The sequence below is a fragment of the Mycobacterium sp. E342 genome, from assembly GCF_001667665.1.
In the GTDB taxonomy this organism is placed as follows: Bacteria; Actinomycetota; Actinomycetes; order Mycobacteriales; family Mycobacteriaceae; genus Mycobacterium.
The window spans coordinates 1-43,397 of the sequence record NZ_LZJM01000237.1; the positions used below are offsets into that span (position 1 = coordinate 1).

General features: G+C 66.8%; 43 protein-coding genes, 1 tRNA gene and 3 pseudogenes. 25 read left to right on the forward strand and 22 right to left on the reverse strand.

The annotated features are described in order from the left end of the window. The 3 genes from A5692_RS29535 to A5692_RS18340 all read left to right on the forward strand — a co-directional run. Positions 1-678: hypothetical protein (locus tag A5692_RS29535; protein ID WP_068058401.1), on the forward strand; the 678-nt coding region annotated here is incomplete at its 5' end. 154 nt (positions 679-832) lie between these two features. Further along, on the forward strand, positions 833-1,756 hold the full coding sequence (locus A5692_RS18335) for a CoA ester lyase (RefSeq protein WP_068058405.1): 924 nt from the start codon (positions 833-835) through the stop codon (positions 1,754-1,756). A gap of 20 nt (positions 1,757-1,776) precedes the next feature. Further along, the gene (locus A5692_RS18340) at positions 1,777-2,475 is read left to right on the forward strand and encodes a DsbA family protein (protein WP_068058407.1); all 699 of its coding nucleotides are present in this window, start codon (positions 1,777-1,779) and stop codon (positions 2,473-2,475) included. Here the strand turns inward: A5692_RS18340 and A5692_RS18345 are convergent. Further along, a pseudogene (locus A5692_RS18345) lies at positions 2,472-3,746 on the reverse strand (DUF222 domain-containing protein). The gene A5692_RS18340 and the pseudogene A5692_RS18345 sit on opposite strands and share 4 nt — an antisense overlap. 47 nt (positions 3,747-3,793) lie before the next feature. Between A5692_RS18345 and A5692_RS18350 the strand changes: the two are divergent. Genes A5692_RS18350 through A5692_RS18360 form a run of 3 tightly spaced genes read left to right on the forward strand, consistent with a single transcriptional unit; the run spans position 3,794 to position 5,661 of the window. Next, positions 3,794-4,150: a DUF488 domain-containing protein gene (locus A5692_RS18350; RefSeq protein WP_068058409.1), complete on the forward strand. Its 357-nt coding sequence runs from the start codon at positions 3,794-3,796 to the stop codon at positions 4,148-4,150. A 21-nt stretch (positions 4,151-4,171) separates the two neighbouring features. After that, positions 4,172-5,047 carry an LLM class F420-dependent oxidoreductase gene (locus tag A5692_RS18355; protein ID WP_068058414.1) on the forward strand — a complete coding sequence of 292 codons (876 nt, stop codon included), beginning with the start codon at positions 4,172-4,174 and terminating at the stop codon, positions 5,045-5,047. Beyond that, positions 5,044-5,661, forward strand: a complete 618-nt coding sequence (locus tag A5692_RS18360) for a GNAT family N-acetyltransferase (RefSeq protein WP_082962846.1) — start codon at positions 5,044-5,046, stop codon at positions 5,659-5,661. The genes A5692_RS18355 and A5692_RS18360 overlap by 4 nt, the downstream gene beginning before the upstream one ends. Position 5,662: 1 nt before the next feature. Here the strand turns inward: A5692_RS18360 and crcB (A5692_RS18365) are convergent, their stop codons facing one another. Continuing rightward, a complete protein-coding gene (crcB, locus tag A5692_RS18365) occupies positions 5,663-6,046 on the reverse strand; it encodes a fluoride efflux transporter CrcB (RefSeq protein WP_068058416.1) in 384 nt (127 codons plus the stop codon). Next, positions 6,043-6,438 (reverse strand): fluoride efflux transporter CrcB, encoded by a 396-nt coding sequence (gene crcB / locus A5692_RS18370; RefSeq protein WP_068058417.1) that lies wholly within the window; start codon positions 6,436-6,438, stop codon positions 6,043-6,045. Before crcB (A5692_RS18370) ends, crcB (A5692_RS18365) begins: the two co-directional genes overlap by 4 nt. 138 nt (positions 6,439-6,576) lie before the next feature. Between crcB (A5692_RS18370) and pgm the strand changes: the two genes are divergently transcribed. The 3 genes from pgm (at position 6,577) to A5692_RS18385 (ending at position 9,602) form a co-directional block, all read left to right on the forward strand. Beyond that, positions 6,577-8,214 carry a phosphoglucomutase (alpha-D-glucose-1,6-bisphosphate-dependent) gene (gene pgm, locus A5692_RS18375; protein ID WP_068058419.1) on the forward strand — a complete coding sequence of 546 codons (1,638 nt, stop codon included), beginning with the start codon at positions 6,577-6,579 and terminating at the stop codon, positions 8,212-8,214. A 92-nt stretch (positions 8,215-8,306) separates the two neighbouring features. Then, positions 8,307-9,476: an MFS transporter gene (locus A5692_RS18380; RefSeq protein ID WP_068058421.1), complete on the forward strand. Its 1,170-nt coding sequence runs from the start codon at positions 8,307-8,309 to the stop codon at positions 9,474-9,476. A 53-nt stretch (positions 9,477-9,529) separates the two neighbouring features. Beyond that, positions 9,530-9,602, forward strand: a tRNA-Ala gene (locus A5692_RS18385). A 31-nt stretch (positions 9,603-9,633) separates the two neighbouring features. On the opposite strand, the gene A5692_RS18390 is transcribed toward A5692_RS18385, so the two are convergent. Further along, on the reverse strand, positions 9,634-10,437 hold the full coding sequence (locus A5692_RS18390) for a DUF1906 domain-containing protein (RefSeq protein WP_068058423.1): 804 nt from the start codon (positions 10,435-10,437) through the stop codon (positions 9,634-9,636). A 344-nt stretch (positions 10,438-10,781) separates the two neighbouring features. On the opposite strand from A5692_RS18390, the gene A5692_RS30440 reads away from it, so the two are divergent. Further along, on the forward strand, positions 10,782-11,345 hold the full coding sequence (locus tag A5692_RS30440) for a nuclear transport factor 2 family protein (RefSeq protein ID WP_082962848.1): 564 nt from the start codon (positions 10,782-10,784) through the stop codon (positions 11,343-11,345). On the opposite strand, the pseudogene A5692_RS18395 reads toward A5692_RS30440, so the two are convergent. The 3 genes and pseudogenes from A5692_RS18395 to A5692_RS29180 all read right to left on the reverse strand — a co-directional run. Continuing rightward, a pseudogene (locus A5692_RS18395) lies at positions 11,330-11,994 on the reverse strand (transposase); the annotation flags it as partial. The gene A5692_RS30440 and the pseudogene A5692_RS18395 sit on opposite strands and share 16 nt — an antisense overlap. 109 nt (positions 11,995-12,103) lie before the next feature. Further along, positions 12,104-12,943: an alpha/beta fold hydrolase gene (locus tag A5692_RS18400; protein ID WP_197514502.1), complete on the reverse strand. Its 840-nt coding sequence runs from the start codon at positions 12,941-12,943 to the stop codon at positions 12,104-12,106. Positions 12,944-13,124: 181 nt separating this feature from the next. Continuing rightward, positions 13,125-13,436: a hypothetical protein gene (locus A5692_RS29180; RefSeq protein ID WP_156766153.1), complete on the reverse strand. Its 312-nt coding sequence runs from the start codon at positions 13,434-13,436 to the stop codon at positions 13,125-13,127. Positions 13,437-13,659: 223 nt separating this feature from the next. On the opposite strand from A5692_RS29180, the gene A5692_RS18405 reads away from it, so the two are divergent. From A5692_RS18405 to A5692_RS18415, 3 genes are all read left to right on the forward strand, one after another. Then, the gene (locus tag A5692_RS18405) at positions 13,660-13,854 is read left to right on the forward strand and encodes a long chain fatty acid-CoA synthetase Faa4p (RefSeq protein WP_068058466.1); all 195 of its coding nucleotides are present in this window, start codon (positions 13,660-13,662) and stop codon (positions 13,852-13,854) included. An 85-nt stretch (positions 13,855-13,939) separates the two neighbouring features. Beyond that, complete coding sequence (locus A5692_RS18410) at positions 13,940-14,155, forward strand: hypothetical protein (protein WP_068058426.1); 216 nt, start codon at positions 13,940-13,942, stop codon at positions 14,153-14,155. A gap of 14 nt (positions 14,156-14,169) precedes the next feature. Further along, on the forward strand, positions 14,170-14,907 hold the full coding sequence (locus A5692_RS18415; protein ID WP_068058428.1) for an SDR family NAD(P)-dependent oxidoreductase: 738 nt from the start codon (positions 14,170-14,172) through the stop codon (positions 14,905-14,907). Here A5692_RS18415 and A5692_RS18420 read toward each other — a convergent pair. From A5692_RS18420 to A5692_RS18435, 4 genes are all read right to left on the reverse strand, one after another. Then, positions 14,904-17,744, reverse strand: coding sequence for an RND family transporter (locus A5692_RS18420; RefSeq protein WP_068058430.1), 2,841 nt, complete (start codon positions 17,742-17,744; stop codon positions 14,904-14,906). The genes A5692_RS18415 and A5692_RS18420 overlap by 4 nt on opposite strands. After that, a complete protein-coding gene (locus tag A5692_RS18425; RefSeq protein ID WP_068058432.1) occupies positions 17,741-18,139 on the reverse strand; it encodes an MmpS family transport accessory protein in 399 nt (132 codons plus the stop codon). Before A5692_RS18425 ends, A5692_RS18420 begins: the two co-directional genes overlap by 4 nt. Positions 18,140-18,356: 217 nt before the next feature. After that, a complete protein-coding gene (locus A5692_RS18430; RefSeq protein ID WP_369830301.1) occupies positions 18,357-18,794 on the reverse strand; it encodes a hypothetical protein in 438 nt (145 codons plus the stop codon). A 59-nt stretch (positions 18,795-18,853) separates the two neighbouring features. Continuing rightward, positions 18,854-20,320: a hypothetical protein gene (locus A5692_RS18435; protein WP_068058434.1), complete on the reverse strand. Its 1,467-nt coding sequence runs from the start codon at positions 20,318-20,320 to the stop codon at positions 18,854-18,856. A 94-nt stretch (positions 20,321-20,414) separates the two neighbouring features. Between A5692_RS18435 and A5692_RS18440 the strand changes: the two genes are divergently transcribed. Next, positions 20,415-21,221: an SDR family oxidoreductase gene (locus A5692_RS18440; protein WP_068058436.1), complete on the forward strand. Its 807-nt coding sequence runs from the start codon at positions 20,415-20,417 to the stop codon at positions 21,219-21,221. Here A5692_RS18440 and A5692_RS18445 read toward each other — a convergent pair. Then, positions 21,218-21,829, reverse strand: coding sequence for a hypothetical protein (locus tag A5692_RS18445; protein ID WP_156766155.1), 612 nt, complete (start codon positions 21,827-21,829; stop codon positions 21,218-21,220). The two genes, A5692_RS18440 and A5692_RS18445, sit on opposite strands and share 4 nt — an antisense overlap. Before the next feature lie 43 nt (positions 21,830-21,872). Further along, positions 21,873-24,308, reverse strand: coding sequence for a glycogen/starch/alpha-glucan phosphorylase (locus A5692_RS18450; protein ID WP_068058469.1), 2,436 nt, complete (start codon positions 24,306-24,308; stop codon positions 21,873-21,875). 343 nt (positions 24,309-24,651) lie between these two features. On the opposite strand from A5692_RS18450, the gene A5692_RS18455 reads away from it, so the two are divergent. Beyond that, positions 24,652-25,509, forward strand: a complete 858-nt coding sequence (locus tag A5692_RS18455) for an alpha/beta fold hydrolase (RefSeq protein WP_068058439.1) — start codon at positions 24,652-24,654, stop codon at positions 25,507-25,509. Here the strand turns inward: A5692_RS18455 and A5692_RS18460 are convergent. Together A5692_RS18460 and A5692_RS18465 are read right to left on the reverse strand one after the other, a co-directional pair. After that, entirely contained in the window at positions 25,481-25,804 is a 324-nt protein-coding gene (locus A5692_RS18460) for a multidrug efflux SMR transporter (protein ID WP_068058440.1), read from the reverse strand. The two genes, A5692_RS18455 and A5692_RS18460, sit on opposite strands and share 29 nt — an antisense overlap. Positions 25,805-25,843: 39 nt before the next feature. After that, the gene (locus tag A5692_RS18465) at positions 25,844-26,239 is read right to left on the reverse strand and encodes a hypothetical protein (RefSeq protein WP_068058441.1); all 396 of its coding nucleotides are present in this window, start codon (positions 26,237-26,239) and stop codon (positions 25,844-25,846) included. Between the two features lie 177 nt (positions 26,240-26,416). Between A5692_RS18465 and A5692_RS18470 the strand changes: the two genes are divergently transcribed. Genes A5692_RS18470 through A5692_RS18480 form a run of 3 tightly spaced genes read left to right on the forward strand, consistent with a single transcriptional unit; the run spans position 26,417 to position 28,667 of the window. Then, entirely contained in the window at positions 26,417-26,860 is a 444-nt protein-coding gene (locus A5692_RS18470; protein WP_068058442.1) for a DoxX family protein, read from the forward strand. Positions 26,861-26,906: 46 nt separating this feature from the next. Beyond that, positions 26,907-27,707, forward strand: a complete 801-nt coding sequence (locus A5692_RS18475) for an SDR family NAD(P)-dependent oxidoreductase (RefSeq protein WP_068058443.1) — start codon at positions 26,907-26,909, stop codon at positions 27,705-27,707. Then, positions 27,708-28,667 (forward strand): phosphotransferase family protein, encoded by a 960-nt coding sequence (locus tag A5692_RS18480; protein WP_068058444.1) that lies wholly within the window; start codon positions 27,708-27,710, stop codon positions 28,665-28,667. Between the two features lie 12 nt (positions 28,668-28,679). On the opposite strand, the gene A5692_RS18485 is transcribed toward A5692_RS18480, so the two are convergent. After that, positions 28,680-28,907 (reverse strand): hypothetical protein, encoded by a 228-nt coding sequence (locus A5692_RS18485; RefSeq protein ID WP_231984369.1) that lies wholly within the window; start codon positions 28,905-28,907, stop codon positions 28,680-28,682. A gap of 245 nt (positions 28,908-29,152) precedes the next feature. On the opposite strand from A5692_RS18485, the gene A5692_RS18490 reads away from it, so the two are divergent. Then, positions 29,153-29,809, forward strand: a complete 657-nt coding sequence (locus tag A5692_RS18490) for an MspA family porin (RefSeq protein ID WP_068058471.1) — start codon at positions 29,153-29,155, stop codon at positions 29,807-29,809. On the opposite strand, the pseudogene A5692_RS29960 reads toward A5692_RS18490, so the two are convergent. From A5692_RS29960 to adhE, 5 genes and pseudogenes are all read right to left on the reverse strand, one after another. Next, positions 29,806-29,970 (reverse strand): annotated as a pseudogene (locus A5692_RS29960) (2-isopropylmalate synthase); the annotation flags it as partial. The gene A5692_RS18490 and the pseudogene A5692_RS29960 sit on opposite strands and share 4 nt — an antisense overlap. Beyond that, positions 29,957-31,264: an acyl-CoA dehydrogenase family protein gene (locus A5692_RS18495; protein WP_068058448.1), complete on the reverse strand. Its 1,308-nt coding sequence runs from the start codon at positions 31,262-31,264 to the stop codon at positions 29,957-29,959. The pseudogene A5692_RS29960 and the gene A5692_RS18495, both read right to left, overlap by 14 nt. Positions 31,265-31,314: 50 nt before the next feature. Next, positions 31,315-32,091, reverse strand: coding sequence for an enoyl-CoA hydratase/isomerase family protein (locus A5692_RS18500; protein WP_369830302.1), 777 nt, complete (start codon positions 32,089-32,091; stop codon positions 31,315-31,317). Positions 32,092-32,093: 2 nt separating this feature from the next. Next, positions 32,094-33,290, reverse strand: a complete 1,197-nt coding sequence (locus tag A5692_RS18505) for an acetyl-CoA C-acetyltransferase (RefSeq protein WP_231984370.1) — start codon at positions 33,288-33,290, stop codon at positions 32,094-32,096. Positions 33,291-33,565: 275 nt separating this feature from the next. After that, positions 33,566-36,199, reverse strand: coding sequence for a bifunctional acetaldehyde-CoA/alcohol dehydrogenase (gene adhE, locus A5692_RS18510; protein ID WP_068058456.1), 2,634 nt, complete (start codon positions 36,197-36,199; stop codon positions 33,566-33,568). 118 nt (positions 36,200-36,317) lie between these two features. Here adhE and A5692_RS18515 point away from each other — a divergent pair, with 118 nt between their 5' ends. After that, positions 36,318-36,557 carry a ferredoxin gene (locus A5692_RS18515; RefSeq protein ID WP_369830303.1) on the forward strand — a complete coding sequence of 80 codons (240 nt, stop codon included), beginning with the start codon at positions 36,318-36,320 and terminating at the stop codon, positions 36,555-36,557. Here A5692_RS18515 and A5692_RS18520 read toward each other — a convergent pair. After that, positions 36,550-37,224 carry a response regulator transcription factor gene (locus A5692_RS18520; protein WP_197514503.1) on the reverse strand — a complete coding sequence of 225 codons (675 nt, stop codon included), beginning with the start codon at positions 37,222-37,224 and terminating at the stop codon, positions 36,550-36,552. The genes A5692_RS18515 and A5692_RS18520 overlap by 8 nt on opposite strands. Positions 37,225-37,260: 36 nt before the next feature. On the opposite strand from A5692_RS18520, the gene A5692_RS18525 reads away from it, so the two are divergent. From A5692_RS18525 to A5692_RS18545, 5 genes are all read left to right on the forward strand, one after another. Then, positions 37,261-38,559 carry a sensor histidine kinase KdpD gene (locus tag A5692_RS18525; RefSeq protein WP_068058476.1) on the forward strand — a complete coding sequence of 433 codons (1,299 nt, stop codon included), beginning with the start codon at positions 37,261-37,263 and terminating at the stop codon, positions 38,557-38,559. A 137-nt stretch (positions 38,560-38,696) separates the two neighbouring features. Then, complete coding sequence (locus A5692_RS18530; RefSeq protein WP_068058458.1) at positions 38,697-39,968, forward strand: cytochrome P450; 1,272 nt, start codon at positions 38,697-38,699, stop codon at positions 39,966-39,968. Then, entirely contained in the window at positions 39,965-41,071 is a 1,107-nt protein-coding gene (locus A5692_RS18535) for an NDMA-dependent alcohol dehydrogenase (protein WP_068058460.1), read from the forward strand. The genes A5692_RS18530 and A5692_RS18535 overlap by 4 nt, the downstream gene beginning before the upstream one ends. Positions 41,072-41,229: 158 nt before the next feature. Beyond that, the gene (locus A5692_RS18540; RefSeq protein WP_068058462.1) at positions 41,230-42,747 is read left to right on the forward strand and encodes an aldehyde dehydrogenase; all 1,518 of its coding nucleotides are present in this window, start codon (positions 41,230-41,232) and stop codon (positions 42,745-42,747) included. A 3-nt stretch (positions 42,748-42,750) separates the two neighbouring features. Further along, positions 42,751-43,397: AMP-binding protein (locus A5692_RS18545; protein WP_156766156.1), on the forward strand; the 647-nt coding region annotated here is incomplete at its 3' end.

Sequence of the window (43,397 nt, forward strand, 5' to 3'; positions counted from 1 at the left end):
CTGCTGGGCGACCTGGCGCTGGAGGATCAACTGCTCGACCGCGCCCGCTACCTCAAGGCGCTGGCCGTGGCCGCCGAACTGCCCGAGGTGGAGAGCTTGGCCACCCGGCTGATCACCGCTCACTCGGCGACCGTCGACTGGTTGACGACCGTCCTCGCCGAGGATGCGCTCGGCGGCCCGGCCGCGCTGCGTCGCACACCGTTGCAGGCGGCGGCCGGTACCGCGGTCAAACTGGTGAACCTGCCGGTGGAGTGGTCGGTCCGCGGGGTCGACAGGGCCGCGGACGCGCTGCGCTCGGCCCGCCCGACGTTCAACGAACTGGTCAGCAGGGGCGCGCACGCGGGTGACGTGGCGACCCGGGCGCTCGCCGCTTCCCGTAACGCCGCCCTCGAGGCGGCCGAGCGGGTGACCCGCAACGAGGGGGCCCGGCAGACCGCCGACGCCCTGCACGCCGCACGCGCCTCCGTGGGGGTCCTCGACGCCGACGAGCTGCCCATCGCCAACTACGACGAGCTCAACGTCAGCGAGGCCGTCGCCGAGGTGAAGGACCTCACCAATCCGAGCGACGTGCGGGCGATCATCGCCTACGAGGAGGCCAACAAGAACCGCCAGCGGGTCGTGTCGGCCGCCCAAACGCGCGTTGCCGCCATCGCGCAGGAGGTCGTCGGGATCAACTAGCCGAAATTTCCAAAGCCAGGCCGCCCGGGCGAGGGCTCTATCCGCCTCGGGCGGTCTGGCCGTTTCCGCGTCGAGGGGGCATGCCCAACCGTCCGTTTGGGGACATCGCTACGGTTAAGGCACCAATCCGATACCGATAACCACGAGAGACCGAATGTACGACCAGGTCAATACCAGCGCGACGGAGCCCGACGACACCATCGGCTACCGCATCGACCCCGTTTTGGCCCGGAGCTGGCTATTGGTCAACGGTGCGCACGCGGACCGGTTCCAGTCCGCGGTGCACTCGCGGGCCGACATCGTCGTACTCGACATCGAGGACGCCGTCGCACCAAAAGACAAGCACGCCGCGCGCGACAACGTGGTGAGCTGGCTGGGCGCCGGCAACACCGACTGGGTGCGCGTCAACGGCTTCGGCACCCCGTGGTGGGCGGACGACCTCGCGGCGCTGGCGGGAACGCCGGTCGGAGGGGTGATGCTGGCGATGGTCGAATCGGTCGACCACGTCACCGAGACCGCCCAACGGCTGCCCAACGTGCCGATCGTGGCGTTGGTGGAAACGGCACGCGGGCTCGAGCGCATCACCGAAATAGCCGCGGCGAAGGGCACCTTCCGGCTCGCCTTCGGCATCGGAGACTTCCGCCGCGACACCGGTTTCGGGGAGGACCCGAGCACGCTGGCCTACGCCCGCTCGCGGTTCACGATCGCCGCCAAGGCGGCCAGCCTGCCCAGCGCCATCGACGGGCCCACGATCGGCTCGAATGCGTTGAAGCTGATCGAGGCGACGGCGGTCTCCGTGGAGTTCGGGATGACGGGCAAGATCTGCCTGACGCCGGACCAATGCGGCGTGGTAAACGAGGGCCTCTCGCCATCGCAGGACGAAATATCTTGGGCGAAGGAGTTTTTCGCTGAGTTCGAGCGTGACGGGGGGGAGATTCGCAACGGCTCCGACCTGCCGCGCATCGCGAGGGCCACGAAGATCCTCGAGCTGGCTCGCGCCTACGACATCGAACCATCGGACTTCGACGACGAAGAACGGGATCATTCGCCCGCGCCGTCGGACACCTATCACTACTGAGCGGCGAAGCGGGTCCGAAGATGAGCGTTGCGGTGGAGTTCCATTTCGACCCGATGTGCCCGTTCGCCTATCAAACGTCGTTGTGGATTCGCGACGTGCGCGACCAACTCGACATCACCGTCGACTGGCGGTTCTTCAGTCTGGAAGAGATCAACCGGTCCGAGGGCCAGAAGCACCCGTGGGAGCGCGAGTGGTCCTATGGGTGGTCGTTGATGCGGATCGGGGCGCTGCTGCGCCGAACGGACATGGCGCTGCTGGATCGGTGGTACGGCGTCATCGGCCGCCAACTGCACACGCTGGGCGGGAAGCCGCACGACCCCGCGGTTGCTCGCCGCTTGCTGGACGACATCGGCGCCGACGCGTCGGTTTTCGACGCGGCGCTCGACGATCCGACCACCCACGACGAGGTACGCCACGACCATGAACGGGTCGTCGACGCCGGCGGCTACGGGGTGCCCACCCTGTTCGTGTTGGGGCAGTGCCTGTTCGGACCGGTCCTGGTGGACCCGCCCACCGGTCCCCAGGCGTTGACGCTGTGGAACGTCGTCACCGGCATGGCCGAGTTGCCCCACGTGTACGAGCTGCAGCGACCCAAATCGCCCGCCGATGTCGAGCTCATCGGCCGGAGCCTGCGTCCCTACCTGGCCGGACGCGACTGGGTGAGCATCAACCGCGGTGAAGTCATCGATGTCGAGCGCCTCACCGGCCAGGGGACCTAGGCCGCGTGTCGCGCGAGATAGACCCCGACGCGGATCTCCAGCTCGCTGACCGTGATCGTGGGGGCGCGCGGAGGTGCCATCGATCGGTAGGTCTTGCCGGTTGGTGTCCTGAACAGCGCTGTGTGCGTGTGGTTTTCGTCGACCGTGGTGCTCACCCGCCATCCCGCGTTCTCCTTGACGTGGTTGCAGTGCTCGCACAGCCCCAAACCGTTGTCCGCGGTGGTCGGGCCGCCTTCGGCCTACGCTCGCGCGTGGTCGCGGTGCCTGACCGGCGCATCGCAGTACGGCGTGCGGCAACGCTGATCGCGTAGGCCGATGAATGCGGCCAGCCCGCGGGGAAAGAGGCGTGCCCGTGACTCCATCGCCACCAGCGCCCCGGACCGCGGGTGGGCGTACAGCCGGCGCAGCGTCGCGCGCGAACGCCGGTCGGTGACAGCGCTACTGACCATTGCGCGTGCGACCGCCGCGGGGACGGGACCGTAGCCGCAGAGGTCGGCGGGCGCATCGTCGCCGCCGAGCAGCGTCTCGTCGGACAGCACCAGGTTGACCGCGATCGGGCCGGGGACCGTGGCGCTGCGGCCGGTGACCCGCTCGACCAGGGTGTCGGCCATCACCTGACCGCGTGACCGCCCGTCGCCGCGGCTGTCCGCTTCGCGGCGCAGCACCGCGTACACCGAAACACCCTGTGCCACTGGCAATAACGCGGTGAGGTACGTCATCGTGTCGGGTGCGGGCCGAATGGTGACGGTGCGTTCCTTCTCGGCTTTGGCCGCTCGCTCGACGACGGCATGCGGATCCAGCCGGTAGGCGATCGCCTTCGCTGCCGCGGTCACGTGTGCATCGCCCATGCCGTCCAGGGCCGCCGGGTCGGCGCACAGCTCCGCGTCCAACGCCCGACGATCCTCCACGTCGAGGCAGGCACTCTCGCGGACGATCAGCGTCGCCCTCCACTCCGACAACGCCCCGCATTCCAGGGCCGCCAGCGTGTGCGGCATCTCGTAGACCAGGGCCTTGGCGAAGCCGAGATGCCGGCCGCCCCGGGCGGGGGAGTCGCGGCGCGCCAGCGCGACCTCGCTGGCCACGCCGCGCCCGCGCCGCGCGGTGGGCACACCTGCGGCCGCTTCGGTGGCCCGCCGCGCGGCGTCCAGTGCGGCCGCGGCCCGGGCCTGGCCGGCGGCAGCGGCGCATTTGACCGTCTCCAGCTCGGCGATGCGCTCTATCAGCGCCGATTCGTCGGCGGGCAAGTCGACGTTCGCCAGTTCTTCGAACATAAGTTCGATAGTAACGAAGTGTACCGACAGCGTCTACCCTGGCGTTTATGAGCGCCAAGGACAGGATTCGAGTGGCGCGGGTCTACGACGACATCGCCGCCGACGAGGGCCGGCGCGTGCTGGTGGACCGCGTCTGGCCGCGGGGGATACGCAAGGACGACCCGAGGGTGGGCACCTGGTGCAAGGACGTCGCACCGTCGAAGGAACTCCGGGAGTGGTATCAGCACCGCTCCGAACGGTTCGACGAGTTCGCCAAGCGCTACCGGGCGGAGCTGCGCGACAGCCCCTCGCTGGACGAGCTCCGCGACCTGGCCAGGCACGGTGTCGTCACGCTGGTCACCGCGACTCGCGAGGTGGATATCAGCCAGGCGGCCGTCCTTGCGGAGATGCTGAAAAGCCGCTGAACGTCGTGAGACGATTCTGCGATGCGGCTGGGATTGCATGCCCTGGGGATCGGTACCGGCGCTGACCGCGCGGTGATCGATGCCGTCGCGTCGACCGCGGACGATTGCGGCTTCGCCACGCTGTGGGTGGGCGAACACGTCGTGATGGTCGACCGGCCCGCTTCGCGCTATCCCTACTCCGACGACGGCGTCATTGCCGTTCCGGCGCAGGCGGATTGGCTTGACCCGATGATCGCCCTGAGCTTCGCCGCAGCCGCCTCGTCCCGGATCGGCCTGGCTACGGGCGTGCTCCTGCTGCCCGAACACCACCCGGTGGTGGTGGCCAAGCAGGCCGCCAGCCTGGACCGACTCAGTGGTGGGCGGCTGACACTGGGCGTCGGCGTGGGGTGGTCCAGGGAGGAATTCGCCGCGCTCTCAGTGCCGTTCGCCCATCGCGGTGCGCGTACCGCCGAATATGCGGCCGCAATGCGCACGGTGTGGCGTGACGACGTCGCTTCGTTCGACGGTGACTTCGTGAGTTTCGACTCCATCCGGGTCAACCCCAAGCCGGTGCGGGACCGTCGTATCCCGATCGTGCTTGGGGGCAACAGCGATTCGGCGCTGCGCCGTGCGGCGAAGTGGGGCGACGGCTGGTACGGGTTCAACATCGACGGCCCAGCGGCAGCGCGCGATCGCGTCGGCGAGCTGGAGCGGCTATGCGCCGACTCGGGGCGGGATCCCGCCCGGCTGCGGCTGTCGGTCGCACTACGCGATCCGAAAGTCGTTGACATCGGCGCCCTCGCCGACTTGGGCATCGACGAACTGGTTCTCGTCGAGTCACCCCCCGACCGGCCCGAGGCGGCGGCCGAATGGGTTGTGGCGCTGGCCGAGCGGTGGATGAAGGCGGCACTCGCGTGAGCGAGGCCAACCCCATCCTGCCGCGCGAATTGACCGACATTTCCGCCGAAATCCGCGCAGTCCCACCACCGCCCATTCCCGCGTTGCCCGACCCGTACGGGCTGCGTCTGGCCGACCCCGACGTGGACGCGGAGATGATCGCCGAGTGGATGAGCCGGCCGCACTTGGTCGAAGCGTGGGAGTCCGCCTGGCCGGTGGCGCGCTGGCATCGGTATCTGCGCGCGCAGCTCGAAGGCGCCTTCTCGCGGCCCTTCATCGCCACGCTCTATGGAACCGACCGCGCGTACATCGAATTGTACAGGGCGGCAAAGGATTCTATCGCTACCCGATATGAGCATGATCCCCACGATCTGGGGTTGCACGTCGCGGTGGCCGATCTGGACTACATCCAACGGGGGCACGTGAGTTACCTCCTGCCCTATCTGGTGGGCAGCATCCTGGGCCTCGATCCGCAATGCCGGCGCATCATGTTCGATCCCGACCACCGCAACGTCCTGGCGCGCACGTTCTGCGAGCGGGGAGGCTGCGTCTTCCTCGGCGAGCACGACATGTCCAACCGGCGTATGGCGCTCTACGCGCTGCCCCGCACGCCCGACGACGTTCCCCGCGGTTGACTCAGATGTGTTCGGCAATCCGCTGCCCGAGCAGCGCCGCCGCTTCGCCGAGCACGACGCTGACAACGATGTTGGCGAACGCCGTGCGCAGCTGTCGTTCTTCGCCGAGACGCTGAGTTTCCAGCATCCAGGTGGAAAACGTGGTGTAGGCGCCGACGAACGCGGTGCCGGCGAGCAGCGCCGCGTACTTGCTCAGCGCCAGGCCGCCGAGAAAGCCGAGAAGGGCTGCGCCACTGATGTTTACGGTCAACGTGCCGAGCGGTAAAGATCGGGGCACCCGGCGGCCCACGGCACGGTCGACCATAAATCGCAGCACCGACCCGAGCCCGCCCAGGATTACGACGCCGGCCCAGATGAGGGCCATGGTGACCATGGAAGCTGTCATCCGCGCACCCTGGCCCGGCGCACCAACTTGGTGGACAGGTGCACCGCCAGCAGGCCGACCGCAATGCTGATGACGGTGTAGCTCGTGGCCATGACCCAATGACCATGCTCGATCATCTTCAGCGTCTCGACCTGCATCGTCGAGAACGTGGTCAATCCACCACACAATCCGGTGCCCAGCAGCGGGCGCCGATAACTCGACAGCGGCAGGCGCTCCAACAGCCGGGTGGTGAAATAGCCCACCAGAAAAGCGCCGACGACGTTGACGATGAACGTCGGCCAGGGCCAGTGATGCGGGTCGCGCACGATAGCGGTGTCCAGCGCCACTCGGCTCAGCGTTCCGAGCCCCCCGCCCACAAAGATCGCCACCAGCTCCCGATAGTCGTGTGCCACGCGTGATCCCTTCGGTGTGCGCCCAGTCGCTAGCAGCCTAGGGGGAGCCTGACCAGTGGATGAACCGGGGAAGTACCTGAGAAGTCGGGAACGTACCTGGGGAGTCGGAATAGTTGACTACGGGCAGAATTGACAACCATGGCCCACCCCCGCGCCGGCCAGCCGGCCCAGCCCGAAGACCTCGTCGACCTGCCTCACCTGGTGACGGCCTACTACTCCATTGAGCCCGATCCCGACGACGTCGCCCAGCAGGTGGTGTTCGGCACGTCGGGCCACCGCGGTTCCGCGCTGAACGGGGCCTTCAACGAGGCCCACATCCTGGCCATCACCCAGGCCATCGTCGAATACCGCGCCGCCCAGGGCACCACGGGCCCGCTGTTCATCGGCCGTGACACGCACGGCCTCTCCGAGCCGGCGTGGGTGTCGGCGCTGGAGGTTCTGGCGGCCAACGATGTCGTTACGATGATCGACTCCCGTGATCGCTACACCCCGACACCGGCGGTCAGCCACGCCATCCTGAGTTACAACCGGGGCCGCGCCGAAGCGCTGGCCGACGGCATCGTCGTCACGCCGTCGCACAACCCGCCGCAGGACGGCGGCTTCAAGTACAACCCGCCCAACGGCGGCCCGGCGGACACCGCGGCCACGAACGCAATCGCCAAGCGCGCCAACGAGATTCTGCGCGACGGCGCCGGCGTGAAGCGGGTGCCGCTGGCCCGGGCGCTGCAAACCGTCCAACGCCACGACTACCTGGGCAACTACGTCGACGACCTGCCGAACGTGGTCGACATCGACGCGATCCGCGCGGCCGGGGTCCGCATCGGCGCCGACCCGCTGGGCGGAGCGAGCGTCGACTACTGGGGCGAGATCGGCCAGCGCCACCGTCTGGACCTGACCGTGGTCAACCCACTGGTGGATGCGACCTGGCGGTTCATGACGCTCGACCACGACGGCAAGATCCGGATGGATTGCAGCTCGCCCGACGCGATGGCTGGGCTCATTAACGTGATCGCCACCTCGGACCGCTACCAGATCGCCACCGGCAACGACGCGGACTCCGACCGCCACGGCATCGTCACGCCCGATGGGGGGCTGCTCAACCCCAACCACTATCTCGCGGTGGCCATCGACTACCTCTACACGCACCGCCCGTCGTGGCCGGACGGCATTGCCGTGGGCAAGACCGCAGTGAGTTCGTCGATCATCGACCGGGTGGTCGCGGGCCTTGGCCGCAAACTCGTCGAGGTGCCGGTCGGGTTCAAGTGGTTTGTCGACGGCCTGATCGGCGGCACCATCGGCTTCGGCGGTGAGGAGTCCGCGGGGGCGTCGTTCCTGCGGCGCGAGGGTTCGGTGTGGACCACCGACAAGGACGGCATCATCCTTGCCCTGCTGGCCTCGGAAATCCTGGCCGTCACGGGCCTGAGCCCGTCCCAGCGCTACCAGGAGCTGACCGCCGCGTACGGCACGCCGTTCTACGCTCGCGTCGATGCGCCCGCCGACCGCGAGCAAAAAGCCCGCCTGGCCAAGCTGTCGGCCGAGCAGGTCACCGCCACGGAGCTGGCGGGCGAGCCGATCACCGCGAAACTCACCACCGCGCCTGGCAACGGCGCCGCGCTGGGCGGATTGAAGGTGACGACCGCGAACGCCTGGTTTGCCGCGCGGCCGTCGGGCACCGAGGACGTCTACAAGATCTACGCCGAGTCGTTCAACGGTCCCGACCATTTGGCGGAGGTGCAAGAAGCCGCGCGCGAGGTGGTGAATAAAGTCATTGGGTGACCATTTCCCTCCGCTTTACCCGCTCGGGGGAACGCGGGTCGCGATCTGAGCGGTTGCCACGCGAAGTTTGGATCCTCAGCTGGGCAAATGTCATGGTCGCGTTGGGCTACGGTGTCATTTCGCCGGCGATGCCCGCTTTTGCGCATACCTTCGGGGTCAGCATCAAGGCGGTGACTTTCTTGGTCACCGTCTTTTCGTTGAGCCGGCTGTGTTTCGCCCCGGTCAGCGGCGTGCTGGTGCAACGGCTGGGCGAGCGGAGGATTTACATCGGTGGTTTGCTGGTCGTGGCTTTGTCCACCATCGCGTGCGCGTATTCCCAGGCGTACTGGCAATTGCTGCTTTTCCGCGCGATCAGCGGCATCGGCTCGACGATGTTCTATGTCTCCGCGTTGGGGCTGATGATCCACATCAGCCCGCCCGACGCGCGGGGGCGGATTGCGGGATTGTTCACGACGTCGTTCATGGTGGGCGCGGTCGGCGGGCCGGCGATCGGCGGCCTGACGGCGGGGTGGGGGCTGACGGCTCCGTTCATCGTGTACGGCGTCGCCATGCTGGGCGTGGCGGTGGTGCTGTTCTACGGTTTGCGGCATTCGGAGCTGGCCGCGCCACCGCCGCCCACCCGGTCCACGGTGACGATGCGCCAGGCGCTGCGCGTCCGCGCCTACTGGGCGGCGCTGCTGTCGAATTTCGCGACCGGCTGGGCGGCGTTCGGTCTGCGCGTCGCGCTGGTTCCGTTGTTCCTCGCCGACGTCATGGGCGAAAGCGTCGGCGTCATCGGAGCGGCGCTGGCGGCGTTCGCGGCCGGTAACGCCGTGGCCGTCGTCCCCAGTGGTTACCTGTCCGACCGGATGGGACGACGCACGTTGTTGATCGTCGGCTTGGCGACGTCCGGCGTGGCCACCGCCGCGCTGGGAATCGTGTCGTCGCTGCCCGCGTTCATGATCGCCGCGGCCATATCCGGTGCGACGACCGGCATCTTCATGTCCCCGATGCAGGCCGCGGTGGCCGACATCCTCGGCAATGAGGCGCGCGCGGGCATCCCGGTGGCCGCGGTGCAGATGCTGTCCGACCTGGGTGCCATCATCGGCTCCTTGACGGTCGGGTGGGCCGCGGAGAAGCTCAGCTTCGGGTGGGGGTTCGGCATCAGCGGGATTGTCTTGCTGATCGCCGCGGTCGGCTGGGTGCCGGCGGCGGAAACGCGGACGCTGATCCATCCCGAGCACGGCTTGGCGGAGCCCCAAGCGGACGGTGAGGCGGCCTGAACAGCAACTTTGAACCAGGGTGGCGGTTGGTGTAGCTTCGATTGGCACGACTTGGGGCTATGGCGCAGCTGGTAGCGCACCACACTGGCAGTGTGGGGGTCAGGGGTTCGAGTCCCCTTAGCTCCACCGGATATTCGGCGGCCGGACGACACCCGGCTCACCGATGTAGGTTCCACTGGCCGCAATCGCCGGCAAGGACGTCGTTGACGTCGACTTCGAGTCCCCCGACTTTTGGGCCTGGATTCGACGCCGTGCTCACCACGCGTTGGTAGAGCACCGCGGCGGGATCGATCTGGCCGTGGGACCAGGCCTTGGTTTGCCAGGCCCACCGGTGGCCCGGGGTGCTCGAATTCCCGATAACTCCATCGGCGGCGGCCCACCGGCACACATCGATACCGCCGTAGACGCCGGTGCGCTGCACCCCCAGGACCGAATTGATTCCACGAAACCACTTGAGTGCCAGGTTGTTCCAGGTGTCGTGGTTGATGTCCTCGTCGATGCTGAAGAAGATCGGGGCACTTTGACCGCCCCCCGCCGCGGTATGCAGCTCCCAGGCGGTGCGAGCATCGGCAACGCCGCCCTCGAACCCGCGCCTGAAATCCGATGGTGCCGTCCCGCCCGGCTTGCCGTACTGGTAATTGCTGACGATCATCAGCCCAGCGGCGCTCAGCTGCTCGGCGTAAGGCCGCGTGATCGGCTTGGCGCCCATGGACGAGCCGGGACGCGACAACGAGACGTAGTTGATGACCCCGGAGTGGCCGGCGGCTCTAATCTGCTGCGCCGGGATTTGGCGCGCGGCGAAGTCGATCAATGTTGGGGTGGCGCCAACGGCGGCACGGGCCGTGGCGGTCGTCGATGCCGCATACAGCGCTGGTAGCGCGGACATGGCGATGGCGTAGCGCAATAAGTCACGCCGGGGAATGGGCCGCGACGGCCGCACATTCGCCGACGAATCCTGCATCGCGTGATGTTAAATTTGTGACTTTTGTCAACAGAAGTGGCGAGTAGTAGTCGATATCAAATCGGTTTCTGCGGTTGATCGTGTCGAGTCAATGGCTGGAGCGCTGACGACGTGTCTGCCGGTTCAGCGTTCTGAGCCGAATGGGATCGTGGATGTCGATGCAGGCGCTTGACGCCGTCAAGATCCCAGAAGGAAACCGCAGGTAACGGGCCGGACCCAACCGGAACAAGGCAGAGCGAAGGGCCGCGCCCAGCGCAATGGTGTACGAGTCGGCCATCGCATGACCTTCGGTGTGCAGTTTAGGTCCTGTGAGTTTGTCGCCGAAATAGTCGGATCGGAATCAGATGGTCAGCCGACGGGCCAGAGCTTGCGCATCCGTCGGAGATAGGCGAGGCGCCGGCGCTCTACGCTATGAGACGAGGGACAGGAGCTGCAGGGGAGGCGAAGTGACCGAGACTGATGGCGCCGTCACGAGCCTGATCGAGCGATACTTAGCAATTGTCGCTGACGACGACTACGAGCGGTTCGGCGAGCTCCTGACCGATGATTGCACTTTCACCCTTATGCCCGTCGGCCATACCTGGAGAGGCCGCGACAATGTCATGAACGCGGTCATGGCGGCAGGTAGCCGAAGGACGCACGATAGCCGGTCGAAGGTCAATATCACCAACTGGTTTACCAACAAAGAGTATCTCGTCGTCGAATATGAACACGGGGCACTCGTCGGCGGACTTCGTGTCAGGATCGACGGCTACTGCTGGGTTTTCCATATCCGCGACGGGCGTTTTGATTCGATGCGTGAATACATCAATCCCAGCAGAGCGGGCACGAGCATCCTGTTGAGCCTTGTTTTGAGGGCGTACCCCCTCCTCGCGCGATGGAGAGCCAGAAGCGCCGCGGCATCCTGACTGGCCATGGAAGTTCTCGTGGACTCGTTAGCTGTCCCAGGCAGGGTGGCCCCGATTGCGGCCACCAGGCCAGGATGGGCATCGCTGATGACCAGCGCGACCCCAGACAGGCCCTGGGCGACCAGATCGCGGAAGGAGGCCAACCAGCCCGCGCCGTCCTCGGTCGAGGAGATGCTCACGCCCAGGATCTCTCGGTAGCCCTCGACGTTTACCCAGGTGGCGATCAGCGTGTGCACGCCAACGACGCGGCCGTTCTCGCGGACCTTGAGCACCAGCGCGTCGTCGGCCACGAACGTGTACGGACCGGCGTCAAGGGGTCGTGTGCGGAATGCTTTGACTTGCTCGTCGAGGTCCTTGGCCATCTCCGATACCTGGGACTTAGACAGGCTTGCCACACCGAGGGATTCGACGAGGCGCTCGATGCGCCGTGTGGACACGCCCAGCAGACAGCAGGTTGCCACCACACTGGTCCGCGCCCGCTCAGCGCGCTTACGACGAGCCAAGCTCGCTGCGTTCGCCGTAACCGGCGCCGCACAGCGAGTCCGGCCTCCGCACTCATCAACGCCGCAATAAACATCGACAACAAGGCGCGCAGCAAGTCCGGGCTTGCGGCGGCGAGTCGATCGACTAACAGCTTCTCGACGTCGATAGGGTGGGGCGGTCCACGCGGGGGTTCGAGTCACCTCAGCTCCACTCCACGAGCGCAGATCAGACCAGCGTCTCTACCGGGTCTGGCGTCTGTGCCCGTCGTCCGGGTCTTAACGTAGGGCGCGCTCTACGAGGTCCAGGTAAGCGCATGGGTCGGTGAGCGCCGCGGCGTGCCCCAGCTGCCCGAGACCGATCACTTCGGGACCGCGTCCAAACAAGCGTTCATAGCGCTGAATGTCCTTGCTGCTCTGCGTCGGATCGTTCTCGGCGGCTAAGACGATGATGCGACCACTCCACCCCGCAAAGGCGGCTGGCGTGACGATCTGGTAGCGGATCAGGTCAGCGGCGACGGCGAAATGAGACACGACGTCCGCACGACTCAATCGCTCGCGCACGGTCGTGCGCAATAGGTCTGCCATTTGGCGCCGCTGAACAGCAGGCAGCTGACGGGTTAGGAGGACCAACCCGGACGCGACCACTTTCTTGAGCAGCTTCTCCGGCAGGACCTCGGCGAGGAATACAAGCAGGTCTTCGAGCGCGAGCCACCCTCGTGCGTAATCTGCGGGACCGGTGCTCGACAGGATGAGGCGATCGATCGCGCCCGGGCGATGCGCGAGGTACGCCTGCGCGAGCATCCCCCCGTATGACTGACCCACCAGCGCAACGGTATTGATCGATTCGGCCTCCAGGATCGCGTCGAAGGCCGCCATGAATTCCGCGACTGTACCGACCGGTACGTAATCGGGTGCGATAACGGCATGGTGCGCGGCAAGCCCTTCCAGGAACCTCGAGGCGAGCGCAGCCCGGCGAAGGCCACCCGTCAACCACAGCACCGCAGTGCCCGCGCCCAAGCGGTGGTAGGGCCACCAGACACCGTCCACCAGTAACCGCTTGCCATACCGATTGGCGAAGCGGTCGATGTCATCAAAGGCACTCGGTGTATTGGTCAAATTGATCGCTCATCAGAAACCGAGACCGTGCACATGACACCCTCCTACGGCAGATACATCACCGCATCATGATGCCGGGAAAGCTGCCCGATCAGAGCCGAAGGTCCCGACATCGGGTTACGACGGGTGCGGTCGGCCGATCAGCCGTTGCCGAACGGTGACGGCCCCGGCCCTCTCGGTTTCAGCCCACCTTGGTCCACGGTGTACAGCCGTGGGTGATGAATTTCGCCACCGAGGGCGCCGCGACCGTTGCGGTAACGGAATTCCCGCTCTCGGAAACGATCAATTTCCCGTCGCTCGTCCACGTCGTGAACGTGCACGCGGCCGAATAGTCGCCCGGTTCGGCGTGGGCGACGTAGGTGCCGTAGGGGAGCTGGGCGGGCACCTCGTACGAGCCAGGTCCGTAGCCCCTTTCGGCGTGCGCTGGCGGGCCGGCAAGACACCCGATGACGATCACACCCGCCGCCAGGGCAGGCCATGGGATCAGTCGCATAACGCAGACATTAAGCCGCGGCGACGACCTGGTGGAGAGTCCGCATCAAGTGCGAGCCGGCCTGGCTGCCGATTAGGTTTTCGCCGCGATGCGCATTAATCTTGCCCGCGGTTCGATTGCGACTCTTTTGAAAGCAGCCATGCCCACTCAGCCCAGCCTGCTGCGCCGACGATCGCCGCGCAGCGCCCGCGCGTCGCGGATGGTTCCCCGCGTGAAGTGCCCGATGGTCGGCCAGTGCTTTGACGTCGAAGTCAGTCATGACGCCGACGGGTGGATGATCCGGATTCCCGAGATCGGCAGGGTCACCCGCACCAGCCGCCGGGGCGCGGTGGAGCTGGCGGCACGCAAGTGCATCGCCACCTGGACCGGCATCCCGATCGGCTATGTCGCCGTCTATGTCGTGAGCGAGATCGGTTAGCGCCGCATTCGTCGGCCGCACGTAGTGGCCAAGGTGTGCCTTTCGCGTGACCCCGCCGCGACGATGACGCGAAACGCTCATCATCATGACGGTGCTCGCGGGAATCGCGGCTCTCGCGATGGCGACCTGCCTCGGCTACTACCTCGGCCGGCGCGCGGGTTCGGCGCCGCCGACCTGGAAGCGGCGAACCAGTCGGGTCGCCATCGGGAGGACGGCGATCAGCCTGTTGGTGTTGTTGACCGCGCGCCGTGCGATGACCCTGTGGGGGCCGAGACTCCTCGCGCGGATGCGCTCCTACTGACCACGAGGAGCGGAATGTCATTGCAGGGCAAGGTCGCATTGGTGACCGGGGCGTCGTCGGGCCTCGGCGCCGAGACGGCCCGGTTGTTCTCCCGCCAGGGCGCAACGGTTTTCGGCATCGGCCGGGACACGGCCCGCCTGGCCGAGGTGTTCGCCGACGTGGGCAACGGCTGCTACGCAGCGGTTGACGTGACCTCGGCGCAGGATTGCCGCGACGCGGTCGAGCGGTGCGTGCGCGAATTCGGCGGGCTGGACGTGCTGGTCAATGTCGCCGGACAACACCAGATGCGCCGGACGGAGTCGATGACCGACGACGACTGGGCGCACGACCTCGCGGTCAACCTGAACGGGCCGTTCTTCCTGTGCCGGGCGGCGCTGCCGCACCTGCTGGAGCGGGGCGGCAACATCGTCAACGTCGGGTCCATCGCCGGCGTCGAGGGCCAGGCGTACTCGGCGGGCTACTGCGCCGCCAAGCACGGGCTGGTCGGGCTGACCCGCGCTCTGGCGGTGGAGTACACCGCGGATCGCTTGCGCGTCAACGCGGTATGCCCCGGGGGCATGCTCACCCCGCAGCTCGAGCACTTCAGCGCTCCGGAGAACCCCAACTACGACCTGATCATGCGTACGGCCTCGCCGCGCGGCATGATGCAGCCCGCCGACGTCGCGAATGTGATCGCCTTCCTGGCCAGTGACGCCGCGGCCGCGGTGCACGGCGCCGTCTATCGTGTGGACAACGGCAAGGGCGCCGGCTAGCCCGGCGCGGCCGCCTGCCGCAGCGGACGGGCGCGCACCAGGGTCGGCCACCAGAACCACGGCCCCAGAATCCGCAGGATGCACGGCACCACGAACGAACGCACGATCAGCGTGTCGAGCAGCAGGCCGATGCACACGGTCGAACCCACCTGCCCGATCGTGCGCAGATCGCTGGTGAGCATGGCCAGCATGGTGAAGGCGAAGACCAAACCGGCGGACGTCACCACGCCGCCCGTGCTCCCGAGCGCCCGGATGAGGCCGGTGTGAATCCCGCCGTGCAACTCCTCTTTCACCCTGTTGATCAGCAACAGGTTGTAGTCCGAACCCACCGCCACCAGGATGATGAACGTCAACGGCAGGACCAGCCAGTGCAGGTGCAGGCCGACCAGGTGCTGCCAAACGAGGATGGACAGCCCGAACGCGCCGGCGTAGGAGAACGCCACGGTGCCGGGAATCACCAAGGCGGCCACCAGGCTTCGCGTGATGAACATCATGATCAAGAAGATCAGCACGAAGGCGGCGATCGCCGCGATCATGAGGTCGGACATCGCGTATTCCTTGATGTCCTTGTCGTTGGATCCCGAACCGCCGATATAGATTCTCGCCCCGGCCAACGAGGTCTCTTTCAGGATCGTCTTGATCGCGTCGGGGAACTGTTGGACGTGCTCCACGCCTTCGGGGCCCATCGCGTCGCCCTCGTGGGTGACGATGAACCTGGCCGCCTTGCCGTCCGGCGACATCATCAGCTTCATCCCGGTCTTGACGTCGTCGTTGTCGAAGCCCTCGTGCGGGATGTAGAAGAAGTCGTCGCTGCGTGACTTGTCGAAGTCGTTGCCCACGTTGATCAGATCATCGAACGTCTGCTCGGTCTGGGTGGTCTGCAGATCCGCGGATCCGTAACTGTTGACCAACTTCGACTGCAGTGCCTCGGTGTCGTCGGCGGTGGCTTTGAGTTGGGCGATGATCTGCGGGAAAGCCTTGTCCACCTCCTCGAGGGACACTTTCGCGTCCGCGATGTCGTCGGCCAACTTGTCGATCTGATCGATCGTCTCGAACAGCGAACGGAACGTCCAGCAGATGGGGATGTCGAAACAGTGCCTCTCCCAATAGAAGTAGCTCTTGATCGGCCGGAAGAAATCGTCGACGTTCGAGACCTCGTCCCTGATGTCGTCGGCGACCCGCTGCAGATCTTCGACGGTGAGCACGGTCTGGTGCAGCTCGTCGGACACCTTTTGGAAGAAGCCGATCTCCTTGCGCAGGACCTCGACCGAGTGCGCCTGAATGTCGGCCTGCGCATCGGTGTTGGAGTTCTGCTCCTTACTGAACGGGAGTTGTTGCCCGTTGCCGCTGCCCTGTGTGGTGAACAAGTAGGGGATGCTGGCGTGCTCGAGCGCGCGACCCAAGGGCCTGGTCATGCCCTGCACCATCGCCACGCCGTGCAGGCGAATCAGGGCCTTGGCGACGCGGTCCAGGGAGATGAAGTCGGCGGAGTTACGCATGTCGTGATCGGTTTCGACCATCAGCATCTCGGAGAAGAGCTTGCTCTTGGGGAAGTGCCGATCCGCCGCTTGGAAACCAAGGTTGGCGGGCGCACTGGCCGGCTGATATTGCCTGTCGTCGTAGTTCTGCCGGTAGGTGGGAACGAAGATCGCCCCGAGCATGACGATGGCGGAACTGGCCACCAGGATGGGCACCGGCCACCGCACGACGCTCGCCCCGATACGCCGATACAGGTATCCCTTGGCGCTGGTCCTCGGGTCGAACATCCCGAACAGGCTGCCGACGGTCAACGCCGCCGGGCCCAGCGTCATCGCGGCGGCGATGGTGAACAGCATGGTGATCGCCACGGCCGGGCCCATGGTGTGGAAATAGTTGAGGCGCGCGAACGTCAAGCAGTAACACGCGCCGGCGATCGTCAGCCCGGAGCCGATGATGATCGGCGCGACACCCTTGTACGCGATGTAGAAACTGTCCTCCCGGCTTTCGCCGGCCTGCCGGGCCTCGTGATAGCGGCCCATCAGGAAGATGCCGTAATCCGTTCCCGCGCCCAGAGTTAACGCGATCACGATGTTCACCGCGAACGACGAGAGCTCGATGTACCCGAGGTGCCCCAGCGTCGAGACGATCCCCTTTGCGACGAGCATCTCGATGAGCACGCCAAGCAAGGGCACCAGCAGGGTGGACGGGGTGCGGTAGACCAGCAACAACATCACGACGATGAGGATGATGGTGACGATCGTGACGTTGTTCAGGCTCGCGTTGGCGATTGCCAGCGTGTCCGAGGCCAGCGGAGCGGCACCGCTGACGTAGACCTTGAGCCCGGGTGGTGGCGGGTCTTTCTTGATGATGTCGCGGACCGCGTCCACGGACTGGTTGGCCTGAATCTGGCCGATGTCGCCGGCGAGACGCAGGAGCACATAGGTGCACTTGCCATCCACGCTCTGCGCTCCGGCCGCGGTGAACGGCTTGCCCCACAGGTCCATCACGTACTGCACGTGCTGGGTGTCGCGCTGAAGGCGGCGCATCAGGTCGTCGTAGTACCTGTGGTCGGCGTCCCCGAGGGGCCGGTTCGCCTCGAACACCACCATGGTCAAGTTGGTCGAATTCGATTCGTGGAACTTCTCGCCGATGTGCAGCAGCGCCCGCTGTGAGGGGGCGTAGTGCGGCACCATCGGTCCGGCGAGTTCCTCCGCGACCCGTTCCACCTGCGGCATGAAGGTGTTCGTGGCGACCGCGAGGAGGCCCCAGAAGAAGATGATCGGGATCGCGAAAGCCCGGACCATCCTGGGGATGAACGGGCGTTTGGCCCGTGGCTCGTCGAGACGATGCTCGGTCATGCCGATTTCACCCGGCACTCGACATCGGCGTCCGGATGGTCGTCCGACTGCTCGTCACGGACCACGCCGTCCACCAGCATCCGGCAACCCACCTGACCGCTACGAACGTGAACCGAGATGCTTCCGGATGCCACCGAGAGCGTCGTGGTCTCCGTGTGGGACCAGGGCAGGGCCGTGATATCAACTTGGTGCGGGTGGCCGTCGATGTCGATGTAGACGAGCTTCCCTCCCTTGCCGGCGTTGCCGAACACCTCGTAGGTGATCCGCTTGAGATTGAACTGCTCGGGCGCCTGCGGACCATTGACGGTGATGACCGGCTCCGGTTCGGAGAACTGGTGCACCTTGTACATGCACAGCAGGCCCACACCGACCGCAACGACGGTGACCAACGGCATCCAGCCCCGCTCCAAGGCAGTCCTGGCGACTGAACGACGGCTCACTCCATCACCCCTCGCGACCCAGTCCTAAGAACGTTCCCGACTCTTCGCCGCCCCTCTCCGGACAGCCAGGAACCCGTCGTATATCAATAAGGTTGACATACGACGGTAAAGAGATTACTGCAGCCGGGCCGCCGGCGCGATCTGGGTGTGTCGAAGCGAGGTTGGTGTCCCGTCATGACGCGGCGGGCGCATCGGGTAGGCGCCTCTTCAGCCGCGCACTACTCCGAAGCCCTCGGGCCAGATTGGTCGATGTCAACATGGGAATCACCCCGAGGAACGTGCGCTCCGAGGGGGTCGCTCCGTGCAAGTGATAGAGGCTGCCGAACACATAGAAGCAGCCCAGCATGAACAAGGCGCCCGGGATACACAGCGCCATGAGGGACCCGCGATCGGCGACGATTTGCCGCGCATAATCCAGCTCCTCGGCCGACATCGGTTCGCGTTTGCGCAGTTTGCGCACGACGCTTCTGGCGCTGCCGATTTCCTCGCTGATCTGGCTGGTTGTTCGCCGCTCCAGCCGCCTGACGTACACGCCGGCAATGGCGGCGAGTGTCAACGCCAGCCCCAGGGCGACAATCGTCAGCAGACCGAACAATCCCTCAGTCACCATCCCACTCCTCCTGGGTCTCAGCTATCCGGTCGTTGAGGGGAAACCTTACTTCTCGGGTATCAGAAGCCGAAGTCGCCGCCGCCGGAATCCGAGCCACCGCCGCCGAAATCGGATCCGCCGAAGTCGGATCCGCCGCCGGAGTCCCAACCGCCGGAGAAGTCGACGTCTCCGCCACCCGAGTACGAGCCGCCGTTGCCCGCGAAGCCGGTGTCGCCGCCGGAGTCATAACCACCGCCGAACCCGACATCGCCTTGCGGGCTGTCATAACCGGCGCTTTGGCCGCCGTCGTAGCCGGTATCCGTGTACGCCGAATCGCGGCCGGCCTCGAAGCCGCGTTCGTAGCTGCCGCCCCAATGGTCGTCCAGCAGCGCATCCATCAGCAGGACGTCGGTGAGCGCCCAACCCCAGCCCGGACCCCAGAACGCGTATGGGTAGTACCCCGGGTAGAAGAACATCCCGTTGTAGTAGCCACCCCCGTAATAGTGGGGATAACCGGGCTGCGGGGCGGTGCTGTAGTTGTTGTTGTTGATCGTCACGTACTCCCCGGTGTCGGGGTTCTTCGTGCGCACCGAGGCCTGCTTGCGGTCGTCTTCGGGCACCGAGTCGACGGCGGCGACGTTCGGCGCAGGGCGACCGGGGTTGAGTTTCTGGTTGGCCTTGGCCACCGTCGACTGCACCACCCTCAGGTGCGCCCGCGCCGCGCCGTAGTCACCTGTCTCATAGGCCTTTCTGGCGTCATACAGGCTGGCGTTGGCCTTCGTGGACTCCGCGCTGACGTCCGTCTCGCTGTTGGTGAGCACCGCGTTGTCGAGGTCGCCGACATCCGCTGTGGCGGTGATCAATTCCTGCTTGATCTGCTCGCGCGCTGCTGCGTCCTTGCGGCGCTTGCCGCTTCGGCTCGCCACGAACCAGATCAAGCTGACCACGCTCAACGCGACGGCGAGGAAGACCAGCAGGGTCCACAACCATGCCCAGCGGTCGGGATTCTTGTGCACGGCAGGGGAGGTGGTGCTCGCCGGTCCCCCGGAGGGCACGTCCACCCTGGCCAATCTGCTGACGAATTCACTCGTCGCGCCCTGCGGGTCGTTCCGGTGAGCCCTGGCCGACTGGCTCATGAGCGGATCGACACTGTCCGCGATCGCCTTGGGCACGTTGTAGGCGCGCACGTGATAGCCGCGCGAGTCGATGACCAGAATGATCCCGCTGAACGCGGGATCGCGTCCGAGGATGACGTTGTGGATGGCATCCGGGGTGCTCACCCCCGTCTGCTTGGCGGCGACCGCCGCCACCCAGACCGGGGGCGTGGAACTCCACGTCCATCGGCTGGACAGGATCTGGTCGTTGAGCCTGTCGGGGTCCCGCAGCGGCGGATTCGCCGCCGGATCGGCCAGCACGTGCGTCTGGTCGTTGAACTTGCTCACCAGCTGATCGGTATAGGTGTCGGCCGACGCGAACGGCGCGAGCAGCAGCATCGCCAACGCCGCGGTGAACGGGGCCAGCGCAAGCCGACGGAATCGTAGGGTCACTTTCCTCCTGCCAGGGTCACTGAGTCGATCCTTGCGGCGGACCGGGAAAACGTCCACTGTCGACCCACGGTCCAGCCGTCGTAACCTTGACCGCGTGAACGCCCGGCGCAGCCCGTTTCGGGCCGACCTGCTGGCGGACAAGGTGGCGCTGATCACCGGCGGCGCCACCGGTCTGGGCCTGGAAATCGCCCGGGTGCTGGGCAGCCACGGCGCCCGGGTCGCCATCTGCAGCCGCAAGGAAGCCAACCTCCAGGCGGCCGTTGCGTCGTTGCGGGAGGCCGGCATCGAGGCCCGCTACGGCGTCTGCGACGTCCGGCACAGTGATCAGGTGACGGCCGTCGTCGACGACGTGCTGCAGGGGTTCGGCAGGCTCGACGTCGTCGTCAATAACGCCGCCGGCAACTTTCCAGTGCCGATCAGCGGCCTGGGCGCAGGCGGATTCAAAGCCGTGGTGGACATCGACCTCGTGGGGACGTTCAACGTGTCGAAGACGGCCTACGAGCTGTGGCTGCGTGATCACGGCGGATCAATAGTGAACATCAGTGCGGCCACGCAGTACCGCGGCATGGCGTTGCAGGCCCACGTCGTGTCGGCCAAGGCCGGCATCGATGCGTTCACCCGCGCCTGCGCCATCGAGTGGGGACCCGACGGGGTCCGGGTCAATGTCGTTGCGCCCGGGGCGATGTCGGGGACCGAGGGAGTCAAGCGGATCGCCGGGGACGACGCGCATCGCACGATGCAGAATCCCTTGCGGCGGCCCGGCTCGACCACCGAGGTCGCCGAAGCGGTGCTCTTCCTCGCCGGCGATGCGGCGTCGTATGTCACCGGGGCGACGCTCGTCGTCGACGGCGGTGGATGGCTGACCGCCAGCGGAGTGCCGGACCTACCGGGGTACCGCTAGCCTGACGCGATGTATCCGCGGGGGAGTACCGAGAAGTCCACACACGCCGCGGCCAAGACGTCGCCCAACTGGGGAGGGACCGGCGCGGCGAGGGTGAGCATCGCACCCGCCGATGGTGCCTTCAGGGTGGCGACGTTGCGGTCGGTGAGCAACAGAATGGCGTCGGACTCGACGTCGCTCCAACCGGTGTGAACGGTCATCAGGGTGAGTACACCAAGCGCTTGGCCGGTCGGCGACAACAGGCGGTGGTGCCATGCGTTGTCGGCCTTGTGTCCGGTGTGTGGCTGCACCACCGCCAGCACGGTGCCGCCCCCGTCTTCCAGGCGCGCCGCGCCGTCGGCGGGCACGATCCGTCCCACGGGTGTGTTCCCGTTGGTGATGGTGGTCGTTGCGGCCACCGCGATCTTGAGCTCATCGCCGGCCGCCGAGGACAGCTTGTATTCGCCTTTGCCCCCGTTCTTGAAGCCGAATAGCACCGCGGCACCGCCCTTTTGTTGTGCCCGCGCCAATTCGGTGCCGTCGGGGGTGGTGAGCGCGACACGCAGCGCGTTGGACGTCGACCTCGTCAGGCGAGCGAGGACGACCGTTGCATCGCCCAGCATTGACATGCCGAGATCCTAGGCCCGGCGCAGCCATTGTCGGCCGGGTTTCTCACATCTTTACGGTCAGCGGCCACACGTTCCAGATGTCGTCGCAGTACTCGGTGATCGCGCGATCCGAGGAGAATTTGCCGCTGCGAGCGGTATTGAGGATGGACATCTTCGTCCACGACTCCCTGTCCTGCCACGCGGCGCTCACCTGCTCCTGGCAGGTCACGTAGGACGCGTAGTCGGCGCACACCAGGAAGGGGTCCTCATGGCGCAGGTTGTCCACCAGCGGCCGGAACACCTCGGTGTCGCCGTGCGAGAACGTGCCGGCCGCAATGAGATCCAGCACCGTGCGCAGCTCGTCGTTGCGGTCGATGTAATCGGCCGGGCGGTATCCGCCCGCCTTGACGGCCTCGACCTCCTGCTCCGTCAGGCCGAACAGGAAGAAGTTCTCCGGCCCCACCTCGTCGCGCATCTCCACGTTGGCGCCGTCGAGCGTGCCGACGGTCAGGGCGCCGTTGATCATGAACTTCATGTTCCCGGTGCCCGACGCCTCCTTGCCCGCGGTGGAGATCTGCTCGGACAGATCGGCGGCCGGGTAGATCATGTGGGCGTTCTGCACGTTGAAGTTCGGCACGAATGCGACCTTCAGGAACCGGTTGACGTCCGGGTCGGCGTTGACGGTCTCCCCGACGGCGTTGATCAGCTTGATGATCCGCTTGGCCATGAAATAGCCCGGGGCGGCCTTGCCGCCGAAGATGAAGGCCCGCTGCGGAATCGACAGGCCGGGGTCCTGTTTGAGGCGGTGGTAGAGCGCCACGACGTGCAGGACGTTGAGATGCTGGCGCTTGTACTCGTGGATGCGCTTGACCTGAATGTCGAACATCCAGTCCGGGTCGAGGTCCACCCCCGCCACCGAGCGGATGTACTTGGCGAGGCGGGCTTTGTTGTTGCGTTTGATGTCGCGCCATTCCCGGCGGAAGGCGGCGTCGTCGACGAAGGGCTCGAGCCCGCGCAGGCGCCCCAGGTCGGTCAGCCAGCCGTCGCCGACGGTGCGGTCCAGCAGTTCCCGCAGTCCCGGATTGGCCAGCGCCAGGAAGCGGCGCGGCGTCACGCCGTTGGTCTTGTTGCTGAACCGCTCCGGCCACATCTCGTAGAAGTCTTTGAGCACACTACTTTTCAGAAGCTCCGAGTGCAGCGCGGCCACGCCGTTGATCGCGTGGCTACCGACGGTGGCCAGGTGCGCCATCCGCACGCTCTTGCCACCGTTCTCGCCGATGAGCGACATCCGGCCGACCCGCTCGTCGTCCCCGGGGAACCGGGCGCGCACCTCGTCCAGGAACCGGCGGTTGATCTCGTAGATGATCTCCAGGTGACGTGGCAGCGCCTCGGCGAACATGTCAAGCGGCCAGGTCTCCAGCGCCTCGGGCAGCAACGTGTGGTTGGTGTAGCCGAACGTCGCGACGGTGATCTCCCACGCCTCGTCCCAGTCCAGCTGGCGTTCGTCGACCAACAACCGCATGAGTTCGGCGACGCCGATCGACGGATGGGTGTCGTTGAGCTGCAACGCAAAACGCTGGGGAAGTTCCTTGACGGACACGTCGGCGAGATCGTCCATGATGTGCAGCACGTGCTGCAGTGAGCAGGACACGAAGAAATACTGTTGCAGCAGGCGCAGCTGTTTGCCCGCCTCGGGCTCGTCGTTCGGGTAGAGCACCTTGGTGACCGTCTCCGACATCACCTCGTCCTCGACCGCCCCGTAGTAATCGCCGGTGTTGAAGGCTTCCAATGCGAACGACTTGACCGCCCGCGCGCTCCACAACGTCAGCACGTTGCAGGTGTTGACGCCGTAACCCTGGATCGGCGTGTCGTAGGCGACGCCCTTCAGTACCCGCCCCGGCACCCATCGGACGCGGTCCTTGCCGGCGTCGTCCGTGTAGTGAGCCGCGTAGCCGCCCCACTTGACCAAGTAGTTGACGTCGGGTTTGGCGATCTCCCAGGGGTTTCCGTGGTCCAGCCAGTTGTCGGTCTGCTCGACTTGCCAGCCATCGTGGATCTCTTGATCGAAAATGCCGAACTCGTAACGGATTCCGTACCCGATCGCCGGGCGCTCCAGGGTGGCCAGCGAGTCCAGGTAGCACGCGGCGAGCCGGCCGAGGCCGCCGTTGCCCAGGCCCGGTTCCTCCTCGCACGAAAGGACGGTGTCCAGGTTCTGGCCCATCGCGGCCAGCGCTTCGCGGGCCGCCCGCTCCATGCCGAGATTGAGCAGGTTGTTGCCCAGTTGCGGACCCATCAGAAACTCCGCCGACAGGTAACAGGTCACCTTGCGGCCGAGATCGAGCGAGGTCTGGGTCGACACCACGCGGCGGTCCTGCATGCGGTCGCGCACGGCCAGTGCGAGCGCCCGGTAGTAGTGCTCGGGCCGGCGGGCCGCCGCGGGGCGGCCGATCGAGTAGCGCAGGTGGTCGTTGATGGCCCGTTGCAGCGCGGCCGCGCTCATCCCGGTGCGAGAGTGCTCAATCAGATCGGCCCGCGTGGGGCTGGCGGGAGCGATTCCGTCGGAGGGCGTCTGATCGACATCGGTCATGGTGAGTCCTACTCCCTCGAGGTTGCCGCAAATCAACCTGTCCGCCCGGGGGCGGCAGACCGTCAGTCTGGCAGTGATGTTTGCACACCGGGCGCGCAGTTGAAGGCTGTTACGTAAACACCAGCTCACGGGGCGGCGACGAAACGGCGTTGAGGGCAACGGCTCACGCCGGCACAGGAGCTCGGTGGCGGGAATGGAGCGCCGTCTGTCTCGAAGCGAGGGGTAGTAGGACGTCGGATGCGGATATGTTCCGACCATGTGGGACATCGACGGATGCAACGTGTTCGGAGACACCGCCGGCAGGGGAGAGCCGGTGCTGCTGTTGCACGGCTACCCGCAGAGCGCGTCCTGCTGGCGCCATCAGATCCCGGAACTGTCCGGAAACCATCATGTCGTGGCGCCGGACTGGCCGGGCTTCGGGCGGTCCGGTCCGCCACCCACCGTGCCCACCTACGACAACGAGGTAGAGCGGATCGAAAGGTTCGCCGAGGTGTTGGGGTGGCAGCGGTTCAACCTGTGCGCTCACGACTACGGCGGCTTCATCGGACTCGGCTATGCCATCCGCCATCCCGATCGGGTACTGCGACTCGCTCTTTTGAACACCCGCGCACATGGCACCTTCCGCCCATGGTTCTACCGCTTTTCACGGGCCCAGCGCTGGATCGCCACGCAGCCGGCGCTGTCCGAAGCCGCACAACACCTTCCGCTCGCCGCGCTGCACCATGTGGCGCTGGCGCGCTACCGAAGGCTCGGTTGCTTCGACACCGCGCTGGAAGCCGAGTATCTGGGGTGGATGAATTCGCCGGAAGGAAAGCGGAGGTTCTGGAACTTCTTCGCGCACTACCCGGTGCCCGCCGTGCCGTGGCTCGCGGAGGGATTGGGGACGATCCGGTGCCCGGTCGCCGTGATCTGGGGCGACCGCGATCCCTATATCCCGTTCGGCTCCGCGCGCGAACTGGTGGCGTCAATTCCGCGGGCCAAGCTGATTCGGCTGCGGGGCGCCGACCACTATGTCATGGAGGAACGCCCCGGCGAGGTGACCGCGGCGCTGCTCGATCTGCTGAGTGCGCCGCTCGCGCCTAGCGTCAGTGGGCGCCGGACAAGTTCAACGTGACCACGCCGGCGATGATCAACCCGACACCGACCACCTTGGCGACGGAGACCGTCGAGCCGAGAAACAGCACGGCGATGAGCACGATGAGGGCGGTGCCGATCGCCGACCACAACGCGTAAGCGACGTCTGTTTGCATACCGCGGGAGATCGACAGTGCCAGCAGCGCGAACGAGATGGCGTAACCCGTGAGGCAGATGACCGTCGGCCACAGTCGGCTGAAGCCCTCCGTGCTTTTGAGCAGGCTGGTCGCGGCTACTTCCGCAACGATGGCGCAGAGAAGAAGAACGTATGTCAAGGAGTCTCCTCGGACGAGCGACGGGCGGACTGTTTGGAGCTACCCCGAGGAGGATTCCTTGGGGTCTTGGGACTTCGCCTCGTCCTCAAGGGCCGCGAGATGGTCGTCGTGTGCGGCCTGCCAATGCTCGTCAGCCGCTTGTTGCAGTCGAGCGGCGGGCCCAAGTCCCTGCAGTGCGGCGCGCTGATAGCTGTTCGCCGTTCGCTCGTGCACCCGAGCCAACTCTTCGTGCCGCAGCGCCGCCGCGTGGTGCGCCTCTTTCGCGCGGCGCAAGGATTCCTCGGCGCGGCGGTGCGCCAGTGCCACCGACTCCGGCGTCGGGCGCTCGCCCGCGGCCAATTCCGTCCTGCGCTGGTTGAGCTCTTGCACCCGCTGTCGGACCTTAGCGGCCCGCTCCGAAGGACCCGATTGCCCACCGGAGGCAGTCTCGCCCATCACTAATTCCCATCCATCAGAGTCCCCGAGTGGGCGTCTTCTTCACCCGATGTAAGCGAGTATGACGTTACGCCGAAACGGTGCAGCCAAGACCGCGCGCTGCCACAACATGGCCTCGAGCCGCCACCGGCTCTGGCGACGCCTGCTTGGCTGGGCCGGGACCGTAACCTCGCAGTCGTGTCAAACGATTTGGACCGGCGACTCGGTCGCTACACGCCGGCGGCGCTCAGTGTGTTTCGGCTCGTCTACGGTTTGCTCTTCGCCGCATACGGGTCGAGGAGCCTGTTCGATTGGCCCGTCCGTTCGCCGGTTCGCGTCGAGTTCGGCTCGTGGCCCGGGTGGTATGCCGGGCTGATCGAAGTCGTCGCTGGTCTGCTCATCGCCACCGGCCTGTTCACTCGGGCCGTCTCGTTCGTGGCCTCGGGGCAGATGGCGGTCGCCTACTTCTGGATCCACCAACCCCAGGCGCTGTGGCCCGTCGCCGACCCGCCGGCGGGCAACGGCGGCGCGTTGGCGATCCTCTTCTGCTTCGCGTTCTTGCTGCTGGTCTTCGCAGGCGGCGGGAACTGCTCGATCGACGCGCTGCGGGCCAGGTCGGCCCTTTCGATCCAACCGCGATAATGGCATTCTCTGATACGGAGAAGCTATTTCCGTAGGAGGATCGAGGATGAGCGTTGACCAACGGTGCGAGGGGATGGTGGCCCTCGTCACCGGCAGCAGCCGCGGGCTGGGCAAGGCGATCGCCGGACGGCTCGCCGCGCGCGGCGCGACGGTCGCGCTGACGGCCCGCACGATGGACCCCGACCCCAAGTACCGGGGATCGCTGAGGGAAACCCTCGACGAGATCGTGGCCGCCGGCGGAAAGGCCGTCGCGGTCCAGGCCGACCTGTCCCAACCCGAGGAGCGAGCAAGGCTTTTCGCCAAGGTGGTCGACGCGGTCGGGGCCCCGGACATCCTGGTCAACAACGCGGCGGTGACCTTCCTGCGCCCCTTGGACGCGTTTCCCGAACGCCGGGCCCGCCTCATGCTGGAGATGCATCTTCTCGGCCCACTGCAGTTGAGCCAGCTGGCGATTCCCGCGATGCGCGAGCGCAGCCGGGGCTGGATCCTGAACCTCACCTCGGTGGGCGGCGACCTGCCGCCGGGCCCGCCGTTCTCGGAGTTCGACCGCACCGCCGGGTTCGGCATCTACGGGACGGTCAAGGCCGCGCTGAACCGGCTGACGAAAAGCCTTGCGGCCGAGCTGTACGACGACGGCATCGCCGTCAACGCCGCCGCGCCCAGCAATCCGGTGGCCACGCCCGGGGCGGGCACCCTCGACCTGGCCAAGACCGACACCGAGGACATCGAACTGATCACCGAGACCGCCTTCCGGCTGTGCACCGGCGATCCGAAGAGCCTGACCGGTCTCATCGCGCACACGCAGCCCTTCCTCGCCGAACACGGCTGGACGAAGTCCGCCGGCTGAATGGCCGAACTCGACGCGGGCCACCTGCGGCGGCAACTGGAAGCCGCCGGCGTCACCGGCGTCACCCCTCTGTCCGGGGGCGCTTCCAGCCTGACCTTCCAAGGCGCCCTGGGCGAACGTCTAGTGGTGATCAAGGTCGCCCCGCCTGGCGTCGACCCGGTCGGGCACCGGGACGTGCTGCGTCAGGCCCGCATCATCAAAGCGCTTGCCGACACACGGGTTCCGGTGCCCGAGGTGCTGTGGGAAGACCCGGGGGACCCGCCGCACACGCCGCCCTCCTTCGTGATGTCCCGCGTCGAAGGCGACTGTGTTGAGCCGCTTTTCGACGGTTGTACCGATTCGCTAGGCATTTCCGAGCGGTATCGCGACGCATGTCGAGCCATGGCCGCGCTGCACAACCTTTTACCGAGCGGGCTTGGCTTGGATGATGAACCGGTTGTCGATGCGTTCGCAGAAGTCTGGCGGTGGTCCGACACGCTGCGAACGGTCGACCCGACGCTGGTGCCCGGTTGGCCGACGGTGCGTGATGCGTTGTTGAGTTGCGCCCCAACGGCTATGCGGCCGAGCGTGGTGCACGGTGACTTCCGGCTGGGCAACCTGATCGCCTCGGGGCCGCGCATCAACGCGGTCATCGATTGGGAGATCTGGTCGGTGGGCGATCCGCGCATCGACGTTGGCTGGTTCCTGATCAACTGCGACCCGGACACCTATAGGCGCGTTCCGGGTTCGGCGGGTATGGTGCCGCCCGTGGCCGAGCTCACCGAGCTGTACCAAGAAGAGCTGGGTCGCAAGGTCACCGACGTGGCCTGGTTCATGGCGCTGGCGTGCTTCAAGTCGGCGGCGACGTGGTCGCTGATCGTCAAGCACAACCGGCGAACGCGCACACCACGGAAGGAACTGGAAGACATGGCGGCAACACTCCCGAGACTGCTGGGCCGGGCGCGGTCACTGCTGGATTAACGGGGCACCCGGTCAGCTGCAGTTGGCGTGGAGATTTAGGCACCACATTCCGACACCACCCCAGTCACCCGACGAGCCGACCGAATCTTCGTAAGGGTTCGTCATCGTGGTCGGGTACTGGATCTGCCATTCGTCGATCGTCGGAATGTCGTCCACCTGGCCCGGGTCCGGAGACGCGAGGGCCCTTCCGACCGAGAATCCGGTGCCGCCCGTCAAAGCCGCAAGGGCCGTCAATCCCACGATGAGTAGAGCAGCATACCTACGCTTCATCGTCGTGGCCCTTCTGTCGGCTGCCTAAATGCCGGCTAACTGCGCCCAATTCTACCTTCGGTGTCCATATCGCATAAGAGTTACGAACACACAACAACTTCGATCGGCCGCCCAGCAAATTTCGCGACTCGAATCGGCGAGTGCGTACCTTTGCGTGCGTGAGGCCGATAGCCGTGGTCGTTCGTCGCGCCGTGGTGCTCGCCGTTTGCCTCGTCATGTCTGTGGTCGCGGCACCGGCGGCGACCGCCGATCCCGATGACGGTCCCGAGATCGAGCCTGCCGCTGCAGCTTCGGCACCGGCCGCGGGGTCGGTGCCCTCGAATCCCCCCGTCATCCTCAACACCCCGGACGGCTGGACCCTGGGGCTGGGCGCGAAGGACGAGACGCAAGTCCCGGTGGCACCGCTGACCACCTCCATCGCGTCGCGCGAATACATGGCCAGCGGCATCTACGTCGGCTCCCTGAAAGGACCGGAAGAGCCCCACGGAATCCTGGAAGTGGGCTATCAGATCGGCTGCGGGATCGATATGAGCACCTCCAACGGCGTCATCATGGAGGGCGGTGTCGGCGTCATCCCGGGCGTCAGCCCCACCTTCGACACCACCGGTACATTGCCGCCCCTGCTGCCGTTTGTTTCGACTCCGATGAACGGCGTGATGAGCATCGGAATGAAACCGGGCCTCGTCCTCACGGTGCCGGTGATCAAGAAGAACTTCAAGGGTGCCAATCCCTGGGTGATGATCAGCAACTTCCACATCAAGATCGACGGATGCGTGGGCCAGTCGTTCATCCGCTCCTACGCGGTGCTGACCCGGATGACCGACCTGTCCGACATCGTGGTGTCGTACGTCGGCGTCACCAAATCCGTCTAAGGCCGATGGTGGCGACCCGCTTCGCCCGGCTCCGCCGCGCTAGCGATCGCCACGGGCCGATGGTGGCGACCCGCTTCGCCCGGCTCCGCCGCGCTAGCGGTCGCCACGGGCCGATGGTGGCGACCCGCTTCGCCCGGCTCCGCCGCGCTAGCGATCGCCACGCCGCGGGGGGATGCCGGCCAGCCTGTCGGCGAACTTCGCTTCCGCGGCCGCGCGCAAGCGCAGCAAGTGTTCGGACGGGAACAAATCGGGCGCGGGCTCGCGGTCCTTCAACAGCAGCTGGGCCAGCGTCACTTTGTGCACCTCCGTCGGGCCATCGGCAAGGCCCAGAACGAACGACTCCACCAAGTACTGGACGAAGGGCATCTCATGGGTGGTGCCGAGCGATCCGTGCAGCTGCAGCGCACGCGCCGACACGTCGTGCAGGACCTTCTGCATCATCGCCTTCACCGCCGAGATGTCCGCCCGCACCGCCCGATAATCGTTGAATTGGTCGATCTTCCAAGCGGTTTGGAGGGTGAGCAGCCGGAAGGCCTCGATCTCCATCCACGAGTCGGCGACCATCTCCTGGACGAGTTGCTTGTGGGACAGCGCCTCGCCCTGGGTGTACCTCGACACGGCGCGCTCGCAGAGCATGTCGAAGATCCGGCGGACCAGGCCGACGGTGCGCATCGCGTGGTGAATCCGCCCGCCGCCGAGGCGGGTTTGCGCGACGACGAAGGCCCCACCCCGCGGGCCCAGCATGTGGTCGGCCGGCACGCGGACGTTCTCGTAGCGGACGTAGCCCTCGCGTCCGCCGCCCAGCGGCTGGTAACCCAGGCCGACGTCGCGCAGCACGTTGATGCCGGGAGTGTCGCCGGGAACGACGAACATCGAATACCGCTGATAGGGCGGCGCGTCGGGATCGGTCATGGCCATCACGATCAGGAACGACGCCATCGAGGCGAAGGAGGAGAACCACTTCTCCCCGTTGATGATCCAGTGGTCGCCGTCGGCCACCGCGGTGGTCCGGAAGACCTTCGGATCCGCACCGCCTTGCGGCTCGGTCATCGAAAAGCAGGAAACGATGCGGTTGTCGAGCAATGGCTCGAGGTAGCGGGCCTTGAGCTCCGGCGTGCCGTAGTGCGCCAGGATTTCGCTGTTGCCCGAGTCGGGGGCCTGGGAGCCGAACACGATCGGCGCGCATTCCGAGCGGCCCAGGATCTCGTTGAGCAGGGCCAGCTTCACCTGACCGTGACCGGGTCCGCCGAGATGCGGACCGAGGTGGGTGGCCCAGAGGCCACGCTCCTTGACGATCTGCTGCAGCGGCGGGATCAGCGCCTGGCGGACGGGATCGTTGAGGTCGTGTGACTCCTTGACGATCATGTCGATCGGCTCGCACTCCGCGCGCACGAAATCCTCGACCCATTCGAGTTGCCGTGCCCACTCGGGATCGGTGGAGAAGTCCCACGACATGCGCCGTCCTCTCTAGATTGTTCGTGCTGAGCCGGTTCGGGGCGGGCCGGTCATGACGACCACTTCTTGCGGCGCTCGGCGGCCTCGTCGGTGGCGTGCGCGATCACCTGGTTGCGGTTCTCCAGCTCCAGCGCCGCCGAGAGGCTCGCGGCGTCGGTATTGACCTGTAGGGCGCGCTTGGTCAGCTGCGCGCCCAGCGGGGAATGGCTCGCGATCAGCGCCGCCAACTCGACGGCCCGCTCCGCCAACCGGTCCGGCGCGACGACCTCACTGACCAGGCCGCGCCGATCGGCCTCGCCCGCCGACACCGTGCGGCCGGTGAGCATCCAATCGGCGGCCACGCTGGTGCCGACGATGCGCGGCAGGTGGTAGCTCATGCCCATCTCGGCGCCGGAGAGGCCGAGCAGGATCGCGGCATTGCCGAACGATGCGTTCTGCGAACAGATTCGGATGTCGGCGGCCAGGCACAACGCGAGTCCGGCTCCGACGCAGGGTCCGTTGACCGCGGCGACGACCGGTTGCGGCAACGCGCGGACGTCTTCCGCGAGGGCGGCCATCCGCTCCTGGAAGCGCATCCGGTCGAGCGCGGGCGCGGTGGCGTCCGGCATCGAAGGGCCGAAATCGCGCACGTCGATCCCGGCGCAGAAGCCCCGCCCGGCGCCGGTGATCACCAGAGCATGCACTGAGCGGTCGGTGGCCAAATCGGCCAGCATTCGGCCCAGTTCGGTTTGCATCGCCTCGTTGATGGCGTTGAGCTGGTTCGGGCGGTTCAGGCGCAGCACGACGACCCCGTCGCACGGCCGCTCGAGCCCTAGCGTGCCCGCCACCTTCACACTCGCTCGATGATGGTCGCCGTACCCATGCCGCCGCCGGTGCACATGGTCACCAGACCCGTTGTCAGGTCACGGCGTTCGAGCTCGTCCAGCAGGGTGCCGATGAGCATCGCCCCGGTCGCGCCGATGGGATGCCCGAGCGCGATGGCACCGCCGTTCACATTGACCACGCAGGGGTCGATGTCGAGATCGCGCATGGTCTTGAGCGGAACCGCGGCGAAGGCCTCGTTGATCTCCCAAAGGTCGATGTCCTCCACCGTCATGCCGGCCCGGTCCAGGCATCGCTGGGCCGCCGGGCCGGGTGCGGTGAGCATGATGACCGGTTCGCTGCCGATCGACGCGGTCGCGCGGATCTGTGCTCGCGGGGTGACGCCCTCGGCGTGCATCCAGTTGGACGACGCGACGAGCACGGCGGCGGCGCCGTCGACCACCCCGGACGAATTACCCGCGTGGTGCACATGATCGATGTGGTCGATGCCGGGATAGCGCGCGATGCAGATCTCGTCGAACGTGCGGTGCTCCCCGTCGGCGCGGGTGCCGCCCATCTCGGTGAAGGCGGGTTTGAGGCGCGCCAGCGTCTCGGTGGTGGTGCCGGGCCGCGGATGTTCGTCGCGGCCGAACGGGCCGGCGGGCGTGGGAACGTCGATCAGCGAACGCACGAACCGCCCCTCGTCGATCGCCGCGGCCGCGCGGTCCTGGCTCTGCGCGGCGTAGGCGTCGACGGTTTCACGGGTGAAGCCCTCCAGCGTGGCGATGAGGTCGGCCGAAATACCCTGGGGCACCGTCGGATACCGCGCGCGGAAGTCCGGGTTCTGGCCGTCGATCGTCGGGGTTCCCGCGGTGACGCCCCACCTGGACATCGATTCGACTCCGCCCGCGATCACCAGATTCTCGTTGCCGGCGGCGATCGACGACGCCGCGACGGTGACGGCTTGTTGGCCCGATCCGCAGAATCGGTTCAGCGTCATCCCCGGCACGGTCTCGGGCCATCCGGCCAGCAGGACCGAGAGGCGCGCGATGTCGTCGCCGTGGTCACCGCTCAAGATGCCGTTGCCGGCGACCACGTCGTCGACATCGGCCGGCTCGAAGCCGGTCCGCTCGGCGAGCGCGGTGAGGCAACGAGCGAACAGGGCCTGCGGGTGGACCGCGTGCAGGCCGCCGTCGGGGCGGCCGCGGCCGCGGGGGGTGCGCACCGTATCGAGAATCCAGGCGTCGATGACGGACTCCCATCGTTCGCAGGCTCACGGGACACCGGTATCGTAATTCGTCTCTCGGCTGTGGAGAACAACCTTCTCCGAATTGGCGAAGCTATTCTCCCGTGCCGTGGCCGCGATGCCGCATGCCGTCACTCGTCACGCGGGCCATACCGGCCTCGGGGCGGGAGGGATCGACCGTCTGCCCTGTACGTGCAGCAGATCGGGCCGGACAAGGACGGCTCCTTCGCGGCGTGGGAGCGCGACGTGCTGCCTCAGGTCCGCGGCTGAGCTTCCGCTTCGGCATCGCCGTAGAAGCCCGCCCGAAGCAACGCGGTGATCTCGCTGACCAACGGCATCCGCGGATTTGTACGGTTGCTGAGATCCTCGAACGCCGTCATCGCCAACGCGGGCAGCGCCGTCAGGAATTGCTCCTCGCCGATGCCGTGCTCGCGCAGCGATCGCGGCATGCCCAGCCGATTCAGTAGCTGGTCGACCCCGCGAAACAACCGGCCACGGCATTCCTCCGGCTCGTGCCCGCCGAAAATCAGCCGGCCGAGCTGCGCGTACTTGTCCGGCGCCACGTAGGCGGCATATCCCGGCGCGGGCATGAACTTGCTCGGCAGGCTTGCGTTGTAGCGCAGCACATGCGGCAGGAAGATGCCGTTCGCCCGGCCGTGCGAGATCCCGAATTTCGCGCCGACGGCATGCGCGAGCGCATGATTGGTCCCGACGAACGCATTCGAAAACGCAAGCCCGGCAAGGGTTGCCGCATTGGACATGTCGGTTCGCGCGGACAGGTCGTCGGGATCGTCGTATGCCCGCGGCAGCGCGTCGAAGATCAGCCGTGCCGCCTGGGCGCACAACGCATCCGTATAGGGCGACGCAAAGATCGAGACGCAGGCCTCCAGGGCATGGGTCAGCGCATCGATGCCCGTGTCGGCGGTCAGCTTCCGCGGCATCGACGAGGTCAGGACCGGGTCGACGATCGCGAGATCGGGCACCAGGCTGTAGTCGACGAGCGTCTCCTTCTTGCCGCGCACCGTCAGCACCGCCGCCGGCGAGACTTCCGACCCGGTACCCGATGTCGTTGGGACGGCGACCAATTGGACGCGATGCCGGTCGGCCGGATAGTCGGCCACGCGCTTGCGCGGGTCGAGGAACGGCATCGTCAATTCGTCGAGGCTCTTCTCCGGGTGTTCGTAGAACAGGCGGATTGCCTTGCCGGCGTCCAGCACCGAGCCACCGCCGACGGCGACCAGCAGATCGGGTTGGACCCGTTGCAGCAGCGCGACACCACGGCGGATGGTTGCCTCGTCGGGCTCCGGTGTCACCTCGCCGAACACCTGCACGTGCTGGGCGCGCAGCTTGGGTCGGAGCTGCTCGACCACGCCGCGCTCTTCGGTGAGGGCGTCGGTGATCACCACGACGGTCTCGGCGTCGAGCTCGCGCAGGTTGTCCAGTGCGCCTTCGTTGAAGTAGGTGTTGGACGGGACGCGGAACCATTGCGGCGGGGTGCGGCGGCGCGAGACGGTCTTGATGTTCATCAGTTGGCGGTAGTTGACGTTCTCCGTCGTGCTGGACCCGCCCCAGGTGCCGCACCCCAGCGAGAACGTGGGGGTCAGGTTGTTGTAGACCCCGCCGAGCGCCCCGACCGCAGTAGGAGCGTTGACCAGGATGCGGCCGGTGCGAACCGCCAGGCCGTACGCCTCGATGACGTGCTCGTCGTTGGCGTACACCGCCGAGGTGTGACCCAGCCCCCCGTGCTCGGTGACCAGGACGGCCACGTCGATGGCGTGCCGCACGCCGCGTGCGCGCACCACCCCGAGCACCGGCATCAGCTTCTCGGCCAACAGCGGATGGGCGGCGAGTTCGTCCAGGTCCGCAGGGAGCTGCGCCAGCAGCACCTTCACGGTCGGTGACACGCTGAAACCCGCCCGGGCGGCCAGCTCCGAGGCCTTCTGCCCGACCGCGTCGAGCGAGATCTTGTCGCCGCAGCCAAACGCGAACTCCGCCACCGCCGTGGCCTCGTCGGGGGTGAGCAGTTGGGCGCCCATCCGCTCGAACTCGGCCATCATCTCGTCGTATATCTCGTCGTCGATGATGCACGTTTGCTCGGCAGGGCAAATGACCGACGAGTCAAAGGTTTTCGAGATCAGGATGTCGACGACCGCGCCTTTGAGGTCCGCCGTCTTGTGAACGTAGATCGGCGCGTTGCCCGGGCCGACGGACAGGCCCGGCTTCCCGGCCGCATTCGCCAGCGCGACGATCTTCGGTCCGCCCGTGACCCAGATGAAATCGACTCCTGCGTGCTTGAACAGGTAGTGCGTCACCTCGTGCGCGGCGTCGGGAATGACCTGCAGCGCCCCGGGCGGCATGCCGGCGGCCTCGGCCGCCGGGCGCAGGATTTCCAGGGTGCGTTCGCAGCAGCGCACCGCATACGGTGACGGCCGAAACAGGATCGCGTTGCGGGTCTTGGCGGCGACGATCGCCTTGAACAGCACGGTCGAGGTCGGGTTGGTCACCGGCGTGATGGCCAGTACGACCCCGATCGGTTCGGCCACATAGGCGATGTTGTGCTCGACGTCCTCGTCGATGACCCCCACCGATTTCTTGTCGCGCAGGTAATCGTGCAGGAACTCGGTGGCCACGTAGTTCTTGACGACCTTGTCCTCGAAGACGCCGAAACCCGTCTCCTCGATCGCGACACCAGCCAGCTCCCCGGCGGCGCGAACCCCGGCGCGCACCATCGCCTCGACGATCGCATCGACCTTCTCCTGGCCCAGCTCGCGGAATGCCCGGGCTGCCTCGGCCGCTTCCTCGACGATCGCGTCGACTTCGCGTCTGCGTTGTTCGGGTATCGCGGGTGCTTCGGGGGAGGAGGCCGGCTGAGTTTGCGTAGTGGTCATGATCGTGTTCTCGACTGAGGAAGGAGGCTGAGCGTCTCCAGAATGAGCAGACGCCGCACCGCCCGCCTAGGGCTGAAAGGCCCTCGACGAGTTGGCCCGGTCAGGCCACATCTGGCGCGTGCGGACCGTCCGCGGTGCCCAGGCCGCGCCGATACTGGCGCTCATGCACATCACCGTCGACCTCGACCTGTGTGAGGGTCATGGGCAGTGCCTGCTGGCCGCTCCCGACGTTTTCGACATTCCCGACGGTGCCGAACAAGTGGTGGTCCTCGAGCCGGACCCGCCCGAAGCCGAGCGGGAACGGGTGATCCGGGCGGCGGCGATGTGCCCGGCGCAAGCGATCCGAATCCTTAACTGAGGCGGTTGGTTTCGGCAACGTCATCGAGCAACCGGTAACGTCCGGCCAACGCGGCGGCCGCAATGCGGTTGCTCACCCGAAGCTTGTGCAGCAGCGCGGCCACCATGCGTTTGGCGGTGCGCTCCGACACCAGCATTCGCTGGGCGATGTCGCCGGTTTCCACGCCGATCGCGAGCAGCGTCCATAGTTGAAGGTCCTGGGCGGACAGGCTGTCCAGCAGTTCCGACGGCGGCTTGCGAGTGTTGCTCAGCAGCGCGTCGAGCAGCGCGCCGTCGACGACCCGCAAGCCCTCCGCGACGGTCCACAAGGGTCCCGCCAGCGATTCGGGCCTCGCGGTCTTGGGCAGAAAGCCGTCCGCGCCGGCCCGCAACGCCTCTTCGGCCAGCGCCAGGTCCTCGGTCCCCGACAGCGCCAGTATCCGGGTCGTCGGGCGGCGCGCCTTGATGTGCCGGATGGCGGCAACCCCGCCCAGCGGCGGCATCGACAGGTCGATGATCGCGACGTCGGCGTCGCAGCGGGCCACCAGGTCGGCGGCCTCTTCCACGTACGTCGTCTGGCCGCCGACGGTGAACAGCTCGCCCCACTCGCGGGTGAGCAACAGGGCAAGGCCCTGCGCGAAAAGCTCATGGTCGTCCACGATCACCACGACATACGGCGAGCGAGTCATTGCCGCGATGCTAGCCCCAACTCTATGGTCAGCTGGGTGAGACCGCTCGATCAGCCCGGAACGACGGTGGACTTCGACGGCGGGGACTACGGGCTGGCCCGCACCGTCGTCGCGGTCCGGGTCGCCGTCGTCATCTCCATCGGTGTGTTGCTGGCGATCGGACCCCAATGGGTCCGTCAGCACACGGCGGCCACCGTCGCGGTGCTGAGCGGCGCGATGGTTTACGCCGCCATCGTGATGGCCTACCCGCAGCTGGAGGTCCGGCGCACCCGGTACGCGTGGCTGGTCACCGCCTTCGACTCGGCGTTCACGCTGGCGCTGATCGCCCTGAGCGGGGGCGTCTACAGCCCCGTGGTTGCGGTGCTGGCGCTGGCGGTCATCGCCTCGGCGGCGCGCCTTTCCTTCAGCGAAACCCTGCTGGTCGCGCTCCTGTTGGGCGCCGCCTATATCCCCGTGGCGCTGATCTCGTCGCCGCAACGTCCCGTTACCCCGGCTCCGGCGCTACAGGCCGGCTGGTCGGCGGTGTACCTGCTGTTCGTCGCGATCATCACCGCGGGGCTGTCGGCCCTCGCCGAACGCGAACACCGTTCCCGAGTGCGCGCACTGGTCGAAGCCGAGGCCGAACACGCCGCCGCCGAGGAGGAACGCGACCTGCGAGCGCGCCTGCTGCGGTCCTACCAGTCGCAACAAGATGGGCTTCAGGTGCTGGTGCACGAATTCCGCACTCCCGTCACGTCTTTGGAGGCGCTGACCGAGGCGCTGACTTCGGCGCAGCCGATGTCGAAGGCCGACCGGGAGACCAGTTTGCTGCTGGTGGAACGCCACGTGCATCACCTGGCCGACATGCTCGACGCGTTGTCCGACGTCGCGCTCAGTCGCCGCCCGACGTTCTCCGCGGGCCGGATTCGCCGCGTCGAAGTGGCCGACCTCGTCGTCGCCGCCGCCGATGCGGTCGGGTTGGCACCACCGCGGTTGCGGCTGAGCGTCGCCGGCGACGTCGGGGCCGTGGCCGTCAACGCCCAGGGGTTGCGCCGGCTGCTGACCAACCTCCTGGAGAACGCCTCCCGGCACGGCCGTCGTGAACCCGTCGACGTCACCTGCTCGCGCGAAGGCGACGAGCTGGTCGTCGCGGTGGCCGACCGGGGCCCGGGTATCCCGGCCGAAAACCTCGGTGAGCTGACCGCCAAATACGTCAGCGTCGGCGGCCAACGCGGCACCGCGGGCCTTGGCCTGTGGATCGTGCAGCAGCTCGCCGAGGCGATGGGCGGCCGGGTCGACTTCGCCGCGCGCGACGGCGGCGGCCTGGTCGCCACCTTCCGCGCACCTGTCGCCTGATCGAGCGGTTCCACGCGCTGGCCCGCGCAGGCCAGTGATTGGCACTTGCGTCTGTGCCGCGCCGCCGTCGCGCTGGCCAGCATGGGTGCGATGCGGCGGTGACGTGCACCACAGCACACCGCCAGAAAGGCCCCACGATGACCGCTCCAACGACCGCGCCCACCCACAAGGACATCGATCTGAGCGCCCGGGAGTTCTGGGCGAGACCGCCGGAGGAGCGCGACGCCGCCTTCGCCGTCCTGCGCGCGGAGAACCCGGTGCCGTGGAGCCGTCCCGCGGAATCGGACCTGCTGCCCCCTGAGCTCAACACCAGGGGGTTCTGGTCGCTGACCAAGCAGGACGACATCCGGATGGCCAGCCGTCACCCGGAGATCTTCTCCTCGGCCCAGGGCATCACGATGGAGGACTTCGCCCCCGAGGCGGTCGAGATCGCGCAGTCGTTCATCGCGATGGACGCCCCACGGCACACCCAGCTGCGCGGCATCACGACGGAGGCCTTCAAGCCCAAGAATGTGCGCCGGCTCGAGAGCTGGATCCGCGGCCACGCCCACGATCTGGTCACCGAGATGGCCCACCTGGGCGAGGGCGACTTCGTCCAACTCGTGTCGGTCAAACTGCCCGGCCGGATCTTCGGCAGCTTCTTCGGGCTGCCGGAAGGCGACCTGCGGGACAAGGCCGTCACCGCCGCCCAGCGCCTGGTGGGGTGGACCGACCCGAACATCCGCGGCGAGCAGAGCGAGCTCGAGCTCTTCATGGGGGCCGTGATGGACCTGCACGAGGTGGCGACGGTGTTGATCCCCGAGCGGCGGGCCAATCCCGGTGACGACCTGATGACCTGGATGGTGCAGGCAGAGTTCGACGGCAAGAAGATGACCGACGACGAGCTGAAGGCGTTCTTCGTGTTGATGGGCGTCGCGTCCAACGACACCACGCGGCACGCCTCGGCCCACGCCATCGCCGCCCTGTCGAAGTTCCCCGACCAGCGCGCGCTGCTCGCCGACGACGTCGAGGGCCGGGTCGGTACCGCCGTTGAGGAGGTGCTGCGCTGGGGATCGCCGTTGCTGCACATGCGCCGCACGGCCACCCAGGACATCACCGTGCGCGACGCGCACATCAAGGCTGGCGACAAGGTGGTGCTGTGGTACTACTCCGGCAATCGCGACGAGGACGTGTTCGATGATCCGCACACGTTCAACATCCTGCGAAACCCGAACCCGCACATCGCCTTCGGTGGCGGCGGCCCGCACTTCTGCCTGGGTGCGGCACTCGCCCGAACCATGCTCAAGGCGTTGCTGACCGAGGTGTACACGCGCATCCCCGACATCTCGGCGCCCGAGCCTCAGTACGCCCTGGCCAACTTCATCAACGGCGTCAACAGCCTGCCCGCGACCTGGACGCCGGAACGATGAAGACGAAGGCGGCGGTGCTGTGGGGGCTGCACCAGAAGTGGGAGGTCGAAGAGGTCGACCTCGACGGGCCCAGGGAGAACGAGGTTCTGGTCAAGGTGGCCGCCGCGGGGCTGTGCCACTCCGATGACCACCTGATCACCGGCGACATGCCGATGCAGCTACCGGTGGTCGGCGGGCATGAGGGCGCCGGCGTCGTCGTCGATGTCGGCCCTGGGGTCACAGAAGTGGCCCCGGGCGATTCGGTCGCGCTGAGCTTCATCCCGGCCTGCGGTCGCTGCGAACCGTGTTCGCGGGGCATGAGCAACCTGTGCGTGCTCGGCGCCGCCATCATCGCCGGACCGCAACTCGACGGCACCTTCCGGTTCCATGCCAAAGGACAAGGGCTGGGCCAAATGTGCGTGCTGGGGACCTTCTCGGAATACACCGTGGTGCCACTGGCCTCGGTGATCAAGGTGGACCCGTCCACCGCGCTGGACACCGCCGCGCTGGTCGGCTGCGGGGTCACGACCGGCTACGGCAGCATGGTGCGCACCGGTGAGGCGCGTGATGGCGACACCGTGGTGGTCATGGGGGTCGGCGGGATCGGGATGAACGCGGTGCAGGGCGCGCGGATCGCGGGAGCACGGGTCATCGTCGCCGTCGATCCCGTGGAGTACAAGCGGTGCCGTTCGCTGGAGTTCGGCGCCACGCACACGGCGGCGACGGTGGAGGAGGCGCAAGCCCTGATCACCGACCTGACGCGCGGTCAGATGGCCGACGTCTGCGTGGTCAGCACCGATTCGGCCGAGGGGGCTTATGTTGCGCAGGCGCTGAGCCTGGTCGGCAAGCGCGGCAGGGTGGTGATGACCGCGATCCCGCACCCGGCCGACACCTGCGTCGACATGTCGCTGTTCGACTTGACCCTGTACGAAAAGCAGGTCCGCGGATCGCTTTTCGGATCGTCTAATCCACGCCACGACATACCGCGGATGCTCGACCTGTACCGCGCCGGTCGGTTGAAGCTCGACGAGCTCGTCACGCGCGAGTACGCCCTGGAGGAGATCAACACGGGCTACGCCGACATGCACGCCGGCGTGAACCTCCGCGGGCTGATCCGGTTCTGAACCGGGCCACCGATGATCGGCCTGATCACCCTCGTCGTCATTTTCGCTGCCCCGCTCGGCATTCCGGCCGGGGTCAGCGCCGCGCACCACGCCGCCGACCGATGGCGGAGTTTCGCGCGATGGCGCCGACGGATCCGATGACAAGAGCGAGGGACGACATGACTGGCATTGCGCACTATCCGATGTACATCGACGGGCGTTGGCGTGACACCTCGAGCAGGATAGAGGTGCGCGATCCCGCGACGGATGAAGTGGTCGCGACCGTTGCCCGCGGCGACGTCACCGTGGCCGACGAGGCCGTCGCCGCCGCGAAGGCGGCACATGCCTCCGGCGTCTGGCGGCTGACGCCCCCTGCCGAACGCGCCCGCATCCTCGACGCGATCGCTGACAACCTTGCCGCGCGGCTGAACGAACTGACCATGCTGCAGGTACGCGAAAACGGTGCGACCGCACGTTCCGCGGGTGCTTTCCTGCTGGGTTACTCGATCGCCCACCTGAAATACTTCGCCTCGTTGGCCCGCTCGTATGCGTTCGAGGAAACCGGACCCCTGATCGAAGCGCCGACGCTGGCCACCGGCGTGCTACGGCGCGAACCGGTCGGCGTCTGCGCCGGCATCGTGCCGTGGAACTTCCCGTTGCTGCTGGCGGTGTGGAAGCTGGGTCCGGCCCTGGCAGCAGGCAACACGATAGTGCTCAAGCCCGACGATAATACTCCGCTGACGCTGCTCGAATTGGCCAGGGCGGCAGACGCAGTCGGGCTGCCGGCGGGGGTGCTGAACGTCGTCACCGGGCCCGGTCCGGTGGTGGGCGCCCGGCTCGCCGAACACCCCGATGTTCGCAAGGTGGCCTTCACCGGCTCGACCGAAGTCGGCAAGACCGTGATGCGCGCCGCCGCCGACAACGTCAAGAGGGTCACCCTCGAGTTGGGGGGCAAGGGCGCCAACATCGTCTGCGACGACGCCGATCTGGACCTGGCGGTGGACGGCACGCTGTTCGGATTCCTGCTGATGTGTGGTCAGGCCTGCGAGTCCGGGACCCGCCTGTTGCTACACGAGTCGATTCACGACGAGTTCGTGCGACGGCTGGTCGCCCGCGCGTCCACCCTCGTCGTGGGCAATCCGCTGGACCCGGCCACCGACGTCGGCCCGCTGATATCGGCCAAACAGAAGGCGCGGGTGGAGAAGTACATCGCGCTCGGCCAGGAGGAGGGATGCAAGATCGCCTACCAGGGGACGGTTCCCGCCGAACCCCGCATCGCCGACGGCCATTGGGTCGCGCCGACGATCCTGACCGGGGCCACCAACGACATGCGGGTGGCGCGGGAGGAGATCTTCGGGCCGGTGCTCGTCGTGATCAAGTGCGCCGACGACGCCGACGCGGTCGCGATCGCCAACGACAGCGAGTACGGGCTGTCCGCGGGGGTGTGGAGCACGGACAACGAACGCGCATTGGCGATTGCGCGCGAATTGGAGTCCGGCACGGTGTGGATCAACGACTGGCACATGGTCAACGCGATGTTCCCCTTCGGCGGTGTGAAGCAGAGCGGTCTGGGGCGGGAACTGGGACCCAGCGCCCTCGACGAGTACACCGAGCAGAAGTTCGTCCACGTCGACATGACCAACGACCGTGCCAAGCGGGTCTACGCCGTCGTCGTGTCCGCTCCCGCAGAGGCCTGATCGATGTACCCGGCCGTCCACGCCACCACCGATCCCGACCGGCCCGCCGTTATCCTGGCCGAGACCGGGGATGTCTTGACCTACCGGCGACTCGACGAGAATTCCGCGGCGCTGGCGCGGGTGCTGTACGACGCCGGACTCCGCCGTGGCGATGTCGTCGCACTGCTGTCCGACAACGCGGCCGAGGTCCTGGAGGTGTATTGGGCGACGCAACGATCGGGCCTGTACATCACCGCCGTCAATCACCACCTCACGGCGCAGGAGGCCGCCTACATCGTGTGTGACTCGGGTGCACGCGCGCTGATCGCCTCGGGCGGGCTCGCCGGCCTTGCGGCCGAAGTCGCCGCACAGGCCGGCGGCCCCGGCCTGCGGCTGGCATTCGGTGGCGCCGTCCCCGGTTTCGCCTGCTACGAAAGCACTCTTGCGGCGGCCGGTCCGCGCTTGAGCGAGGAACCAGCCGGGGCGGTCATGCTCTACTCCTCCGGCACAACGGGTTTCCCCAAGGGCGTCAAGCCCCCGCTGCCGGCCCGCCGTATCGACGAACCGGGCGATCCGATCCTGGCCATGGCGAGCGATTTCTACGGAATCGAAGCCACCGACATCTATCTGTCCCCGGCGCCGGTCTACCATGCCGCACCATCGCAGGGGTG

What these genes read in the sequence shown, in the direction of transcription:
- A5692_RS18335 (WP_068058405.1), top strand. Translation starts at nt 833, where the DNA reads ATGTACGACCAGGTCAATACCAGCGCGACGGAGCCCGACGACACCATC.
- A5692_RS18340 (WP_068058407.1), top strand. Translation starts at nt 1,777, where the DNA reads ATGAGCGTTGCGGTGGAGTTCCATTTCGACCCGATGTGCCCGTTCGCC.
- A5692_RS18350 (WP_068058409.1), top strand. Translation starts at nt 3,794, where the DNA reads ATGAGCGCCAAGGACAGGATTCGAGTGGCGCGGGTCTACGACGACATC.
- A5692_RS18355 (WP_068058414.1), top strand. Translation starts at nt 4,172, where the DNA reads ATGCGGCTGGGATTGCATGCCCTGGGGATCGGTACCGGCGCTGACCGC.
- crcB (WP_068058416.1), bottom strand. Translation starts at nt 6,046, where the DNA reads ATGACAGCTTCCATGGTCACCATGGCCCTCATCTGGGCCGGCGTCGTA.
- pgm (WP_068058419.1), top strand. Translation starts at nt 6,577, where the DNA reads ATGGCCCACCCCCGCGCCGGCCAGCCGGCCCAGCCCGAAGACCTCGTC.
- A5692_RS18380 (WP_068058421.1), top strand. Translation starts at nt 8,307, where the DNA reads ATGGTCGCGTTGGGCTACGGTGTCATTTCGCCGGCGATGCCCGCTTTT.
- A5692_RS18390 (WP_068058423.1), bottom strand. Translation starts at nt 10,437, where the DNA reads ATGCAGGATTCGTCGGCGAATGTGCGGCCGTCGCGGCCCATTCCCCGG.
- A5692_RS30440 (WP_082962848.1), top strand. Translation starts at nt 10,782, where the DNA reads ATGGTCAGCCGACGGGCCAGAGCTTGCGCATCCGTCGGAGATAGGCGA.
- A5692_RS29180 (WP_156766153.1), bottom strand. Translation starts at nt 13,436, where the DNA reads ATGCGACTGATCCCATGGCCTGCCCTGGCGGCGGGTGTGATCGTCATC.
- A5692_RS18405 (WP_068058466.1), top strand. Translation starts at nt 13,660, where the DNA reads ATGGTCGGCCAGTGCTTTGACGTCGAAGTCAGTCATGACGCCGACGGG.
- A5692_RS18410 (WP_068058426.1), top strand. Translation starts at nt 13,940, where the DNA reads ATGACGGTGCTCGCGGGAATCGCGGCTCTCGCGATGGCGACCTGCCTC.
- A5692_RS18415 (WP_068058428.1), top strand. Translation starts at nt 14,170, where the DNA reads ATGTCATTGCAGGGCAAGGTCGCATTGGTGACCGGGGCGTCGTCGGGC.
- A5692_RS18420 (WP_068058430.1), bottom strand. Translation starts at nt 17,744, where the DNA reads ATGACCGAGCATCGTCTCGACGAGCCACGGGCCAAACGCCCGTTCATC.
- A5692_RS18425 (WP_068058432.1), bottom strand. Translation starts at nt 18,139, where the DNA reads ATGCCGTTGGTCACCGTCGTTGCGGTCGGTGTGGGCCTGCTGTGCATG.
- A5692_RS18430 (WP_369830301.1), bottom strand. Translation starts at nt 18,794, where the DNA reads ATGGTGACTGAGGGATTGTTCGGTCTGCTGACGATTGTCGCCCTGGGG.
- A5692_RS18445 (WP_156766155.1), bottom strand. Translation starts at nt 21,829, where the DNA reads ATGTCAATGCTGGGCGATGCAACGGTCGTCCTCGCTCGCCTGACGAGG.
- A5692_RS18450 (WP_068058469.1), bottom strand. Translation starts at nt 24,308, where the DNA reads ATGAGCGCGGCCGCGCTGCAACGGGCCATCAACGACCACCTGCGCTAC.
- A5692_RS18455 (WP_068058439.1), top strand. Translation starts at nt 24,652, where the DNA reads ATGTGGGACATCGACGGATGCAACGTGTTCGGAGACACCGCCGGCAGG.
- A5692_RS18465 (WP_068058441.1), bottom strand. Translation starts at nt 26,239, where the DNA reads ATGGGCGAGACTGCCTCCGGTGGGCAATCGGGTCCTTCGGAGCGGGCC.
- A5692_RS18475 (WP_068058443.1), top strand. Translation starts at nt 26,907, where the DNA reads ATGAGCGTTGACCAACGGTGCGAGGGGATGGTGGCCCTCGTCACCGGC.
- A5692_RS18480 (WP_068058444.1), top strand. Translation starts at nt 27,708, where the DNA reads ATGGCCGAACTCGACGCGGGCCACCTGCGGCGGCAACTGGAAGCCGCC.
- A5692_RS18490 (WP_068058471.1), top strand. Translation starts at nt 29,153, where the DNA reads ATGTCTGTGGTCGCGGCACCGGCGGCGACCGCCGATCCCGATGACGGT.
- A5692_RS18495 (WP_068058448.1), bottom strand. Translation starts at nt 31,264, where the DNA reads ATGTCGTGGGACTTCTCCACCGATCCCGAGTGGGCACGGCAACTCGAA.
- adhE (WP_068058456.1), bottom strand. Translation starts at nt 36,199, where the DNA reads ATGACCACTACGCAAACTCAGCCGGCCTCCTCCCCCGAAGCACCCGCG.
- A5692_RS18520 (WP_197514503.1), bottom strand. Translation starts at nt 37,224, where the DNA reads ATGACTCGCTCGCCGTATGTCGTGGTGATCGTGGACGACCATGAGCTT.
- A5692_RS18530 (WP_068058458.1), top strand. Translation starts at nt 38,697, where the DNA reads ATGACCGCTCCAACGACCGCGCCCACCCACAAGGACATCGATCTGAGC.
- A5692_RS18535 (WP_068058460.1), top strand. Translation starts at nt 39,965, where the DNA reads ATGAAGACGAAGGCGGCGGTGCTGTGGGGGCTGCACCAGAAGTGGGAG.
- A5692_RS18540 (WP_068058462.1), top strand. Translation starts at nt 41,230, where the DNA reads ATGACTGGCATTGCGCACTATCCGATGTACATCGACGGGCGTTGGCGT.